Source organism: Sphingobium sp. SA916 (genome assembly GCF_002894065.1).
GTDB classification, from domain to species: domain Bacteria; phylum Pseudomonadota; class Alphaproteobacteria; order Sphingomonadales; family Sphingomonadaceae; genus Sphingobium; species Sphingobium fuliginis.
On sequence record NZ_LXYF01000044.1, the window covers coordinates 1 to 57671 of the forward strand.

45 protein-coding genes are annotated in these 57671 nt (G+C 65.9%); 18 read left to right on the forward strand and 27 right to left on the reverse strand.

Translation table 11 applies throughout. From position 1 onward, the window contains the following. The 3 genes from A8G00_RS14165 to pal form a co-directional block, all read left to right on the forward strand. Nucleotides 1-707, forward strand: a 707-nt coding sequence (locus A8G00_RS14165) for a cell envelope biogenesis protein TolA (RefSeq protein ID WP_103000954.1), incomplete at its 5' end; no start/stop codon positions are given. 32 nt (nucleotides 708-739) lie between these two features. Then, nucleotides 740-2053, forward strand: a complete 1314-nt coding sequence (tolB, locus tag A8G00_RS14170) for a Tol-Pal system beta propeller repeat protein TolB (RefSeq protein WP_044660422.1) — start codon at nucleotides 740-742, stop codon at nucleotides 2051-2053. A 114-nt stretch (nucleotides 2054-2167) separates the two neighbouring features. Next, nucleotides 2168-2680 (forward strand): peptidoglycan-associated lipoprotein Pal, encoded by a 513-nt coding sequence (gene pal, locus A8G00_RS14175; protein ID WP_044660423.1) that lies wholly within the window; start codon nucleotides 2168-2170, stop codon nucleotides 2678-2680. Nucleotides 2681-2813: 133 nt separating this feature from the next. Here pal and A8G00_RS14180 read toward each other — a convergent pair whose 3' ends face one another. The 7 genes from A8G00_RS14180 to A8G00_RS14210 form a co-directional block, all read right to left on the reverse strand. After that, the gene (locus A8G00_RS14180; protein WP_103000955.1) at nucleotides 2814-4202 is read right to left on the reverse strand and encodes an efflux transporter outer membrane subunit; all 1389 of its coding nucleotides are present in this window, start codon (nucleotides 4200-4202) and stop codon (nucleotides 2814-2816) included. Nucleotides 4203-4248: 46 nt separating this feature from the next. Then, on the reverse strand, nucleotides 4249-5166 hold the full coding sequence (locus A8G00_RS14185; protein WP_103000956.1) for an efflux RND transporter periplasmic adaptor subunit: 918 nt from the start codon (nucleotides 5164-5166) through the stop codon (nucleotides 4249-4251). Next, a complete protein-coding gene (locus tag A8G00_RS14190) occupies nucleotides 5163-5378 on the reverse strand; it encodes a DUF1656 domain-containing protein (protein WP_025549801.1) in 216 nt (71 codons plus the stop codon). Before A8G00_RS14190 ends, A8G00_RS14185 begins: the two co-directional genes overlap by 4 nt. Beyond that, nucleotides 5375-7435, reverse strand: coding sequence for an FUSC family protein (locus tag A8G00_RS14195; RefSeq protein WP_103000957.1), 2061 nt, complete (start codon nucleotides 7433-7435; stop codon nucleotides 5375-5377). Before A8G00_RS14195 ends, A8G00_RS14190 begins: the two co-directional genes overlap by 4 nt. Nucleotides 7436-7477: 42 nt before the next feature. After that, nucleotides 7478-7927, reverse strand: a complete 450-nt coding sequence (locus A8G00_RS14200) for a MarR family winged helix-turn-helix transcriptional regulator (protein WP_025549803.1) — start codon at nucleotides 7925-7927, stop codon at nucleotides 7478-7480. A 224-nt stretch (nucleotides 7928-8151) separates the two neighbouring features. Beyond that, nucleotides 8152-8454 (reverse strand): hypothetical protein, encoded by a 303-nt coding sequence (locus tag A8G00_RS14205; RefSeq protein WP_103000958.1) that lies wholly within the window; start codon nucleotides 8452-8454, stop codon nucleotides 8152-8154. 23 nt (nucleotides 8455-8477) lie between these two features. Continuing rightward, nucleotides 8478-11348, reverse strand: a complete 2871-nt coding sequence (locus A8G00_RS14210) for a pitrilysin family protein (protein ID WP_103000959.1) — start codon at nucleotides 11346-11348, stop codon at nucleotides 8478-8480. 173 nt (nucleotides 11349-11521) lie between these two features. Here A8G00_RS14210 and A8G00_RS14215 point away from each other — a divergent pair, with 173 nt between their 5' ends. The 3 genes from A8G00_RS14215 to A8G00_RS14225 all read left to right on the forward strand — a co-directional run bounded on the left by A8G00_RS14215 (nucleotide 11522) and on the right by A8G00_RS14225 (nucleotide 16766). After that, nucleotides 11522-13171, forward strand: coding sequence for a M28 family metallopeptidase (locus tag A8G00_RS14215; protein WP_103000960.1), 1650 nt, complete (start codon nucleotides 11522-11524; stop codon nucleotides 13169-13171). A gap of 215 nt (nucleotides 13172-13386) precedes the next feature. After that, a complete protein-coding gene (gene clpB / locus A8G00_RS14220) occupies nucleotides 13387-15966 on the forward strand; it encodes an ATP-dependent chaperone ClpB (RefSeq protein WP_103000979.1) in 2580 nt (859 codons plus the stop codon). A gap of 77 nt (nucleotides 15967-16043) precedes the next feature. Beyond that, entirely contained in the window at nucleotides 16044-16766 is a 723-nt protein-coding gene (locus A8G00_RS14225; RefSeq protein WP_103000980.1) for a 2OG-Fe(II) oxygenase family protein, read from the forward strand. An 8-nt stretch (nucleotides 16767-16774) separates the two neighbouring features. Here A8G00_RS14225 and A8G00_RS14230 read toward each other — a convergent pair whose 3' ends face one another. From A8G00_RS14230 to xseA, 7 genes are all read right to left on the reverse strand, one after another. Next, on the reverse strand, nucleotides 16775-17779 hold the full coding sequence (locus tag A8G00_RS14230) for a hypothetical protein (RefSeq protein ID WP_103000961.1): 1005 nt from the start codon (nucleotides 17777-17779) through the stop codon (nucleotides 16775-16777). Between the two features lie 66 nt (nucleotides 17780-17845). Then, a complete protein-coding gene (locus A8G00_RS14235; RefSeq protein WP_253257999.1) occupies nucleotides 17846-20683 on the reverse strand; it encodes a TonB-dependent siderophore receptor in 2838 nt (945 codons plus the stop codon). A 351-nt stretch (nucleotides 20684-21034) separates the two neighbouring features. Next, on the reverse strand, nucleotides 21035-21298 hold the full coding sequence (locus tag A8G00_RS14240) for a hypothetical protein (RefSeq protein ID WP_053085656.1): 264 nt from the start codon (nucleotides 21296-21298) through the stop codon (nucleotides 21035-21037). 70 nt (nucleotides 21299-21368) lie between these two features. Next, nucleotides 21369-24383, reverse strand: coding sequence for a TonB-dependent receptor (locus A8G00_RS14245; RefSeq protein WP_103000962.1), 3015 nt, complete (start codon nucleotides 24381-24383; stop codon nucleotides 21369-21371). 320 nt (nucleotides 24384-24703) lie between these two features. Then, the gene (locus A8G00_RS14250; RefSeq protein ID WP_103000963.1) at nucleotides 24704-25540 is read right to left on the reverse strand and encodes a M23 family metallopeptidase; all 837 of its coding nucleotides are present in this window, start codon (nucleotides 25538-25540) and stop codon (nucleotides 24704-24706) included. A gap of 15 nt (nucleotides 25541-25555) precedes the next feature. Further along, entirely contained in the window at nucleotides 25556-25765 is a 210-nt protein-coding gene (locus A8G00_RS14255; RefSeq protein WP_061934876.1) for a DUF2093 domain-containing protein, read from the reverse strand. 31 nt (nucleotides 25766-25796) lie between these two features. Continuing rightward, the gene (gene xseA, locus A8G00_RS14260; RefSeq protein WP_103000964.1) at nucleotides 25797-27296 is read right to left on the reverse strand and encodes an exodeoxyribonuclease VII large subunit; all 1500 of its coding nucleotides are present in this window, start codon (nucleotides 27294-27296) and stop codon (nucleotides 25797-25799) included. Between the two features lie 7 nt (nucleotides 27297-27303). Between xseA and purD the strand changes: the two genes are divergently transcribed. Next, a complete protein-coding gene (purD, locus tag A8G00_RS14265) occupies nucleotides 27304-28587 on the forward strand; it encodes a phosphoribosylamine--glycine ligase (protein WP_103000982.1) in 1284 nt (427 codons plus the stop codon). 64 nt (nucleotides 28588-28651) lie between these two features. Then, the gene (locus tag A8G00_RS14270) at nucleotides 28652-29179 is read left to right on the forward strand and encodes a hypothetical protein (protein WP_044660434.1); all 528 of its coding nucleotides are present in this window, start codon (nucleotides 28652-28654) and stop codon (nucleotides 29177-29179) included. Nucleotides 29180-29183: 4 nt separating this feature from the next. Here the strand turns inward: A8G00_RS14270 and A8G00_RS14275 are convergent, their stop codons facing one another. Further along, complete coding sequence (locus A8G00_RS14275) at nucleotides 29184-30140, reverse strand: acyltransferase (RefSeq protein ID WP_025549420.1); 957 nt, start codon at nucleotides 30138-30140, stop codon at nucleotides 29184-29186. Between the two features lie 117 nt (nucleotides 30141-30257). On the opposite strand from A8G00_RS14275, the gene A8G00_RS14280 reads away from it, so the two are divergent. Continuing rightward, entirely contained in the window at nucleotides 30258-30971 is a 714-nt protein-coding gene (locus A8G00_RS14280) for a GDSL-type esterase/lipase family protein (protein ID WP_048576921.1), read from the forward strand. Nucleotides 30972-31067: 96 nt separating this feature from the next. Here the strand turns inward: A8G00_RS14280 and A8G00_RS14285 are convergent, their stop codons facing one another. From A8G00_RS14285 to A8G00_RS14300, 4 genes are read right to left on the reverse strand one after another with little or no spacing between them, the layout of a single operon-like run. Continuing rightward, entirely contained in the window at nucleotides 31068-31865 is a 798-nt protein-coding gene (locus A8G00_RS14285) for an inositol monophosphatase family protein (RefSeq protein WP_103000965.1), read from the reverse strand. Next, the gene (locus A8G00_RS14290) at nucleotides 31852-33198 is read right to left on the reverse strand and encodes a TldD/PmbA family protein (RefSeq protein ID WP_103000966.1); all 1347 of its coding nucleotides are present in this window, start codon (nucleotides 33196-33198) and stop codon (nucleotides 31852-31854) included. The genes A8G00_RS14285 and A8G00_RS14290 overlap by 14 nt, the downstream gene beginning before the upstream one ends. 48 nt (nucleotides 33199-33246) lie before the next feature. Next, nucleotides 33247-34179 carry an NAD(+) diphosphatase gene (gene nudC, locus A8G00_RS14295; protein ID WP_103000967.1) on the reverse strand — a complete coding sequence of 311 codons (933 nt, stop codon included), beginning with the start codon at nucleotides 34177-34179 and terminating at the stop codon, nucleotides 33247-33249. After that, nucleotides 34166-35236, reverse strand: a complete 1071-nt coding sequence (locus tag A8G00_RS14300) for an A/G-specific adenine glycosylase (RefSeq protein ID WP_103000968.1) — start codon at nucleotides 35234-35236, stop codon at nucleotides 34166-34168. The genes nudC and A8G00_RS14300 overlap by 14 nt, the downstream gene beginning before the upstream one ends. Before the next feature lie 26 nt (nucleotides 35237-35262). Here A8G00_RS14300 and A8G00_RS14305 point away from each other — a divergent pair, with 26 nt between their 5' ends. The 4 genes from A8G00_RS14305 (at nucleotide 35263) to smc (ending at nucleotide 40854) form a co-directional block, all read left to right on the forward strand. Then, nucleotides 35263-35805 (forward strand): DUF721 domain-containing protein, encoded by a 543-nt coding sequence (locus A8G00_RS14305; protein ID WP_048577243.1) that lies wholly within the window; start codon nucleotides 35263-35265, stop codon nucleotides 35803-35805. Between the two features lie 70 nt (nucleotides 35806-35875). Next, nucleotides 35876-36547 carry a thioredoxin domain-containing protein gene (locus A8G00_RS14310; RefSeq protein WP_048577242.1) on the forward strand — a complete coding sequence of 224 codons (672 nt, stop codon included), beginning with the start codon at nucleotides 35876-35878 and terminating at the stop codon, nucleotides 36545-36547. Between the two features lie 48 nt (nucleotides 36548-36595). Next, nucleotides 36596-37330: a thioredoxin domain-containing protein gene (locus A8G00_RS14315; protein WP_103000969.1), complete on the forward strand. Its 735-nt coding sequence runs from the start codon at nucleotides 36596-36598 to the stop codon at nucleotides 37328-37330. Between the two features lie 80 nt (nucleotides 37331-37410). Further along, a complete protein-coding gene (gene smc / locus A8G00_RS14320) occupies nucleotides 37411-40854 on the forward strand; it encodes a chromosome segregation protein SMC (RefSeq protein ID WP_103000970.1) in 3444 nt (1147 codons plus the stop codon). Between the two features lie 57 nt (nucleotides 40855-40911). Here smc and A8G00_RS14325 read toward each other — a convergent pair whose 3' ends face one another. Beyond that, nucleotides 40912-42369, reverse strand: coding sequence for a phospholipase D-like domain-containing protein (locus tag A8G00_RS14325; protein ID WP_048577240.1), 1458 nt, complete (start codon nucleotides 42367-42369; stop codon nucleotides 40912-40914). Next, nucleotides 42366-43268 (reverse strand): 4-hydroxybenzoate octaprenyltransferase, encoded by a 903-nt coding sequence (gene ubiA / locus A8G00_RS14330; protein ID WP_048577239.1) that lies wholly within the window; start codon nucleotides 43266-43268, stop codon nucleotides 42366-42368. The genes A8G00_RS14325 and ubiA overlap by 4 nt, the downstream gene beginning before the upstream one ends. Nucleotides 43269-43389: 121 nt before the next feature. On the opposite strand from ubiA, the gene A8G00_RS14335 reads away from it, so the two are divergent. Further along, nucleotides 43390-44136, forward strand: coding sequence for a 16S rRNA (uracil(1498)-N(3))-methyltransferase (locus A8G00_RS14335; RefSeq protein ID WP_103000971.1), 747 nt, complete (start codon nucleotides 43390-43392; stop codon nucleotides 44134-44136). Nucleotides 44137-44251: 115 nt separating this feature from the next. Continuing rightward, nucleotides 44252-45625, forward strand: coding sequence for a glutamate--cysteine ligase (locus A8G00_RS14340; protein WP_103000972.1), 1374 nt, complete (start codon nucleotides 44252-44254; stop codon nucleotides 45623-45625). 96 nt (nucleotides 45626-45721) lie between these two features. Here the strand turns inward: A8G00_RS14340 and A8G00_RS14345 are convergent, their stop codons facing one another. The 3 genes from A8G00_RS14345 to A8G00_RS14355 all read right to left on the reverse strand — a co-directional run bounded on the left by A8G00_RS14345 (nucleotide 45722) and on the right by A8G00_RS14355 (nucleotide 48363). After that, nucleotides 45722-47017: an isoprenylcysteine carboxylmethyltransferase family protein gene (locus A8G00_RS14345; protein ID WP_103000973.1), complete on the reverse strand. Its 1296-nt coding sequence runs from the start codon at nucleotides 47015-47017 to the stop codon at nucleotides 45722-45724. Nucleotides 47018-47119: 102 nt separating this feature from the next. Continuing rightward, on the reverse strand, nucleotides 47120-47746 hold the full coding sequence (locus tag A8G00_RS14350) for a DUF1345 domain-containing protein (protein WP_103000983.1): 627 nt from the start codon (nucleotides 47744-47746) through the stop codon (nucleotides 47120-47122). Nucleotides 47747-47787: 41 nt separating this feature from the next. Beyond that, a complete protein-coding gene (locus tag A8G00_RS14355) occupies nucleotides 47788-48363 on the reverse strand; it encodes a peptidase S14 (RefSeq protein ID WP_025550553.1) in 576 nt (191 codons plus the stop codon). Between the two features lie 140 nt (nucleotides 48364-48503). Here A8G00_RS14355 and ruvA point away from each other — a divergent pair, with 140 nt between their 5' ends. From ruvA to ruvB, 3 genes are all read left to right on the forward strand, one after another. After that, on the forward strand, nucleotides 48504-49112 hold the full coding sequence (gene ruvA, locus A8G00_RS14360; protein ID WP_103000974.1) for a Holliday junction branch migration protein RuvA: 609 nt from the start codon (nucleotides 48504-48506) through the stop codon (nucleotides 49110-49112). 78 nt (nucleotides 49113-49190) lie between these two features. Next, complete coding sequence (locus A8G00_RS14365; RefSeq protein ID WP_103000975.1) at nucleotides 49191-49517, forward strand: GIY-YIG nuclease family protein; 327 nt, start codon at nucleotides 49191-49193, stop codon at nucleotides 49515-49517. A gap of 58 nt (nucleotides 49518-49575) precedes the next feature. Continuing rightward, nucleotides 49576-50595: a Holliday junction branch migration DNA helicase RuvB gene (gene ruvB / locus A8G00_RS14370; RefSeq protein ID WP_025550555.1), complete on the forward strand. Its 1020-nt coding sequence runs from the start codon at nucleotides 49576-49578 to the stop codon at nucleotides 50593-50595. 107 nt (nucleotides 50596-50702) lie between these two features. Here the strand turns inward: ruvB and A8G00_RS14375 are convergent, their stop codons facing one another. The 3 genes from A8G00_RS14375 to A8G00_RS14385 form a co-directional block, all read right to left on the reverse strand. After that, nucleotides 50703-54440, reverse strand: a complete 3738-nt coding sequence (locus A8G00_RS14375; RefSeq protein WP_103000976.1) for a calcium-binding protein — start codon at nucleotides 54438-54440, stop codon at nucleotides 50703-50705. A gap of 128 nt (nucleotides 54441-54568) precedes the next feature. Then, complete coding sequence (locus tag A8G00_RS14380; protein WP_103000977.1) at nucleotides 54569-55930, reverse strand: HlyD family type I secretion periplasmic adaptor subunit; 1362 nt, start codon at nucleotides 55928-55930, stop codon at nucleotides 54569-54571. Then, nucleotides 55930-57618, reverse strand: coding sequence for a type I secretion system permease/ATPase (locus A8G00_RS14385; protein ID WP_103000978.1), 1689 nt, complete (start codon nucleotides 57616-57618; stop codon nucleotides 55930-55932). Before A8G00_RS14385 ends, A8G00_RS14380 begins: the two co-directional genes overlap by 1 nt. Between the last annotated feature and the right edge of the window lie 53 nt (nucleotides 57619-57671).

Here is a 57671-nt window from a genome sequence, read left to right on the forward strand (position 1 = left end):
AGCCGGCGCCGCAGCCCGAACCGACCCCGGCGGCACCGGCACCCCGGCCCGCCCCCCCCAAGCCGGTGGCAAAGCCAGCGCCGCCCAAGCCCGCGCCCGCTCCGCCGAAGAAGGATGTATCCGCCGCCAAGCCCAAGCCGGCGGCGGAAAAACCCGCCCCCGCCAAGTCCAAGCCTGCGCCGGAAAAACCCAAGCCAGCCGCCGCCGCGCCCGCCAAGGCGTCGCAGAAGCCCGCCGCCAGGCCCAGGTCCGACGCGCCTGCCCGCGCGTCGGGACAGGGCAAGGCGGACAAGCCCAAGGGATCGCTGCTGGGCAAGGATTTCCTGAAGGGCATCGACACCGAGGATGACGCGCCGCGCAAGCCCGCGCCGGTGCCCGCCGCCGCCATGGGCCCCGCGCAGAAGGCCGCGCTGGACGCGGAAATCCGCCGCCAGCTCAAGCCCTATTGGAAATCCCCGAGCGGCGCGGACATCGAGCAGCTTCGCACCTTCGTCGATGTGCAGCTTGCCCGCGACGGTTCGCTCGCGGGGCAGCCGCAGGTCGTCAACACCACCGGCATCACCGCCAGCAACCGCACGCAGGTGACGCTGCATCAGGAACTGGCGGTGAAGGCGATCCGCCTGGCCGCGCCGTTCAAGCTGCCGCCCGCTCTTTATGATGGCTGGAAATCCCTCCGCATCTCCTTCGACAAGAGGCTATCGCAATGACCCGACCCTTCAGGACAGGAAAGGCCCGAGCCATGTTCGGCGCCACGCTGGGGGCGCTGCTGCTGGCGTTCGCGCCCGCCGCTTCCGCGCAGCTCAGCGTCGATGTGACGGACGAATCCTCCTCCAACCTCAAGATCGTCGTCCCCGCGCTGCCGGCGCAGGCGGAAGTCTCGACACCGGCGGGCGGTTCCACCGAACTGGGCCGCAAGATCGCGGAGGTGATCGCCGCCGACCTCAAGGGGTCGGGCCTGTTCGATCCCTCCGGCCCCGGCGGCATCCCGACCATCGCCTTTCCCGAAGTCACCAATCCCGCCTACGATAAATGGGGCGCCTATCAGGCGCTGGTGCAGGGCTTCGTCCGCACCACCGGGGGCGAGGCGGACATCACCGTCGGCTGCTATCTCTACGACGTGGCGCTGAAGCAGGAACTGACGCGGCAGGGCTATGTCGTCGCGCCCCGCGACTGGCGGCGGGCCGCGCATAAATGCGCCGATGCCATCTATGCGCGCCTGTCGGGGGAAAGCCCCTTCTTCGACAGCCGCATCGCCTATATCGCGGAAAGCGGTCCCAAAGGGAACCGCACCAAGCGCCTCGCCATCATGGATTCGGACGGCGCGAACCACCGCTTCATCACCAATGGCCAGTCGATCGCGCTGACCCCGCGCTTTTCGCCCGACTACAAGTCGATCGTCTATGTGAGCTACCTGAACAACCGGGTCCGCATCTATGTCTATGACATCGGCACGGGACGGCAGCGGCTGGTGACGGAAAGCAACAATCCGACCTTCGCGCCGCGCTGGTCGCCCGACGGCCGCAACATCCTCTTTTCCATGGCGATCGCCGGCAATACGGACATCTATCGCGTTTCGGCCAGCGGCGGCGCGCCCGTGCGCCTGACCACGGCGCCGGGCATCGATGTCGGCGGCAGCTATTCGCCCGACGGCCGCCAGATCGTCTTCGAAAGCGACCGCTCCGGCAGCCAGCAAATCTATGTCATGAACGCCGACGGTTCGGGCCAGCGCCGGATCAGCCATGGCGGCGGCCGCTATGCGACGCCCGAATGGAGCCCGCGCGGCGACCTGATCGCCTTCACCAAGATTTCAGGCGACTTCAAGATCGCGGTCATGACGCCGACCGGCGACAATGAGCGCATCCTGACCAATGGCTGGCAGGATGAGCAGCCGAGCTGGTCGCCCAATGGCCGCGTGCTGCAATATTTCCGCACCACGCCGGGCCGGGAGGGCAGCAGCCAGGTGTGGCAGGTCGACCTGACCGGCGTGAACGAACGGCGCATACCGACGCCGCTCAGCGGTTCGGACCCGGCCTGGGGGCCCTTGCTGCCCTGATATGCGCGGCCATCCCACTCAGGGCGGACTGCCCACGCTCCTGATCTGCATTATATCGGAACCGAATCGTCCCGACTGCGTAACGACTTTCAGACCATGTTGAGGAGCAACCCGATGAAACTATCCCGTCCCCTGCTGATGGCGACCGCCGTCATAGCCCTTGCCGCCTGCTCCAAGAAGCCGCCGCAGGAACTGCCGCCTGCGCCCGGCGGCGACGGTTCGGCCCAGACCGGCGGACCGGCGACGCCTTCGGGCCCGGTCAAGGGCAGCCAGGAGGATTTCGTGGCTTCCGTCTCGTCGGACCGCATCCTGTTCGACACCGACCAATATGATGTCGACGCGCAGGATCAGCAGATACTGCAGAGCCAGGCCGCCTGGCTGCAACAGAACCCCAATGTCCGCGTGACCATAGAGGGTCATGCCGACGAGCGCGGCACCCGCGACTATAATATCGCCTTGGGCGAGCGCCGCGCCAATGCGGCGAAGAACTATCTCGCGTCGCTGGGCATCGACGCCGGCCGCATCACCACCGTCAGCTATGGCAAGGAACGCCCCGCCGCCCTGGGTTCGGACGAAGCGGCCTGGGCGCAGAACCGCCGCGCGGTGACGGTCACCGTCCAATATTGATCCCGTGAAGCATTGGAGTCTCAACAGCTCCATGACCCGCCGGTCACCAGGATCGGCGGGTGTTCTTTTCCCCTTTAAATGGCAGCCAGTTCCCGCGCAGGAGCATGTTGCGCCCTGATCTGGTCAAACCAGCTTACGACCAGCCACCGCCGAGAGCGAGGAAGATGGCGATCTGGTCCTGCACCAACTGCACCCGCGCCGCCGCCGCCGAAGCCTCCGCATTGGCGAGCGAGCGCTGCGCGTCCAGCAGGGACAGGAAATCGCCGCGCCCGAAGCGGAACAGCTTGCCTGCCTGCGCCGCCGAAAAGCCTGCGCTGTCCCGCGCCCGGTCGAGCGCGGCCGTCTGCTCGGCATGGCGGCGGTAGCTTTCCAGCGCCGTTTCCGTCTGCCGCAAAGCCTCCAGCACGGTCCCGTCGAAACGAGCCAGATCGGCCTGTACCTGCGCATCGGCCTGCGCGATCCGCGCCCTGACGACAGGCCGGTTGGGGAAGCTCCAGCTCAGCAGCGGTCCCAGGCTCATGCCGAAGCTGGTGCCCGAACCGAAGCTTTTGAGCGGTCCGGCGAGCCCCAGCGATCCGCCGATGCTGACCTGCGGATAGAGGTCCGCGGTCGCCATCCCGACGCGGGCGGTGTCGGCGGCGATGCTGCGTTCCGCCTGCCGGATGTCGGGCCGCCGCCGGATCAGCGCCGCGCCGTCGCCCACGGGCATGGGTGCGTTCAGCGCCGGCAGCGTCGCGCAGCCCTCCACTTCCCTGGGATAATCCGCGGGCGATCGCCCCAGCAGCGTCGCCAGCAGATAGAGTCCGCTCTGCCGCTGTGCATCGAAGGCGGGAAGGCTCGCCTCGCTGGCGTCGACCGCCGCCTGCGCCCGGCTGACGTCGAAGGCGGTGCCGCGCCCACCCCTGAACAGCCGCTGGGTGGCGTTGAGCGTCTCCCGCTGAAGCGCGACGACGCGCCGGTTGACGGTCAGCGAATAATTGGCGGCGCAGACCTGCGCATAGGCCCTGGCCGTGGCGGCCGCCACGCTGACCCGCACATAGTCGCGCGCCGCCACGACCGTTTCCAGGTCGGCGGTGCTCGCCTCTATCGCGCGCCTGATCCGGCCGTTGAGGTCGAGCGGATAGGAGGCGGCAAGGCCCAGATCATAGCCGACCACGCCCGGCAGGCTCTCCGCCGTGCCGGAAGGCCGGGCAAGCGTCCCGCCGCCGCTGACTGTGGTGCCGACGGTGCGCCCTGCCTCCGCCTCGCGCAGCACCGCCTCCGCCGCGGTCAGGTTCGCATCCGCCACGCGCAGGTCGGTGTTGGCGGCGAGCGCCTGCCCGACCAGCGCATCCAGCCGGGGATCGTCGTAGAGCCGCCACCAATGATCGGGCAGTTCGGCATCGGTGAAACTGGGGCCCTGCGCCGACAGGAAAGCGCCCTGCGCGGCGGGGGCGGTTGCGGCGGACTTTTCCGGGGGGCGATAGTCCGGGCCTGCGGTCGCGCAGGCCGCCAGCGCCAAGGCCAGAAAGGGCGTCCACATCTTCGCCCCACCTCTCCCCGATGAAAAGGTGCCAAGAGCCCGCATTTCATGCATGGCGGCACACCCCCGGCTTCGCGTCCTTCCGCGCCGGTTCGATCGTCACCGTGGCCGTGCGCCCGGCGATCAGCTTCACCTCCGGCGGCACCCGTGTCAGCTTCACCCGTACCGGGATGCGCTGGGCCAGGCGGACCCAGGAGAAGGTCGGCTCGACGGTCGGCAGCAGATTGCCCGAATCCGAACGGCTGCTGTCGTTGATGCCATAGGCGATGCTGTCGACCCGCCCGTGGAGGTCCTGCGCCTCGCCCATCAGCCGCACCGTCACCGGCGCGCCGATGCAGACCAGCGGCAGCTTGGTTTCCTCGAAATAGCCTTCGATGCGCAGGCTGTCGCGGTCGACCAGCGCCATGGCCTGCTGCCCCGCAGCGACGAAATCGCCCGGATGCAGGTCGAGGTTCGTGACCACGCCGTTGACCGAGGCGACCACCCGCGTTCGCTTGAGATTGAGGGCGGCGGCATCGCGCGCGCTCATCGCTTCGGCCAGCGCAGCCTCCGCCGTCGCGACGCGCGCGACATTCTGTTCATGCGCCTCCTTCGCCACCAGCTCGCCCAGCGCGACGTCGCGGGTCGCCTCCCGCCGCGCCTGACCGAGTGTGGCCCGGGCGCTGGCGATCTGCGCCTCCGCCTGCTCCAGCGCCAGCGCATAGCGCGGCCGGTCGATCACGAACAGCAGGTCGCCCGCCCTGACCGCCTGGTTGTCATGCACGGCGACGGAGGTGACGAGCCCGCCAATGTCCGGCGTCACCCGCACCACATCGGCGCGCACCCGCCCGTCGCGGGTCCAGGGGCTGCGCTCATAATGGTTCCACATCCATATCGCCACCAGCACGGCGGCGATGACGATGACGATGGTGGCGGCGCTCCTGATCAGGGCAGGGGGGATCAGCGTGGCGGCAAAACGGTTCATAGGCGGATTCCAAGGGTGGGAACGAGGAGGGCGAGCGCGCCCAGCACCAGCACGAAGATGCTGAGGTCGACCGCCGCGCGATAGGCGAGGAAACGATAGAGACCGAAAGCGCCGATCAGCCGGGTGACGCCCCAACTCAGGATCAGCGCCACCAGCGCGAGCAACAACAGGGTCGGCACATAGACGCCGCCCAGGGCGATTTCTCCGGTCATGCGGCCACTCTCCGATAGCCTTCGCTTTCAGGGAACAGGTTGCGGCGCAGGCTGACCAGCGCGAGTATGGCCTCCCGCCGGATCACCGCGCTGGGATTGCGCGACAGGTCGCTGATCGCATGGTCGATGTCGGTGAGCAGGGCGGGCTTCGCGGGCGCGGGCGCATCCGGGTCCAGCCCGCGATAATGCGCGCTGACGCCCGTCAGCACATCGGCCAGCGGCGCCGCTTCATCGGCGGGCAGGTCGAGCCGCAATTGCCGCAATTCGCCAATGGCGACGCCGGTCCGCAGGTCGCGCAGCGCGTCGTAGAGCGGCCGCCCGCTGTCGGACCGCACCGCCGCCAGACGCGGCGCCAACAGGGCGATGCGGTCCAGCATCCGGTTGATCCAGCCGCGCAGATCGGGCGGCGTCATCAACGTGGCGCGGTTGGCAATGTCGTTCCAGCCCGCGCGCACCGTGCGCCGGATCGCCCGCTCCACCCCCGCCGACTGCAACAGCCCGGCCATGATGATCGCGAACCAGATGCCCACCAGCTGCGCCACGGTGCCGTTGGCGTAGCTGGCAAAGGCGCTGACATAGCGATCCGACAGCAGCACCGGGCTGCCCAGCCCCAGCAGCGTCGGCAGGGCGATGCCCATCCAGCGCGGCGACGCCATCATCGTGCCGAGCAACAGCAGCATCGGGGCATAGGCGGCCGCCAGCATGGCGAAGCCGTCGAGGCGCGGCATGATCGCATAGCCATAGACCGCGCCGAGCAGCGAAGCGGCGATGGTGCCGATCATGAAGCCCTTGAGCGGCGCCAGCGGATTGTCCGACGCGGCGAACAGGGAAAGGAACACGCCCGCCAGCATCACCGCGCTGCCGCCGTCCTTCCAGCCGCTGCCGATCCACAATGCGCAGCCCACGGCCACGGTGACGAAGGCGCCGAGGGCCCCGCGCGCCGCCCCGGCATAATCCCTGTGCAGTTCGCGGTTGCGCCGCCCCTCCAGCAACTCACCGACGCGGGGGCTAACCGCCTCCCGCCTGTGCGTCACCATCTGGTCGTAAAGGTCGCGGCAGTCGCGATGCGCCGCGATCAGGGCGGCCAGCCGGGCGAACAGGCTGAGGCGCATCATGTCCGCCCACCCCATCTCCTCCCGCGCCGCAGGCTCCAGAGCGGCGCAGCGGGCGATCAGGGCATCCGCCGCCGCGGTGCGAAGGATGATGTCGTCGCCGGGGTTGACGATCCAGGCGCGGACATCCGCGATTAGTTCTTCGACCTCCTGCGGCACCTTTCCGCCGCTTGCCGCCTTCAGCATGGCCAGCCGGTCCTCCACGGCCGCGCCCAGTGGCAGAAGCAGCGAAAGCTGGTCCTGCATCGCGCGCACCGTGCGCACGCGGGGCGCGAGGCGGCTGATGTCGAACGGCAGGTGCACCGACATCTGGTGCAGCTCGGTGATGTCCTGCGCCAGACGGCGGCGTTCCTGCGCCAGCCCCTCCACCGGCTCCAACGCGATGGCGTCATGCGACCAGCGTTCCGCATCGCGCAGCATCGCCTCCACCCGCGCCAGCAGCAGATTGGTGATGGAGCCGGGGAAGACGACGCCGTGGACCAGGCTGCCGCACATGATGCCGATGGTGATTTCCTGCACGCGCAGCGTCGCCACGGTGAAGATGGTCTGTGGCGTGTCGACGTCGGGGAAGACGATGAGGCAGGCGCTATAGCCCGCCAGCACGAACATATAGGATCGCGGCGTGCGGTCGAGCAGGGAGACGAAGACGTACAGGGCCAGCCAAAGCGCCATGGCGAGCGACAGCAGTTCCGGCGCATTGACCAGCGGCGGCACGATGGCGACGGAGAAGATCGCGCCGGTCAGCGTGCCGATGACGCGGAACACCGCCTTGGAAATCACCGCCCCGGCCAGCGGCTGGGCGACGATATAGCTGGTCAGGAACGCCCAATAGGGCCGCTCCAGCCCGATGCTGAGCGCGACATAGAGCGCCAGCATCGCCGCCGCGAAGCATTTCAGGGAAAAGAGCGCGGCAGGCCAGCCGATGCGCTCTCCAAGGGCGTTCATATCAGCGCTCGCATGTCGGGCCATTCATGGCGGGCCGTCCCGTTACGACTGACCCCGCCGCTCGGCCATGCGCCGCTCCAGCAGGTTCAGCAGGTTGACGATGATCTCGATCGCGGCGTCGGGCACGCCGTCGAGCAATTCGCGCCGAAGATTCTCCAGCCTGGCCTCTATCCGGCCCACCAGCTCCTGCCCCTCCGGCGTGAAGGCGACTCGATTCGACCGCCGATCATCGGGATTGGGTACGCGCTCCACAAGCCCCGCCGCCTGCAGCTGGTCGAGGGTCCGGACCAGCGAAGGCTGGGCGATGCCCAGTTCCTCTGCCAGATCCGCCTGCCGGACGTCGGGGCCCAGCCGGTCGAGATAGATGAGGCACCAGCCCGCGCTGTTCGAAACGCCGAATTCCGCCAGCGCCAGATCGGCCAGTTGCCGCCACTGGCGCGCCACCTGTGGCATTTTATGCGCGAGAGCGCGCTTCAACTCCGATCGGGACATTTTTCTTAGATAGCTAACTAATGTCCCGCGTCAAGGGATTTTAGTTTCTCTCCATCGCAGGATGGGAGGAGAAGCAGCCTTGGGCGGGTGGAGTTAAAAGGGGCCACGACCTGCCGCGTCCGCGGGCGGTCCCCCATGTTGCGCATAGGGGAAGTTTTTGGCGCAGCACGAAAGAGGGCCGGAAACTTGCGTTTCCGGCCCTCTTTTCCGCCCTGCTGGAACCCTCAGGCCCGACGCGTGCCCGAAAAGCCCGCAGTGCCGAACGCGCCAAGCTGCATCGTCCCGGTGATGGAATCGCCATTCACCTCCGCCTCGCATTCCAGCGTCATCGGCATCGGCAGCGTCATGTTCATCTTCCAGCGCAGCTTGTTGCCGTCCACCTTGCCCTCGGCCACGTCGAGCGAACCCATCATGCCCGCGAAGGTGCCATGAAAGCCGTCGCCCGAGCTGATGACCGTCAGCACGCCATTCTGGTCGCCCATCGGCGTTTTCGCGACGCAGTCATAGGCGCCATCCACTGCTGCCATAGCACTTCTCCTTTACGTAACCGTCAATCGGCCAATGTGCCCATTTCCACCGGAAGGCCGACGACGTCAAGCTGCGGTTTCACCAGTTTCGCGTCGCCCACGACCACCCAGATCAGCCGGTCGGGATTGATCGCATCCCGCGCCGCCTTGTCGAGATCGGCAGCCGTCATCGCGCGGTACACGCCCGGTAGCGTCTCATAATAATCGTCCGGCCGCCCGAGCATCCGGTTGCGCATCATCGCGCCGAGCAGGTCGGACGAGGTTTCGAAACTGCCGGGCAGCGACAGGATCTGGCTGTTGATCGTCTGGTTGCGTTCCGCCTCCGTCGTGCCCTTGGCGGTCAGGAAGTCGCTGATGTCCTTCCGCGCGGCGACGATGGACTCCCCGGTCTTGTCGGTCTGGACCGGGGCATAGACCAGCAGCGGGATCGTATCCTTGACGCCGGGCAGCGCGCTGCCCGCATAATAGGCCCAGCCCTTGGTCTCTCGCAGGTCCATGATCAGGCGGGAGGTCGAGCTGCCGCCCAGCACCTCATTGGCGGTCAGCAGCGTGACCGGATTGTCCGTGCCCGCCTTGTTGGTGAGCAGCCCGGCGAGGATCATCGACTGCGGGCTTTGCGGCTTGTCGACCAGGATGATGCGCGAAGGGCGCATCATGCGGTCCATGCGGAACAGCTTGGCGCCCTTGGCCGCCTTGGGCGCCTTCCAGTCCCCGAAGCGCTTTTCCAGCAGCGGCATCACGTCGGCCAGCGTCGTGTCGCCGGTGACGAAGATCGTCGCATTGTCGGGCCGCATCCATTTGTCGTGGAAGGCGACGAGATCGGCCCGCGTCACCGCCTTGACGCCGCTTTCCGTGCCCGATCCGGTGAAGGGAATGCCATAGGGATGCGCCTGCCCATAGAGAAGCGGCGGCAGCAGGCGTTGCGCGATCGGCATGGGTTCGGTCTTTTCCGCCGCGATCCGGGTCAGCACCTGGCCGCGCAGGCGTTCGACCTCCGCCGGCGCGAAGGCCGGGTTGCGGATCACGTCCGCCAGCAGGCCCAGCGAGGCGTCCAGATTGGGCTTGAGCGCATAGAGGCCGACATTGGTCGCGTCCATGCCATTGCCCGCGCTGATCGAGGCGCCCAGCCGTTCCTGCTCCTCCGCGATCTGCACAGAGCTGCGCGTCGTCGTGCCTTCGTCCAGCAGCGCGGTGGTCAGGCCCGCCGTGCCCAGCTTCGCCTTGTCGTCGGCCGCGTTGCCCGCATCGAAGGACACCGACACCCGCACCACCGGCACCGTTGCTCGGCGCGCGAAGACGATGGGAATGCCGTTCTTGAGCGTCGCATGCTCGACCGCCGGGAATTCCAGGTCCTTGACCGGCTCGATCCCCGGCTCAGCGATTTTTGTGGGCGGCGGCGGGGTCGCCGCGACCGGCGCGGGCTTCTTGGGATCGCGGAAATAGGCCGGGTGATGGGTCGCGTTGCCCGCCAGCGCATTGTCCTCGGCCGACCGCTCGCCCGGGGCCACGGTCAGGCGGAACACCGGGCGGGACAACCATTTGCGCGCCGCCTCGCTCACCGATTGGGGCGTCGCGGCGGCGGCGGCGGCCAGATCCTTCTTATATTTGGCCGGATCGCCCGAATAGACGGCGCCCTCGGCCAGCGTCACCGCCTTGCCGCTGAAGCCGCCGACCTTCTCCAGCCCGCCGATGGTGCCCGAAAGCTGCTGCGTCGCGGCGCGCTGCACCTCGTCCGCCGTCGGCCCCTTGGCGAGATAGTCGGCCAGAAGCTGGTCGAGCCGCTTGCCCACCGCCGCCGGGTCCTGTCCCGGCTTCACGTCCACGGTGATCTCCGCGATGGAGAGCTTCTCGAAGGGCTGGATGCTGGCCTTCACGCCCACGGCGACCTTCTCGTCCCGCACGAGGATATTGTCGAGCCGCGAGGATTTGAGGCCGCCGAACACAGCCATCGCCAGGTTGAGCGGCGTCAGATCGTCCGAATTCACCCCCGGCACGATCCAGTTGCGATAGAGCCGGGTGGCGGCGACATTGTCGTGCATCACCTTCTCGACATCCTTGTCGAGCGTCGGGACGGCCGCATCCACATCCCTGGGCGCGGGACCGGCGGGGATATTGCCGAACCACTTCTCGACCTTGGCCTTCGCCGTCGGCACGTCGATGTCGCCCGCCAGCACCAGCACGGCGTTGTTCGGACCATAATGGGTCTTGAACCATGTCTGCACATCGGCAAGGCTGGCAGCGTTCAGGTCCGCCATCGAACCGATGGTGGAGTGGCGGTAGGGATGCCCCTCCGGCAGCATGGCGGCGAGCTGCGCATATTCGACCAGCCCATAGGGCTCATTCTCGCCCATGCGCTTTTCATTCTGCACGACGCCGCGCTGGGTATCGAGCTTGGTCTGGGTGACGGCGCCCAGCAGATGGCCCATGCGGTCGGATTCCAGGAACAGCGCCCGGTCCAGCGCGCCGGTCGGCACCGTCTCGAAATAATTGGTGCGGTCGAACCAGGTCGTGCCGTTCCAGTCGGTGGCGCCGATGTCCTCCAGCCGCCCGAAGAAAGGCCCGTCGGCATTTTCGGAGCCGTAGAACATCAGATGCTCGAACAGATGGGCGAAGCCGGTCTTGCCCGCCGGTTCGAAGCGCGAGCCGACATGATACCAGATGGACACGCCAACGACCGGCGCCTTGCGGTCGGTGTGGACGATGACGCGCAGCCCGTTCTTCAGCGTGAACTGCTCATAGGGAATGTTCACCGCCGCGACCAGGCTGGAAAGCGGCGCGGGCGCGCTCGCCGCCTGGGACGCCGGAGCAGCCGCCGCCTGCATCATGGGCACGAACGCGAGCGAGGACAGGCCGAGCATCAGGGCCATCCGGCGGGAAATGGGGGAGAAGGTCATCGGCGCCTCATGATGGTCAGTGGATCGGCGGGCAGCATAGCGGGGCGTTTTAGCTGTGCAATACGCATGTGGGAGAGGCGCCTCATCCTCCGGCAAGGGCGAGAGGCCGCTGGACAGACGAAACCAGCGCGCTAGGTTTCCCTTCCAACCATAAACAGAGGTTTTCGCACCCGATGCGCCTTCGGTCCTTCGCCTTCGCTTCCACCTTCGCCCTTGCCCTCGCCACCCCCGGCCCAGCACCCGCCGGAACCGCACCCGCCGAAACCGCACCCGCCATCAGTGCGGAGGACATTCGGGCCGACATCGGCTTCCTGGCCGACGACCTGCTGGAGGGGCGCGACGCGGGCACGCGCGGCTATGACATCGCCGCCCGCTATGTCGCCGCGCGGTTCGAGACACTGGGCCTGCGGCAGGCGGTTGCCGATAGCTGGTATCAGCCCGTGACGCTTGCCGTGGCGCGGCTCGACAAGGGGGCCGCCCCGTCGATGGACATCGGCGGCAGGCGCTTCGCCAATGGCGACGATGTCGCTGTCGGCGCCTTCGGCCGGGAGCCGCGACAAAGCATCGAGGCGCAGGCGGTGTTCGTCGGCTATGGCCTGAAATCCGGGCGCGAGAAGATCGACGACTATGCCGGTCTCGACCTGCGCGGCAAGTTCGCGGTGGCGCTGTCCGGCTCGCCCGTCGGCATGCCGAGCGAGATCGGCGCGCACCTGGCCGCCGAAAAGGCGCTGGCGGCGCAGCAGGCCGGGGCCATCGGCCTCATCACCATTCCCACCACCGGCTATCTGCGCCGCACCCCCTGGGAGAAGCTGCGCGACCGGGCGCAGCATCCGACGGTGAGCTGGCTGGAAAAAGACGGCCAGCCCTATGTCCGCACCCCCGGGATCCGCGGCACCGGCACAGTGACCGGCGCCGCCGCCGACGCGCTGCTCGCCGGATCGGGCAGGAGCCTGGCCGCGATCCGTGCCGAGGCGGAGAAGAAGGGCGTCCGCCCCAAGGGCTTCGCGCTGAAGCCCGGCATCCGCATCGACCGCACCAGCACCGTCGAGACCGCGCCCAGCCGCAATGTGCTGGCGGTGCTGCCCGGTTCCGACCCGGCGCTGGCCCGGGAATATGTGCTGCTGATGGCGCATCTCGACCATCTGGGGATCAAGGAAGACGGCAAGGGGCCGGACAGGGTCTATAATGGCGCGATGGACAATGCGTCGGGCGTGGCGACCCTGCTGGCGGTGGCCAAGGCCTTTGCGGAGAGCGGGGAGCGGCCGAAACGCTCCATCCTCTTCGCGGCGGTGACGGCGGAGGAAGACGGGCTGCTGGGGTCGCAATATCTGGCGCGGAACCCCGTCCTGACGGCGGGGGGCAAGCTGGTCGGCGTGGTCAATCTCGACATGCCGATCCTGACCTATGATTTTCAGGACGTGATCGCCTTCGGCGCCGATCATTCGACCTTGGGGCCGATTGTCGAGAAAGCGGCGAAGGCCGAGGGCGTTTCGCTCTCGCCCGATCCCCTGCCGGCCGAAGGGCTGTTCACCCGGTCCGACCATTATCGCTTCGTGCAGGAGGGGGTGCCGGCGGTGTTCCTGATGACCGGTTTCGCCGGGCCGGGGAAAGAGGCGTTCGAACATTTCCTCAAGACCGACTATCACCAGCTTTCCGACCAGATGAGCCTGCCCTTCAACTGGGGCGCGGCGGCCAAGTTCGCCAAGGTGAACTATGCCATCGCGCGGGAGATCGCGGACGAGCCGCAGGCGCCGCTCTGGTACAAGGGGGATTTCTTCGGGGACGCCTTTGCGCCGGATGCGCCAAAAGCGGTGAAGCGATAGGGAACATGTGTTCCCCGCCCGAGGTTTAACGCAACGTGCTCCCGCGACCCGAAGGTCGGCCTGAGCCAATGCAGGAGTCCAGTTCTGACGGCGGGACCGGCTTCCCGCCTTCGTAAGGAACACGGTGCGCCAGGACGTAAGGATATTTGCGTAGAGCCTCTTGTGTTGCTTTTATGCAACATTACATCGTGACGAGCTTCACGAAGGGGAACATGATGAACCTCGAAAAATTCACTGACCGCGCCAAGGGCTTCCTCCAGTCGGCGCAGACCGTCGCGATCCGGATGAGCCATCAGCGCATCGGCCCGGAGCATCTGCTGAAGGCGTTGCTGGAGGACCAGCAGGGCATGGCGTCCGGCCTGATCAAGGCAGCGGGCGGCGACGCCGGCGTGGCGCTGCGCGAAACCGATGCAGCGCTGGCCAAGGTGCCTGCCGTATCCGGCAGCGGCGCGCAGCAGACCCCCGGCCTGGACAATGATGCCGTGCGCGTTCTGGACAGTGCCGAACAGATCGCGACCAAGGCGGGGGACAGCTTCGTCACCGTCGAGCGGCTGTTGCTGGCCCTCACCCTCGCCACCACCACGGCGGCTGGCAAGGCTTTGGCGGCGGCTGGTGTGAAGGCGGAGGCGCTGAATGCCGTGATCAACAATCTGCGCGGGGGGCGCACCGCCGACACGGCGGGCGCGGAGGATCGCTACGACGCGCTCAAGAAATTCGCCCGCGACCTGACCGAAGCGGCGCGCGAGGGCAAGCTGGACCCCGTGATCGGCCGTGACGAGGAAATCCGGCGGACGATCCAGATCCTGGCCCGCCGCACCAAGAATAATCCCGTCCTCATCGGCGATCCCGGCGTCGGCAAGACCGCCATTGCCGAGGGGCTGGCGCTGCGCATCGCCAATGGCGACGTGCCCGATACGCTGAAGGACCGCACGCTGATGGCGCTCGACATGGGCAGCCTGATCGCGGGCGCCAAATATCGCGGCGAGTTCGAGGAGCGGCTGAAAGGCGTGCTGGACGAGGTGAAGGGCGCGGAGGGGCAGATCGTCCTCTTCATCGACGAGATGCACACGCTGATCGGCGCGGGCAAGTCCGAGGGCGCGATGGACGCGGGCAATTTGTTGAAGCCTGCCCTGGCGCGCGGCGAACTGCACTGCATCGGCGCGACCACGCTCGACGAATATCGCAAATATGTCGAGAAGGACCCCGCGTTGCAGCGGCGGTTCCAGCCTGTCTTCGTGGGCGAGCCGACGGTGGAGGACACCATCTCCATCCTGCGGGGCCTGAAGGAGAAATATGAGTTGCACCATGGCGTGCGGATCACCGACGGCGCGATCGTGTCGGCGGCGACTCTCTCCAACCGATACATCACCGACCGTTTCCTGCCGGACAAGGCCATCGACCTGATGGACGAGGCGGCGTCGCGGTTGCGCATGGAGGTGGAGAGCAAGCCGGAGGAGATCGAGACGCTCGACCGGCGGATCATCCAGCTCAAGATCGAGCGGGAGGCGCTGAAGAAGGAGACGGACAAGGCTTCGCAGGATCGCTTGGCGGCGCTGGAAGAAGACCTAGCCAATCTGGAGCAGCAGTCGGCCGAACTCACCCAGCGCTGGCAGGCGGAGAAGGACAAGATCGCGGGCGAAAGCAAGCTCAAGGAGCAGTTGGACGCTGCCCGCGTTGAACTGGACCAGGCGCAGCGCGCGGGCGACCTCGCCAAGGCGGGCGAGCTGGCCTATGGCCGCATTCCGGAGCTGGAGCGCAAGCTGGCCGAGGCCCAGAACGTCACGCAGGGCGCGATGCTGCGCGAGGAAGTGACGAGCGAGGACATCGCTTCGGTCGTCAGCCGCTGGACCGGCATCCCCGTCGACAGGATGATGGAGGGCGAGCGCGAGAAGCTGCTCGCCATGGAAGAGGAACTGGGTAAGCGCGTCATCGGCCAGGCCGATGCGGTCAAGGCCGTGTCGACCGCGGTGCGCCGTTCGCGGGCGGGTTTGCAGGACCCGAACCGGCCGCTGGGATCGTTCCTGTTCCTGGGGCCAACGGGCGTGGGCAAGACGGAGCTGACCAAGGCGCTCGCCGGATTCCTGTTCGACGACGACAGCGCGATGGTGCGCATCGACATGAGCGAGTTCATGGAGAAGCACTCGGTCGCCCGGCTGATCGGCGCGCCGCCGGGCTATGTCGGCTATGAGGAAGGCGGCGTGCTGACCGAAGCTGTCCGTCGCCGCCCCTATCAGGTCGTGCTGTTCGACGAGGTGGAGAAGGCGCACAGCGATGTGTTCAACGTGCTGCTCCAGGTGCTGGATGACGGCCGCCTGACCGATGGTCAGGGCCGGACGGTGGACTTCACCAACACGATCATCGTGCTGACGTCGAACCTGGGCAGCCAGTTCATCGCTTCGCTCGCGGATGACGAGCCGGTCGAGAAGGTCGAGGATCAGGTGATGGACATCGTCCGCGCGCATTTCCGGCCGGAATTCCTGAACCGGCTGGACGAGGTGATCCTGTTCCACCGCCTGGGCGCCGCCCATATGGCGCCGATCGTGGACATCCAGGTGGCGCGGATCGGCAAGCTGCTGAAGGACCGGAAGGTGAAACTCGACCTGACCGACGGCGCACGGGCATGGCTGGGCCGGGTGGGTTATGATCCGGTCTACGGCGCAAGGCCGCTGAAGCGCGCGGTGCAGCGCTATTTGCAGGACCCGCTGGCCGACCTGATCCTGCGCGGCGAAGTGCCGGATGGCGCGACCGTGAGGGTGGATGAAGGGGATGGGGCGTTGAGGTTGAGTGTGGGCTGACGCGGGAGCCAAAGAGGGGCGTTTCCCGGACGGGAAAATCGTTATAGTCCGTCCATATGGAACGCCCTTCATTCCCCATGTTCAAGTTGAATCCGGACTTGGACGAAGCGATTTTGCGAGAGCATTTTGCATGCGAGGGCCGCGTGCAGATCGCCGATTTCCTTGAAGCCCCTCAGGCTCTGGCGTTGCGCGCCAGTCTGAGCGAACGCTCCGATTGGCGCCATGTCATCAACGGCGAAAGCCAGGTCTTCGAAATCGCTGCCGATCGGTTCGATGCTTTGCCGGACGAGACGCGCAAGACCCTGGAACAGGCCATGTTCGCCAAGGCCAGCCATGGTTTTCAGTTCCAGTTCGACACCATCCGCGTGCCGGATGAAAAATCGAAGAGGCAAGCGGCCAGCGAGCATCTCGCGGCTTTTGCAACCTTCATGAGTTCTCAGGAGGTCCTGGAATTCATCGCGGCGATCACAGGAGAAAAGGGGATCGGCTTTGCCGATGCGCAGGCCACCCGCTATCGGCCGGGAGACTTCCTGACGCGGCATGATGATGCCGTCGCCGGCAAGAATAGGCGGCTGGCCTATATATTGGGTTTGACGCCGGGATGGCGACCGGATTGGGGCGGGCTATTGCTGTTCCATGGCGCGGGCGAGAATGTCACCGACATATTCGTTCCTCACTTCAACGGACTGAGCCTGTTCGCCATCGGGCAACCGCACAGTGTGAGCCATGTGGCGCCCTTTGCCGGTGCCGAACGCCTTTCGGTGACAGGCTGGCTTCGGACAGGCCGGCAACCCGATTGATCCCGCATTCAGTTACCCAAAGCTTCGTTCGCCCATTGCAAGGCTGCCTCCATCCGGTCCCCGATGGCTGTTGCGGCCCGGCCGTCCGCATCCCTTTCATCCTGCACCGAATAAGCTTGATCCGGCGTCTTGGCGTTCCGTCCGGACCAATGCGCGACGGTATCCGCCAGCATCGGCTGCGGCACCGCCAGCGTTTGCATCGCCTGACGAGCAAGATGCTGTGGGTCCGTCCGCAAACCCTCCCCATGGAGAAGGCGCACCTCCTTTTGACCAGACTGCTTCATCGCTTTTTCAAAGGCGCGCTGCTGGATCGCATGCAGCACCAGCGTTAGCGCGAGCAAGCGATCCAGATCGTCGCCTTTGCGAGCCAGTGCGCCCGACACCTGACTGGCGTCGCGCGTGCCCCTGCTGGACAGATGGACCGCCGCCCGAGCCGCAAAGGCCAGCCGATCGCTGCCGCCCCGGCACACCGCCTGAAGAAAGGCCGGGCGCGTCATGGTGAGGAAAATCGCTCGCAGCGGACCGACGGACATTATCGAGGGCAACAGATTATTGGCCCAGTTGGATGGCTTCACCACCATGATCTCGCCAGGGGACCAGGGGCGATGGAGCAGCAAACAGATATGCTGCACCAACCGGTCGCTCATTTCCGCATTGCTTTCCCTTCGGTCGAGCGCGGCGCGATAATTCGCCAGATCGGCAAATATGTTCGGCTCCCGCAGCACCCGCACATGACCAGGCGCCTCGATCAGCCGCGACAATAAAGTCGAGCCGCAAAAACCGATATGGAAGAGAAAACGGCAGGTGGGGCGGGATGGCAAAGGCTGTCGCAGCAGATCGGCAATAGGCAGGGCAAGGCTGGAACCGACGCCGATGTCCGTACGCCCGTCAATGAAGGAGGCGGCGGCAATCCTATCGGGATCACAGCGCAGGAACAGTATCTCGCCACGATCCGGATCGATCCTGTGCGGGAGCCAGGTGGGATCGTAAAGAACCGATTCGCGGTGAGTCATTCCCCCGTCATAGCGGCAATAAACCGGGCCGGGACCGCCTTAATGATCGGCCCCGGCCCTTCAGCATCAGAACTTGATCGACGCGCCGGCGAAGAACTGCCGCCCGATCACATCATAGGTATTGGGGAAGGTGCTGCCGCCGTTGGCTGACGCGCCGACCGTGTCGCCCACGATCGGAGGCTTCTTGTCGAACAAGTTCAGCACGCCCAGGCGGAACGTCACTCCATCTTCGACATTGACGCTGAGCGTCTCATCGAAATAGGAATATCCGCCGATCTTGGACCTCAGAATGTCGGTCGCGGCATCTTGCTTGACCGAACCCAGATAGCGCCAGCGGCTGTTCAGCGTGAAGCCCTTGAAGCCGAGGTTCAGGTCCAGAACATGCTTCCATTCCGGCAGCGGCTCCATGTCGCATGCACCGCCGAAAGTACCCGCGCATTCATAAACGGGGGAAGTCGGATCGCTCTGCTTCTTGAACGAAAAGACGTAGGTGCCAGCGAAGTTGATGCTGTAATTGAAGCCTTCCGACGAACCGCCGCGATAGCTGGCGGTGATGTCCAGCCCCTCCGTCTTGATGCCGGCGACGTTGCCCAGCTGCGATGGCACGCCAATGGTCGTGTCGCCGCTGAGTCCGCCTGTTACCGGGTTGCGCACGATGCCGGCACAAGCGGCGCTGTTGGGGTCCTTATCGATATTATAGCATTGGTTCATCGTCACGAAGACGGGCGTGTCATCGACCGCATCCTTTATCTTGATGCGGTAATAATCGAGCGAGAAGGTGAAATTCCGCAGAGACGGCGGGTTTACCACCAGGCCGAGCGTGACCGTATCGGCCTTTTCCTCATGCAGATTCTGATTTCCGCCAGTGAAGATGTTGACCTGACCCGAAATCGGCTGCGCAATCGCGCCCACGGTCGGAGCCCCCTGCGCGATACAGATGGCAGCGATGTCGGCAGGCACATTGCTGCCCGCACAAGGATCGACCTGAAGACTGCCGGTGGCTGCCACGACAGGAGAGTATAGTTCATAGAGATTAGGGGCGCGAACGGCGCGCTGATAGATGCCGCGCAAACGCACGCCATTGATCGGCGCATAGTCGCCGCCGAACTTGTAGGTATGAACCGACCCGACGGTCGAGTAATCGGAATAACGGTACCCGCCCTCCACATTCAGCGCGTAGATGCCCGGCCGTTCCTGAACCAGCGGCATTTTCAGTTCCGCATAAAGTTCCTTGACGTCATATTTGCCGGAAATGTTCTGACCCTGACCATAATAGATGAGATCGCCCGACGCATAGAGCGGATCGACCTTGGTCGTGCCCTTTTCCCGGCGATATTCCGCACCGATCGAGAAAGCCGCCGGGCCTTCGGCCCAGGGGCTCTTCAGAAAACCGATGTCACCCGCCAGGCTGCCGCCCGCGATGAACTGGGTTGTCTTGGTATTTTCCGTCGCGTTACGCAGAACGAAGGCGAGCTGCTGCTGTGTCACCGGCGTCGTGGTGAAGATGTTGAGCGGCACGCAGCCATTGGACGGATCGAAGCATTGCGGGCCGTTGGGCCCCTGGACCACGTCCAGCGCTTGCTGCAGAGCCGTATAGGACAGGTCGTTACGCAGCACGGTGTCGCGCTTCGATTGCCCGTATTGCGCGAAGAGATCATAGTTCAGCCCATCGCCGATCTGCCCCCGCAGACCACCCACAAACTGAAAATTGTTCGTGGTGTAGGTGCTCAAACGGCCGCCGGTTTCGACCATGCGGCGGCGGATGCCGATGTTGGACGTTCCAGCACGCGCCGTGGGATCTTCAGCGACATCCGATCCATCGTTGATCTGCAGGAAGGGATTGGCCACCTGGTCGAAGAAGGCGGCGCGCATCGCATCCGACAGGAAGGGGTTGCTGGGATCGAGATTGAAGCCGAAACCTGCGGTCGCCGTCGGCGCCAGGTTCGTCTCGACCTTCACATGGCTGTAGCTGAAACGGCCATAAGCCTCTACGCCGTCGGTCACTTCATACCGGCCGAGCGCCATCACATTATAGCGTTCGAAGGGCAACTGGGCATAGTTGACGGGATTGAAGTTGTAGAGCTCGACATCGCTGGACAGCGAGCCATCAGGTTGGACCTGTTGCAGCCCCCCAACGGTGCCGTCCTCGTCCCCGGGAATGTCGAACAGCGTTGGGACGCCATTGCTGGAGCCGCCAGAGCTGACCAGGTCACTCGAATCCAGCGCGGTTGCGTTCCGGCGGCGGGCGCCGAAATAGACGCCGTTGCGCTTTGAATAGCCGCCCGACACGACCAGATTGCCCCGGTCGCCCAATTTGATGCCGCCAGTCAGGCTGATATTATAGAGCGCGCCGTCGCCCCGGCTGGAAATCTGGCTGCTGCCATCGGCTGCGAGCCCTTCGAACCGGTCGTCCAGAACGAAGTTGACTACGCCTGCCACGGCATCCGAGCCATAAACGGCGGATGCGCCACCGGTCAGCACATCGATCCGCTTGATCAGTGCCGTGGGGATGCTGTTGACGTCGACAGCGCCCGACGTATCGTAGAAAGGCGCACGCTTGCCATCGATCAGCACCAGCGTGCGGTTTTCCCCCAGGCCGCGAAGGTCGACCGTGGCCGAACCATCGCCCGGGTTGTTGGAAGATCCGCCGAAGCCCGCCATGAATTGGGGGTTGGACGACAGGATCTGTTCGACCGTCACGGTATTGACCTGTTTGATCTGCTCGGCGGAGAGCACAGCCACAGGACTGCTCGCTTCGAGATCCGGCCGCTGGATGCGCGATCCGGTGACAATGATCGTATCTTCTGCTTCGGGAGCCGCCGCCTGGGGTTCGCTCTGAGAGAAGGCAGGCCCTGCGACCAGTGCCATGGACAGGATCATCGGTGCCGCGCCGGAACGCAACATGCTCTTTTTAATATGGATCAAAGCTCTACCCCTTGCTTCGAGTGTCTCTGCCTCTCTCCGCCCTGTCTGGCCACTTGCGTGGCGTCGAAACGGCGCGGACGAACAAAGCCTGCTCAGCCATTTAACAAAAGTAAAGCTACGGAACTAACCTGCGATAATTTTGCTCGCCGCTATGTCGCTGAAATGCAACAGCCGCAAGCCCGTCCTGGGGGCGGCTGCAAAGGAGGAGAAGAAGCCGCTAGGCTCAGGAGGGCTTTGTCCATTGGAAGATGCTGTTGATCCCGATCAACACAGCCGTGGATATAAGGTGAATGGTGAACATCCCAGTCACGCAGCTTTTTCATGCCGCGATTAGTTCGAACGCCAATTCCCCGACAATGAGCGTGTACCTGCTCGGTCCTTTTCCGCATTCGCATTCTGTTCGATCGCTTCCCACTCCGCTCGCGTATGGCAAGTGCGCTTGGGCATGAACGACCCTGTTACCGTTTCCCGGCGGCAGATTTTCTTTTCCGCGGCGCTCCCCGCTGACATCGCCTGACCGGACGGTGCATCGGCTGCGAAAGTCGGCGGAACCAGCACAGACCCGCAGATCAGAATGATGGGAAACAGCTTCATCGAAAATTCCTCCTTTACGAAAAAGGCGGCCTCGACAAGAGACCGCCTCTTCTGTTTGCATTTCGTCCGATCAGAACTTGAAGCGCGCGCCGGCCCGGAAAATCCGGCCATACACGCCTTCGCCCGCCTGAACCGAGTTGTACAGGAACGCACCATAGGTGACCGGGTCGATGTCCGGCAGGTTGTCGAACAGATTGATGACGTTCACATAGAAGTTCACCTTATCCGTGACCTTGAAGTTCGTGTTCAGGTCGAAGGTGATGTACTTGGACACATGACAGTCGCCGTAGCCAGGCGACAGACCGCAATCCTTATACTCATTCCCCTGATCCATCGCCGACAGGTCATAGCCCGACGTGTAGTTGACGGTGCCAGTCAAAGCCAGCTTGCCGAAGTCCAGCGTATTCGACCAATAGCCATGCCACTTGAACGTGCCCGAACCAGCCGTCAGGTTGAAGTTACCCAGGGTACCGACATATTTTTCGGTCGTGCCGTCGGGGAAGGTCGTGCTGAGATTGATCAGCATGGAAGCTTCCAGATTGCTCGACCACTTCACACCGCCAAAATCGTGAGTGAAGTTCGCGCCGAAGTCGATACCTTCCGACTTGATGGTGTCGGAGTTGATCAGCGTCGATTCAACGAAGGCTATACGCGGAGTGGCCGTCGGATTGTTAACGTCGGGCGCGTCGGCGATGACGTTGAAGCCGGCCGGGATCGGCTGGCCGGCGTAATAAGCTGCGATAGCAGGCGCCGTCGACGGGGAGGTGATCGCCCCAGTCTTCTTGATGTTGTAATAGTCAACGGTGAATGACAGGTTGCGGATCGGCTCGAACACCGCGCCGGCCGTGAAGCTGCGCGACTTCTCTGGGTTGAGATTGGGCGAAGCCAGCGTCGTCTGACCGATAGAGTAGTTGGTCAGATAGGTCGGGCAGGATGCCGGTGTAGTGGCACAAGCCGCACCATATTGAGCGCGGAAAGCCGCCGGGATGTTGGCGGCAACCTGCGACACATAACCGGTGGTCGGCAAAGCATTGGCTTCACCGAAGGACGGGATACGGAAGCCCTTCGAATAGGTGCCGCGCAGCAGCAACTGACGAACCGGCTTCACCTTGATGCCAAATTTGGGCGAGAAGGCGCTTTGACCCGAGCTATAGTGGTCATAACGACCCGACGCTTCCAGTTCGACTTGGTCGATGACAGGAGCGACGATTTCACCGAAGGCCGACGAAACGGTGCGGCTACCCTTGGTACCAAATGCGTTGAGAGTGAAATAACGCATGGTGGGACCATTGATGTCCGAGTTGGCGCTGGGAGCGTCGACGGCTTCATGATAGATCGATCCGCCGATCGCGACCTGCAGCGGACCGCCCGGCAAATCTGCGATCGCCTTCGACATGGTGAACTGGCCCTGATACAGGTCCGACGAGGCATTCGAGATGTTCGTTGGCGTCAGATAATCCTGAACGTCTTGGCTGTTCGCGGCCGGATTGACGAAGTTATACGACCCGTCCTTGATCACATCCAGCAGGTGCTGGATATAGACATAGCCATCCATCTTGCGGCGCAGATCGGTGTGCATCGCCGTAAAATCGACCTTGTAGTCGACATCGTCGAATATCGTGCCCTGAATGCCAGCAGCAGCGCGATAGACGCGGCTGCGGGTTTCGTTGGACGTGATCGTCGTGGGAAGGCCGCCGATGATCAGCGCATTCTGGCCGGCCGTAGCAAACGGATTGTTGGGATTCAGCGTGCCGTTGGTCGCGGTGCACGGGCCAACGGTGGAACGAGCGCAGACATAGACGGGCAGCGACAGCACGAATGAGCCAGGCGCGCGCACGGCGGCATTGCTCGACGTCGAGAACTGCGGATAAAAAATGCCGGTCGGCGCATTTCCGCGGATCGTCGGCGGACCACCGGTATAGCTGACGGTGGACTGCTGGAAATTGACAGACAGATATGCTTCCGACGTATCGCCAACGCGAGCTGTGATCCGTGCGGAACCGCCGAAACGCTGAATTTCGGGAGCGACGACACCATATTTGTTCACGCCGTCCTCGTTGCAGACGAGGTTTGGAATATTGGCGTTGTTGCTGGGTGCGCGGTCTGCAGCCGTCGGGGCATAGGGCGTACCGTTGAGACAACGGCCGGCCAGCAACTGATAGCGGCTGCCCGCAATTGCGGTGTTGGTGAGAGCGTCTGCTGGGCGAACATACAGGTTGCCCAGATTGTAATTACCATCGCCCTGCGCTGTCAGCGTGCCATTATTTTCCAGAACGCCGTTCGCGTCCAGACCATAGGCCTGGCCGTTATGGCCGCCGATGCCGCGCTGATCGGAAGAATTAAAGGGCGCATCAAGCTGACGATTATAAACCGCTTCCGAATGATAGTAGAAGCCGCTGATATAAGCGTTGAAACCATTGTCATCCAGATCGCCGGTGCCGGCCATCAGCGACAGGCGTTGACTACCCCCAGCGCCATTTTCGGCAACACCTGCCTCGACCCGACCGGCAATGCCCTTGAATTCACGCTTGGTGATAATGTTAACCACGCCGGCGATGGCATCCGCGCCGTAGCTGGAGGAAGCCCCGTCCTTCAGGACTTCGACATTTTCAACGATATCGTCCTGAATGGTGTTGAGGTCGACGAAATTCCGCGAACCGTCGTCCGCCAGCGGGTAATAAGCAGCGCGCAGGCCGTCGAACAGCACGAGCGTCGAGTTGGTTGACAGACCACGCAGCGAGACAGCGGATGCACCGCCAGCGAAAGCGCCGTTGGCAGTGAAGCCGTTGGTAAGGGCGGGGCCATTATTGGAGGCCAGTTTCTGAATGCCGTCCTGCACGGTGTTGATGCCACGGCGGTCCAGTTCCTCAGTTGTGACCCGGGTCACTGGCGAGGGTGTTTCGGCGTCAGTGCGGCGAATAATGGAACCGGTAACGACGATCGTGTCACTAGACGGTTCGTCCGAGGAAGCTTGCGACGCTTGCGCGAATGCGGGTGCGGAGAAAGTCGTAAGGCCGGCGCTGACAAGAGTCAGCACCTGGAGAGCCGCGCCACCGCGCAGCCCAATCTTGGTTATGGTCTTCACTATCCAGTCCCTTGCTCTGGAGGTTCGCGGATTGCCCCGCGCGCTTTTTTGACGCGTGAAGAGAGCGAAAGGAGCCCGACAGCAAGCCCTCTTCACACGCACTGCGGGGCACTCTGCTCAGTCGTTTTATGAGTGTAAAGCAGGGCAAAAGCCCGGGCATCGCATTTGACCGAAACTGTAGCAAATATGCCACAAATCGAGAAAATCGGTATTGAACACCTGTTTAACAACAATGTTACAGGTCTGAGTTCCTAGAAGGAATTTTTACATTTCGATATATCATGACGAAGAATAAAATTATAGTTCCGTGAAATAATAGATCAGTTCTGAGGCATGGGTCCGGTGAGCAGAATCGGATCGATCCGGGCTTCATTCCACTTCATCCCCCAATGAAGATGCGGACCCGTGGCCCGTCCGGTGGCCCCGATTGCGCCTATGCGCTGCCCCTGAATCACATGCTGCCCGGGAATCACGTCGATCCGCGAAAGGTGAAGGAACGCGCTGTTCAATCCATGACCATGGTCGATCATCAGCAGATTGCCCTCCAGCGTGAACGGGCGATCCGCGGCCAGGATCACCACCCCGTCGGCCGGGGCCACCACCGGCTCGCCCGTCGCGCCCGCTATATCCACGCCGCCATGATAGGCGCCCGGCTGCCCCTGATAGATGCGCTGCGCGCCGAACAAGCCGGAGACGCGGCCGATGCGCGGCCAGATGAACCGCTGGCGCCAGCCCTGCGCGTCAGTCACGGTTTCGCGCGCGGCGGCGATCCGTTCAAGCTCCGGCTTGCGCAGGGCGAGGAAGGCTTCCGTGCTTTTCGTCGGACGCAGCGGCGCATCGACCCGCTCGATCCGCCAGTCGCGCGGCGCGACGGTGAGGGCGCGGTCGAGAAGCGTTCCATCGGCAAAACGTCCGGTAAGCCGGGCCTGCGGCGCCGCATCGCGGTCGAAGGCGATCAGGAAACGGCCATCGGCATCGACCGGCACCAATTGCCCGATGAAGCGCAGTTCGACCGTCCCCTTGGGCGCCGTGCCCAGCAAGGCGCCGCCCTGGACGGGCGTACCGGCCAGCACCAGTTCCACGGGGGACGGCGCTGCCGGGGAGGTGGCCGCCACACCGGCCATCGCCAGCGCGGCGGCGGCGATCCAGCCCTTCATCTAAACCCCGGCACCTTACAGACCCCGCGCCTTCAGTTCGGCCTGGGCGGAGATTTCGGCGCTGGCATAGGGTTCCTGCCGGGCGATGCTCCAGTAGCGCAGATCCTCCAGCGGGATCTTCTGTCCGCTGACGGAGCACACCACATGGTCGCCCGCCTGCAGCACGCGGAAGCTGTAGGCCATATAGTGCAGCCGGGCCGGGCGGTCGCGGTTGGACATCAGCATGGGATCACTCGGCCTTTCCTGTGCAACGGCGTCATTGGGAAAACAGGTCCTGCTGGCCCGTCTCCTGGCCCTCGCGCGCTTTGCGCGGGGTGCGTGACGGAGTCGATATAGCCTCGGCGGCGGGCTTCTCAAGGGGCGTGCCGCCATCGATGCTCGCGCCCACCGCGCCGTCGCGGAAATGCAGGCTGACCGCGCCAGCCGACCGCGCCTCCGTCACGGATTTCACCAGCCGGTCGCCCGCCATCACCCGCGCGAAGCCGCGTTGCAGCGGCAGGTCGGGATTGACCGACGTGAAGAGACGCGAGACGCGATCGAAAGCGGTCGCCCGGTCCTTGTAAACGCGCTCCAGATAATCCGGGCGCAGCCGCAACCGGCCGACGCGCTCGGCGGCGCGGTTGACATATTGGCGCAGCAGGGCGGGCCGCAACGCCCCGCCCGCCTGCCCCAGATGCGCCCGCGCATCGGCAACGCGATGCCGCAATCCGCTGACCAGACCATCGGACAGTTGGTCCAGCCGCTGGCGCTGCGGCGCTAGCAGCATGTCCGGCGTCGGCATCAGCCGCGCCTGCATCTCCAGCCGCTCGCGGGCCTGCGCCGCTCCTCGCCGCACGGCCCGGTCCATGCGCAAGCCCTGCTCAGTCAGCATCGCCAGCAGCTCCGCCCGCACCGGCACCGCCATTTCCGCCGCCGCCGTGGGCGTAGGCGCGCGCATGTCGGCGGCATAGTCGCAGAGCGTCGTATCCGTTTCATGCCCCACGGCGGAGATGATCGGGATCGAACATTCCGCCACGGCACGGACGACGATCTCCTCGTTGAAGCTCCACAAATCCTCGATCGAGCCGCCGCCACGCGCCACGATCACCAGATCGGGCCGGGGCACAGGGCCGCCCGGCTGCATCTCGCTGAACCCGCGCACCGCCCGCGCCACCTGCTCGGCGGCGCCCTGTCCCTGCACCAGCACCGGCCAGAGCAGCACCTGCGTCGGGCAACGATCCTCCAGACGGTGGAGAATGTCCCGGATCACCGCTCCCGTGGGCGAGGTCACGACGCCGATCACCTGTGGCATGAAGGGCAAACGCCGCTTGCAATCCCGGTCGAACAGCCCCTCCGCCGCCAGCTTCTGCTTCAATTTCTCCAGCAGCGCCATCAGCGCGCCTTCGCCCGCCAGCTCCATCCGCTCGATCACGATCTGATATTTGGAGCGCCCCGGATAGGTGGTGAGCTTGCCGGTGGCGATCACCTCCACCCCGTCCTGCGGCGCGAAGGGCAGGCGCGCCGCCCCACCCTTCCACATCACGCCGTCGATCACGGCATTGTCGTCCTTCAGGCACAGATAGATGTGCCCCGACCCGGCCCGCTTGAAGCCGGAAATCTCTCCGCGCAGGCGGACATGGCCGAAACGGTCCTCGACCGTGCGCTTCAGCAGGGCCGACAATTCGCTCACCGACAGCGGCGGCGCGTTGTCCCCTGAGCGTTCCTCGGCTAACAGGCGCCCCGAGACATCGAAACCAGCTTCATATTCCGGGGACATGGGCGAAATGAACATCCTTCTGTTGGGCGGCGGCGGCCGCGAACATGCTCTGGCCTGGAAGCTGGCGCAATCGCCCGCTCTCAGCACCCTTTATGCCGCGCCGGGCAACCCCGGCATAGCCCAGCATGCGACATTGGTCGACCTTGATGCCACGGATCATCGCGCCGTCGTGGATTTCTGCCTGCGCCACAGCATCGGCCTGGTGGTGATCGGCCCGGAAGCGCCACTGGTCGATGGGCTGGCCGACAATCTGCGGGTCAAGGGCTATCCGGTCTTCGGCCCCGGCAAGAAGGCGGCGCAGCTTGAAGGGTCCAAGGGCTTCACCAAGGATCTGTGCAAGCGCGCCAATATCCCCACCGCCGCCTATGAGCGGGTCACCAGCAAGGACGGCGCCATCGCCGCGCTGGACGATTTCGCGCTACCGGTCGTGATCAAGGCGGACGGTCTGGCGGCGGGCAAGGGCGTGATCATCGCGGAAACGCGGGAACAGGCGCTGGAGGCGCTCGATTCGATGTTCTCCGGCGCGTTCGGCGCGGCGGGCGAGGAAGTGGTGCTGGAGGAGTTCATGGTGGGAGAGGAAGCCAGCTTCTTCGCCCTGACCGACGGCAGCGCCATCCTGCCCTTCGGATCGGCGCAGGATCACAAGCGGGTCGGAGACGGCGATACCGGCCCCAATACCGGCGGCATGGGCGCCTACAGCCCGGCCCGCGTGCTGACCCCGGAACTGGAAGCGGAAGTGATCGAGAAGATCGTCCGCCCCACCGTCGACACGCTCGCCGCCGAAGGGACGCCCTATAGCGGCGTTCTTTATGCCGGGTTGATGCTGACCGACGAAGGGCCGAAGCTGATCGAATATAATGCCCGCTTCGGCGATCCCGAATGCCAGGTGTTGATGATGCGCTTCGATGGCGATCTGGTGGCGCTGCTGCTCGCGGTGGCGGAGGGCAGGCTGGCCGAACAGGGTCCGGTGCAACTGGCGGACCGCGCCGCGCTCACCATCGTCATGGCCGCGAACGGCTATCCCGGCACCCCGGAAAAGGGCGGCGCGATCACCGGAATCGACGCGGCGGAAGCCACGGGAGCGCGGGTTTTCCATGCGGGCACGGCGGACAGGGACGGCACGATCGTCGCCCATGGCGGCCGCGTGCTGAACGTCACCGCGACCGGCGACACGGTGAAGGCGGCGCAGCAGGCGGCCTATAAGGCGGTCGACGCCATCGGCTTCCCGACCGGCTTTTACCGCCGCGATATTGGGTGGCGGGAGGTCGCGCGGGAGGAAAGCGCACGCTGATCCCCTTGCGGCGTGACCTCAACCATCCTTAAATAGGCCAAATTCGGACAGGGAGGGACGAGCGATGCAAGAATTTTTCATGGACTATGGCCTGTGGCTGCTGATCGCGCTGTTGGTCATCATCGGCATCGTCTTCCTGCTGTCCGGGCGCAACAGGCCGAGCGAACCTTCCGTCCCGGTGGAGGCCAAGAAGCCCACCACCCCCGTTTCCGCGCCGCCTGCTTCCGCCCCGCCCCTTTCCAAGCCGGCGGAGCCGGTCGTGCCGGAACCCGTCGCCGCTGCCCCGGCTCCGGTCGACGCTGCGGCGCCCATCGCGGTCCCGGCGTCGCCGGCGGTCACCACAGCGTCCGGCGATGCCGACGACCTGCTGAGGTTGAAGGGTGTCGGCCCCAAGCTCAACACGCTGCTGATCGAACTGGGCGTAACGCGCTATGCCCAGATCGCCGGCTGGAGCGATGCCGACATTGCCGCCATCGATGCGAAGCTGGGCAATTTCAAGGGCCGCCCGGTGCGCGACCAGTGGATCGACCAGGCAAAATATCTCGCCGCCGGAGACGTTGCCGGTTTCGAAGCCAAATATGGCAAGATCTGAACGGTCAGGCCGGTAGGGGCGCTTTGGCCAGGGGCGGGACCGTCCCGCTCCCTTGCGGCAGGCTGCCGAACAGCAGCGGCAACAGCGTGCCGCGCGCCGTCAGGCGACACGCCAGCGCAAGCAGCAGGAGCGACAGCGCCAGCGTCGCTGCCGGGCCCACATCCGTCATGACGAGCACGCCCATGACCAGCGGGTGCCACAGGTAGAAGAACAGGCTGTCGCGCCCGATCGCATTGACCGGCGCGAAATCCAGCCGCAGGGCGGACAGCATCGGCAGCAGCGCGATCAGGCCAAGGCACATCAAAAGCCGCGCAGGCACGAAGGCCAGGACATTGTCGGCATCATAGAGGCCGGACCACCAGAGAAGGCCCAGCAGCGCGACCGCCCCGGCGATCGGCAGATAGCGTCGCGAAACCCGCCGCTCCGCCATCAGCATGCCGAAGAAGAAATAGACCAGATAGCGCAGGAAGCGGCTGTCGGGCGAAAACAGACTGTCCCCCACCGGTCCATGATGGAGGCCGAAGCCATACATGATCGCCAGGCTGACCGGCGTGCCGACCGCCAGCAGTGCCAGCGGGGAGAAGGGCAGCAGCCGCGTCAGCATGATCAGGAAGAACAATGTCGGCACATACCAGAGGTGAAAGGGCGGCCGGAACAACAGGTCGAACGGCAGGGTCCAGCGGAGCGCCGCGCCGCTCGCGATCAGGTACACCATGCCGGCAAAAAGCCAGGGCAGCAGCATTCGCCGGCCATAGCGGGACATCAGGCGCTGGATACTGTCGGTGCGGATGCGGGTGACGTTGAGCAGATAGCCGGAGATGCCGACCATCAACGGCATGCGAAAACCCGACCCGACCCACAGCGCCAGATCGTGGCCGCCGGTCAGTTCCATCACGTGCCCGCCCATGACGAGCAGGATCAGCACGCCTTTCAGCAGGTCGATCGACGGATTCTTGCCCACAAAAATTGCCCCGGTGCAGGAATCGGAACGATATCGTCACATTCTTGCCGGATCGTTAAGGCGCAGTAGGGAATTTCGGCTTTGCGCCATAGAAAAAGACGCTACTTATATCCTTCGATGACGACGCCGCTGCTGCAACGCCTCGACGCCTCGCCTTTCGCCAAATGGGGGCTGGCGGCCCTCATCTTCTGCCTGATCGTCGGCAGCTGGCTGGCGGTGGGCCGATACCGCGCGGCGCATGTGGCGCTGCCGGACGACGGGCCCGGGCCAAGCGCCTGTTCGCTCTGGTTCGTAGGCAGTTCTTCCATGCACCGCTGGACCAGCCTCAGCCGGGACATGGCGCCATGGAAAACACATAACCGGGGCATCGATGATGCCACCTTTGCCGAGATCCTGCCGCGCTTCGCCAATGCGGCGCAGGACAGCAAACCCGTGGCGATCATCCTCTACGCCGGGGAGAACGACATCGCCAACGGCATTGAGGTTCGCACCGTCCTCCGCAACCTTGGGCGATTTCTGGACCTGCGCAACCGGATGATGGGTGACGTGCCGGTCGTGATATTGTCGATGAAGCCCAGTCCGGCGCGGCGGTCGATCTTCAAGAGCCAGATGCTGTTCAACGCGGCGGCGCAAGGGCTGATCGAGCGCATGCCGCTGACCTATTATGCCGACATCACGACGCCGCTGCTGAAGGATGGAAAGCTGGGCGACAATTATCGGGCGGACGGCGTCCATATGAACCCGGCGGGATATGGCATCTGGGCGGGGGTGGTGCGCCAGCGACTGAACGACGTCCTGCCGGCCGAGACTGTCCGTCGCTGCGTGGCTTGATATGTGGAAGGGTGGCTGCCTCTCTGTTTTCGCCAAGCCGCCCATGCCAATGGCGGCGATTGGCCACCATCATGGTATCTCAAGCCCGGCGACGCTTCACCCGCGTCCCAATATTTCCCGTGCGCGCGGCGCCAGCCGCTCCGCTGCGGCGGCATGGATTCCTGGCGCGGCGCACAGCAAGCCGAAGGCGGTCGGCTGCGGCCGGTTGAAGGAAAAGGGATTGCTGAGCGCATCGGTGACGATCGCCCCCGCCTCCTCCGCGATCAGCGCGGCGGCGGCGACGTCCCATTCATTGCCCCAGCGCACCGTGGCGACCAGATCGGCCTCGTCCGCCGCCACCATCGCCATGCGCAACGCGATGCTGTTGGGCTTGTCGACGGTGACGAGATCGCGGTCATGGCGGGGCAACTGATCCGCCGGCACCCGCGAACCGGGCAGGACGGCCCGCGATCCGGCCTGCAAGGTCCGGCCGTTGCGGGTCGCCCCCGCACCCGCCTGCGCGATCCACAGTTCGTTTCGCGCAGGTGCCGCCAATATACCGAAACGCACAGCGCCATGCTCCACCAGCGCCACCGATACCGCCCAGCCGGGCCGCCCGCGCAGATAATCCCGCGTGCCGTCGATCGGATCGACCACCCAGACGCGCGGCAGGTCGAGCCGGTGTACGGTGTCCGCCGTCTCCTCCGACAGCCAGCCCGCCGACGGATCGATGGCGTGGAGCCGCTCGCGCAGCATCGCGTCCAGTTCCAGATCGGCCTCGCATACCGGATGGCCGGGCACCTTCTCCCACTGGCGCACGCGCGTCTCCCCGCCCGCCCAGAGCGTCAGGGCCCGGTCGGCGGCGTCCGACACGACCGCCACCACCTCGCGCAAAGAGATGTCAGCCGCCGGCAACGGTCATCCCGTCGACACGGATGGTCGGTACGTTCATGCCATAGCGGCAGGCGAGGTCGTTGGCCGGCACCAGCGCCCGGAACATGTCCTTCAAATTGCTGGCGATGGTGATTTCCGACACTGCCTGACCCACGGCGCCATTTTCGATCAGGAAGCCCGCCGCGCCCCGGCTGTAATCGCCCGTAACGCCGTTGACGCCCATGCCGATCAGTTCGGTGACATAGAGGCCGCGCTTCACGTCCGCCATCAGTTCGCCCGGCGAGACCGTGCCCGGCTCCATATGCACATTGGTGACGCCCGCGCCGGGCGCGCCGCTGCCGCCCCGGCTGGCATGGCCGGTCGGCTCCAGCCCCAGCTGCCGCGCCGACGCGCTGTCCATCAGCCAGCCGGTCAGCACGCCCTTGTCGATCAATGCGCGGCGCTCGACCGGAAGCCCTTCGCCGTCGAAGGGCCGCGAACGCAAGCCGCGCAGCCGCAGCGGATCGTCGATGATCGTGATGGCCGCATCGAACAGCGCCTCGCCCAGCGATTCGAGCAGGAAGCTCGACCGCCGCGCAATGGCGGGGCCTACCATGCCGCCGATCAGATGCCCGACCAGGCTGGAACCGATGCGCGGGTCGAAGATCACCGGCATCACGCCGCTGCCCACCTTCACCGGATTGAGCCGCGCCACCGCCCGATGCCCGGCGCGGGTGCCGACCGTTTCGGCATCGTCCAGATCCTCGATATGTCGGACGCTGTGGCTGGCATGGTCGCGCTGCATGTCGGCGCCGGTCCCGGCCAGCACGCTCGCCCAGGTCGAATGGCTCGTCCCCGCATAGGCCCCGGCAAAGCCATGGCTGGTCGCCAGCGCCATCTGGCTCCGCCCGGTTGCCGCGCCGCCGCCTTCGCTGTTGGTGACGCCCGGCACGGCCCGCGCCGCTTCCTCGGCTATCATGGCGCGCTCCCTGAGCTGCGCCGATTCCGGCTCGAACGGATCGGTCAGGTCCAGCGCGGGCAGCTTCTTCCTGAGCAGCCGGTCTTCGGGCGCAAGGCCCGCATAGGGGTCCTCCGGCGCCTGCCCCGCCATGGCGATGCAGCGGTCGACCAAGGTCGCCAAGGTCGCCGGATTCATGTCCGACGCCGAAATGCTGGCGGACCGGCGGCCGATGAACACGCGCAGGCCGATTTCCTCGCCTTCCGACCGCTCCACATCCTCCAGCGCGCCCAGCCGCACGGATACATTGGTCGAGGCGTTGCAGGCATAGATGGCGTCGGCCGCATCCGCCCCCGCCCGGCGCGCCGCCGTCACCAGATCCTGCGCGCGGGACTGGGCTTCTTCTAGGCTGAGCATGGACTGTGTCGATTCCTGTAAGGGGATATGCAGGGCGAAGGGGCGGCCTTACGCGCTTGGGCCATGGTCGGCAACCTGCCCTTCCGGTCGCTCATCCAGCCAGTGCCGCAGCAGATGCCAGGCGACCGCCATCGGCGGCGGCGCGATGAAGGGCGCGTCCTCTTCGCCAGCCATCGCGGCGCGAACGCCAGCCTCGTCGCACCAGAAGGCATGTTCGATCTCATTTTCATCGATCTTCAGCGCGTCGTCATCCGCCAGCGCCGTGCAGGCGATCATCAGCGAGGAGGGGAAGGGCCAGGGCTGGCTGGTCACATAGCGCACGGCATGGGTGGCGACGCCCGCTTCCTCCTTGATCTCGCGGATGACGGCTTCCTCCAGCGTCTCGCCCGGCTCGACGAAGCCGGCCAGCGCCGAATAGCGCCCCGCCGGCCAGCTATGCTGCCGCCCCAGCAACACCCGCCCGCGATGTTCGGCCAGCATGATCACCACCGGATCGACGCGGGGGAAATGCTCGGCCCGGCACGACCCGCATTGCCGCGACCAGCCCGCCTTGACCGGCGCCGTGCGCTGCCCGCACACCGAACAGAAGCGATGCCGCGCATGCCAGGCCAGCAGGCTGCGCGCCGCGCCGTAGAGGGCAACCTCATGCCCCGGCACCTCATCCGCCAGCGCACGGCTGCGCGGCGTGGCGAAGAAGCTGTCCGGCGCATCCGCCAGCAGTTCCGCGAAGATCGGCCGCTGCTGCTCATCCACGCCCAGCAGCGCATGATGCTCGATCCAGGCATCGTCCGGCAGCGGCTCCATGACCAGATGCCCGCCCTCGACCACCGGCTCCAGCCCTTCCAGCATGACGCGGCGCGCCAGCGGCGAGGCAAAGGCCTCCGCCAGCAAAGCGGGATTGGTGCGGACATGGTCGACCCGGTCCAGCCGTCCCCCGCCAAAGGCCACGAGCCGCGAATAGGGGGCGCTAGAGCCGTGCATCGTCCATTCTCTCCTTCATCGCTACCTCGGCGGCGCGGGCGAACAGGGTCGGCAGGCCAGCCTTCCCGATGTCCGCCACGGGCCACCATTCGCCCTCGCCGGGCGGCGTCACGTCCGGCCCCACATGGGCATGGTGCACCGTCAATGCGAGGGAGAAATGGGTAAAAACATGCGCGACCGGATCGGCCACCCGCCGCCACGACGCGGCAAGCGGCGGCGTCGCGTCGGGCGCATCGTTCCACTCCGACGAAGGCAGCGCCCGCATGCCCCCCAGCATGCCCTTGTCGGGCCGCCGCACCAGCCAGACATGTCCGTCGGGCCGCTCGATCCACCAGCCATGGCCCAGCCGGTGCGGCTTGGCCTTCTTCGCCGCCTTGACCGGGAAAGCGGCGGGATCGGCGGTGCGGAAAGCCGCGCAATCCTCCCGCAAGGGGCAAATGCCGCAGGCGGGGTTGCGCGCCGTGCAGATGGTCGCGCCCAGGTCCATCATCGCCTGCGCGAAATCCCCGGCGCGGGCATCGGGGGTGATCGCGTCGGTCGCGGCGCGAATCTCCGGGCGCGCCGCGGGCAGGGGCGTGGCGATGGCGAAAAGCCGCGCCACCACCCGCTCGACATTGGCGTCGACCACCACGGCGCGCCGCCCGAAGGCGATCGCCGCCACCGCCGCCGCCGTATAGGCGCCGACCCCGGGCAGGGCGCGCAGGCCCTCTTCGGTATCGGGAAACACCCCGCCATGGTCGTTCGCCACCGCCCGGGCGCAGGCCAGCAGATTGCGGGCGCGGGCATAATAGCCCAGCCCTGCCCAGGCGGCCATGACCTCGGCATCCTGTTCCGCCGCCAAAGCCGCCACATCGGGCCAGCGCTGCGTGAATTTCGCGAAATAGGGCCCGACCGCCGCCACCGTGGTCTGCTGGAGCATCACCTCCGACAGCCAGACGCGATAGGGATCGGCGGCATTGGCCCCCGGCGGGGCGCGCCAGGGCAGTCTGCGCGCATGCACATCGTAATGAGCGAGCAGATCGGATGCTATTTTCTGGATGTTATCCTCGACGCGCATGCCGCCCCTATGCCATTAAGCGAGGCATGACGGAACGCCCCCCGACTCCCAAAATGAAAAGCCGCAAGTCGGATGCGGAAGACCGCCCGCGCATCGGCGCGCCGCGCCGGATCGCGGACCTGATGCCCGCCATCGGCGCCGCCGCCTTCCGCAAGTTCGGCTTCGTCCAGTCCAGCATCGTCACCCGCTGGGCGGAGATCGTCGGCCCGCATTATGCGGCGATCAGCGAACCCGAATCGATCCGCTTCCCGGCCGGCAAGAAGGCGGGCGGCACATTGCAGCTCACCGTCATGAGCGGCCATGCGCCGATGATCCAGCATGTGCTGCCCGACATTGTCGAACGGGTGAACCGCTTCTTCGGCTATGCCGCCGTCGCCCGGGTGGCGATGAAACAGGGGATGGTCCAGGCAAGGGAACCGGAACGCCGCCCCCCGCCGGTCAACCTCAAACCCATTCCGGTCGAGCTGGGCGATTCCCTGCGCGACATTGGCGATCCGGAACTGCGCGCGGTGCTGGAATCCCTGGCGCAAGGGCTGGCCAACAGCAGCGGTTTGCCCAAGATCAGCTAGTATCGCAGTTGAGCAGTTCAAACATGACAACCTCAGCCGTGACAGGGGCGGCGCATCACTGGACCACCGCATGACGAAAATCCGTTTGGCTTTCCTCGCCCTGCTCGCCATTTCCGCGAGCGCATCCCTGTCCGCATGGGCCGCCCCCGCCGCCGACTGGCTGGGCCGGATCGCCCTCTCTCCCATGGGCGGCCATGTGCTGGGCAATCCCGCCGCGCCGACGAAGCTGGTCGAATATGTCAGCTACACCTGCTCGCACTGCGCCCATTTCGTGGGAGAGGCCAGCGAGCCGCTTCGCGCCCGTTATGTGAAGGGCGGCACGCTGAGCGTCGAAGTGCGCAACGCGGTGCGCGACCGATATGACCTGACCGCCGCCCTGCTTGCCCGCTGCGGTGGCCCGAGGCGCTTCTTCGGCAATCATGAGGCGCTGTTCGCCAATCAGGATGCCTGGATGGAGAAACTACAGGCCTATGAGAAAGATGCCGCCAAGCCCGCCGACCAGAAGGCCGCGCTGCGCGACATCGGGCAGAAGACCGGCCTCTACGCCCTGATGGCGAAGCGCGGCTACAAGCCCGCCCAGCTCGACGCCTGCATCAACGATCCCGCATCGATGAAGCAGGTCCTCGCCATGACGGACGAAGCCTGGAACAAGCTGCGGATCGGCGGCACGCCTGCCTTCACGCTGAACGGCACGCTGGTTCATGGATCGGACTGGACGCGGTTGCAGGCTGCATTGCCCTGATCTAAACCCTTCGACGACAACGCCCGACGATACGGAGCCCAGAACAACGTGAAAGCCCTTTCCGGACTTGCCCTGATCGCCCTCAGCCTGACCGTCGCCGCCTGCGGTAAGAAGGAAGGAGGCAGCGCCACCTCCGCCGAACCGGTCGCTGCCGTCGCCGCGCCGGCCGGCGCCAAATGGTCGGAGACGATCGCCACGACGCCCGACGGCCATTTCGTCATGGGCAATCCCAATGCGAAGGTGAAGCTGGTCGAATATGGCTCCTACACCTGTTCGCACTGCCGCGACTTCGCCGCCGAATCGGCCGAGGAGATCAGGCAGATCGTCGATTCCGGCAAGATGAGCTTCGAATTCCGCAACTATGTGCGCGATCCGATCGACATTTCGACGGCGCTGCTGGCCCGTTGCGGCGGCAAGGACATCTTCTATCCGCTATCCGACCAGTTCTTCGCCAACCAGAACGCCATGTTCGAAAAGGCGCAGGCGCTGGGCGACGAAAGGTACAAGGCGCTGATGAGCGCGCCCCCGGCCCAGCGCTTCGGCCAGCTCGCCGCCGCCGTCGGCCTGGTCGACTTCGCCAAGCAGCGCGGCATATCGGAAGATCAGGCGAAGCAATGCCTGGCCGACACCGCCGCCGCCGAAAAGCTGGCCAAGGGCGTAGAGGACGCCAATCAGCAATATAAGATCGAGGGCACGCCGACCTTCATCCTGAACGGCGTGACGGTGGAGAACACCGCCGCCTGGCCCGCGCTGCGCACGAAGCTCAAGGAAGCGGGGATCTGATTGGACAAGGGGGGGCTGACATCGTCGGTCCGGCTTCCTGCTGATGGCGGGGCGGCTCCGCGCTGCCCCGATCTTGCACGATGCAGATAAAGCGCCTCAAGCTCTCCGGCTTCAAGAGCTTCGTCGACCCGACGGAGCTGCGCATCGAACCCGGCCTGACCGGCATTGTCGGGCCCAATGGCTGCGGCAAGTCGAACCTGCTGGAGGCGATCCGCTGGGTCATGGGCGAATCCAGCGCCAAGTCGATGCGCGGCGGCGGCATGGAGGATGTGATCTTCGCGGGCACCTCCACCCGCCCGCAGCGCGATTTCGCGGAAGTTTCGCTGCTCACCATCCAGGAACAGGGCGAGCTGTTCAACGCGGTGGAAGTCGGTACGGACGGGGAACTGGAAGTCACCCGCCGGATCGAGCGCGGGGCGGGCAGCGCCTATCGCGCCAATGGCCGCGACGTCCGGGCGAAGGACGTGTCGCTGATCTTCGCGGACGCCGCCACCGGCCCGCATAGCCCCGCTCTGGTCAGCCAGGGGCGCATCGCCGCCGTGATCGCCGCCCGCCCGCAGGAACGCCGCGCCATGCTGGAGGAAGCGGCGGGCATTTCCGGCCTGCATGTCCGGCGCAAGGACGCCGAACAGAAGCTGCGCGCCGCCGAAGCGAATCTGATGCGGCTGGACGAAATCCTCTCCGACATGGATGCCCGCGCCAACAGCCTGCGGCGTCAGGCCAAGGCGGCGGAGCGCTATATCCGCCTGTCGGAGCAGATCCGCATTGCCGAGGCGCGGGTGATCTTCGCCCGCTGGCGCGAGGCCGCCGCCAGCGCGGACGCCGCCCGTGCCGAAGCCAAGCAGGCCGAAAGCGCCGTCGCCGCCGCGCAGGAGGCGCAGCACGCCGCAGCCGTCCATGCCAATGCCGCCGTCGAAACGCTTGCGCAGAGACGCGCCGCCGCCCAGGCCGCCCGCGACGCCGCGAGCGAAGCAGGCCACAAGCTCGCCGCGCTGCGCACCGAGCGCGACGGCGTGGTCCGCCGCCTCCACGACCTCGCCCAGCAGGCCGCACGGCTGGAAGAGGACAGGGAGCGGGAAGGCACGCTCGCCAACGACGCGGCGGAGGCCATTGCCCGCCTCGCTGGCGAGATCGCCGCGCTCAAGGCGCGCATCGCCGAAACCGAAGCGATGCGTCCCGATTTCGCCGGGCGCATCGCCCGCGCGGAGGATACCGCCCGCGACGCCGAACTCGATCTTGCCAAGGCGATGGCGAAGCAGGCGGGCGAGCAGGCGGAACTGCGCGTGGCAGAGGCTGCGCTGGCCGCTGCGCGCACCCGCCTCGACCGCGCCTCCCGCGAGGCGCAGCGGCTGGAAGCCGAAGCCGCCGCGCTACCCGACCCATCGCCGCTGGAAGGGAAAAGGGCCGAAGCGATCGCGGCCCAGCAGCAGGCCGGCACGGACCGCGACGCCGCCGACGCCGCGATCCGCTCCGCCGAGACCAGCCGTGCCGAAGCGGCCGAGGCCCGTGCCGCCGCTGAAGCCGCCCTGTCCTCCGCCCGCGCCACCCTTGCCGCGCTCGACAGCGAAGCCGCTGCGCTCCAGCGCGCCGTCGACAGCGGCACAGGCAACCGCAGCCGCGCGCTCGACCGGCTGAAGGCGGCGCCCGGCTATGAACGCGCGCTCGCGGCGGCGCTGGGGGACGATCTGGAAGCGCCCATCGCGACCGAAGGCAAGCGGCGCTGGGCCGGCGCCGCCGCCCTCGCCGGCGACCCGCCCTTGCCCGAAGGCTGCGCCGCCCTCTCCGCCCATGTCACCGCCCCGCCCGAACTCGCCCGCCGTCTGGCGCAGGTCGCGGTCGCGGACGGCGACGAAGGCCAGGTCCTTGCGGTCGGCCAGCGTCTCGTCACCAGGGATGGACAGCTTCGCCGCTGGGACGGCTATGTCGCCATCGAGGGTGGCGCCGCCGCCGCCGAACGGCTGATCCGGCTCAACCGCCTCGAAGCCATTGCCGCCGCCCGGCCTGCCGCCGAAGCCGAGGTCGAGACGGCCCGCGCCGCGCAGGACGCCGCCTCGATGCGCGAGCGGGAGGCGGCCCAGACGCTGGCCGCCAGCCGCACCCAGCTTGCGGATGCGGACCAGCGGCTGCGCACCGCCCTGCGGGCCGCCGATGAAGCCGCCACCGCGCTCGAACGGCTGATCGGGCGCCGCGAGGCGATAGAGGAGCGGTTGAGCGAAGCCCGCAGCGACCTCGCCGCCGCGCAGGCCGAGCATGACAAGGCGCAGGCCAGCCGCGCCGCCATGCCCGATGGGGAGGAGACCCGCGCCCAGGTCGCCACGCTGCAACAGGCGAGCGAGAAGGCACGGCTCGCCGTCAGCCAGCTACAGGCCGATCAGGCGCTGGCCGATCGCGCGCTCGCCAGCGACCGCGAACGCACGGCCACTGCCGATGCGGAGGCCAAGGGGTGGCGCGCCCGTGCCGGCGAAGCGGCCAAGCGCATCGCCGCCATGGTCGAGCGTGGCGAGGGCATAGCGAAGGAACGGGCCGAGATCGCGGACCAGCCGGACGGTCTGGCCGCCGCCATCGCCATGTTGAGCGAGCAGGGCGACACATTGACGCAGGCCGCGGACGCCGCCCGCCGCGAGGAAAGCGAAGCCGAAGCCGCGCTCCGCGCCGCCGAACAGCGTGCGGCGCAGGCGGGCGAAGCGCTCGCCAACGCCCGCGAGGCCCGCGCCACCGCCGCCGCGCGTGCCGAGGCGGCGGATGAGAAGCGGGTCGAAACCAACCGCCTCTCCGGTGAACGCTTCGAGTGCCCGCCGCCGGTCCTGCCGGAAAAACTGGGTTTCGCCAGCGCCGACATCCGCATCGCCCAGAGCGAGCAGGCTGAGCATGACCGGCTCGTCACCGAACGCGAGCGCATCGGCCCGGTCAACCTCGTCGCCGCGCAGGAACTGGAGGAGCTGGAGGCCACGCAGGCCAACAGCCGCGCCGAAAGCGAGGAACTGACTCAGGCGATCAACCGCCTGCGCGGCTCCATCGGCAGTTTGAACAGGGAGGGGCGGCAGCGCCTGCTCGCCGCGTTCGAGGCGGTGGACGGCCATTTCCGCCGCCTGTTCACCACCCTGTTCAACGGCGGCCAGGCGCATCTGGAACTGATCGACAGCGACGATCCGCTGGAAGCGGGGCTGGAGATCATGGCCCAGCCGCCGGGCAAGAAGCTCGCCGCCCTGACGCTTCTTTCCGGCGGCGAGCAGGCGCTGACCGCCGTCGCCCTGATCTTCGGGCTGTTCCTGACGAACCCCGCGCCGATCTGCGTCCTGGATGAAGTCGACGCGCCGCTGGACGACGCCAATGTCGAGCGTTTCTGCGACCTGCTCGACGCCATGGTGGGGCAGACCGACACGCGATACCTGATCGTCAGCCATAATGCGGTGACGATGGCGCGCATGCACCGGCTGTTCGGCGTAACGATGGTGGAACGGGGCGTCAGTCGGCTGGTTTCGGTCAATCTGGGCGGCGCGGAGGCGCTTCTGGCGGCGGAATAGCTGATCCTATTTTGGTAACCGTCATTCCCGCGGAATCGGAAATGACGGAAAAGAGAGCTACCCCCCCTCCATCCATCCACGCATCCGGCGGAAAAGTCCGCGCTCCGTGATCGGCTCCAGCATCTCGCCCGGTCCTTCCGGATCGAGCACCTCATGATCCGCCAGCCAGGCCTGCACGTCGTTCAGGTCAGGCGTCACATAGGGCCGCAAGGTCCGTCCCGGCCTGTCGCGCAGCTGTTCGATGGCCGCGATAAGCCCACGCTCGGTAATCACCGCCGCCACGCGCTCGACCGGCAGGTCAAGATGCTCCGCGACCAGATCGTCGCGAATGCCCCGGATCGCATCCTCGCGCCCCGCATTGGCGGGCAGCGCGGAATCGATCGTCACGTCGCATTCGGTGTCCAGCCGCATCGAGCGGTTGTTCATGTTGGACGACCCGACGCGCAGTACCCGATCGTCGACGATCAGTATCTTGGCATGGACATAGATCGGCTCCCCCCGCGCGGTGAAGGGATGATAGAGCCGGAACCGGTCATGGACGTCCCGAGCCTTCAGCGCCTCGAACAGCCGGGCGCGGGCCGTGTCCATCGCCTGCTGCTCCAGCCAGCCATCGGCCTGTTCCGGGTTGACGATGACGATTTCCGGCCCGTTCTCTTCCGCCAGCCGCGCCGCAATCGCTTCGGCAATGCGGCGGGAGGCGAAATATTGGCTCTCCGCGTAGATATACCGCCGCGCCGACGCGATCTGGTTCACATAGAGCCGCTCGATCTCGATCAGCGGCTCCTGATCCTCCATCTCCGGCGCGGAGCGGGATATGGCGATGTCGACATCCTCGAACTGCACCGGCAACGCATCGGGCCAGCAATCCTGCTCGCCCTCCACCGGCGCCAGTTCCCCGCCGCCCGCGCCCGTCCACCGCGCCCGCGCATGCTGGCCCAGCGCCGCGGCCACGGGTCCCTGCAAGGCGGTCGTCGCGTCATGCCAGGGGCCATAGGGCGAGCCGTCCGGGTGCCGCCGCCATGGCTCCTCATCACGGTGATGCCGCGTGTCCCAGCGGTCGGCCGTCATGTCGATCCCGCCGCAAAAGGCGAAGCAATCGTCGATCACCACGATCTTCTGATGGTGGGAGGCGGCGGTCGGATGATGGCCGTCCAGCTTCACGGTGATGCGCGAATTGGCCATCCAGCGGACCGTGGTGAACAGGTTGGACGGACGCACCATGGACTTCATCGCCCCGACATCCCAGCGCAGCAGGAATATCTCCAGTTCCGGGGTCCGCTCCACCAGCCAGCTTATGAAATCCCCGATCACCGTGGGCGCGCCGTCGCTCGCCTCATCCTCCCGGATCAGCGTGATCGCGGCATCGAAGTCCCAGCCGATCAGCATTATCCGCTGCTTCGCCTTCATCATCGCCGCGCGGGCATGGCGGAAATAGGCATCCGCATCGATGATCACGCTGGCCTTCAGCGCCCGCGCGATCCGCCAGCAATCCTCTCCCTCGCGCGGACCGTTCATGCGCTTCCCACCACCAGACAGCCCAGGAACATCAACAGCCCCGCAAAGCGATTGGAGCGGAATTTGGCCAAGGGATCGATGCCGTCCTCCTTCAACGTCGCGACCTGCCATCCCAGATGCGCCGCCATCGGCAGCAACGCCGCCAAAGCCAGACCCTGCGGCCGGACCTGCCAGATCGCGCCGCCCCACAGCGCCAGCGCGAGCGCATAGCACAGCGCCACGCCCGCCCGCACATGCCTGCCCATGGACAGGGCGCTCGACCCGATGCCGATCAGCGCGTCGTCCTCCCGATCCTGCAAGGCATAGATGGTGTCATAGCCCACCACCCAGACGATGCAGCCGCCATAGAGCAACAACCCCGGCAGGGCGAGGTTTCCCGCCACCTCGCTCCACCCGACCAGCGCGGCCCAGGAAAAGACCAGCCCCAGCCAGATTTGCGGCCAGCCGGTGATCCGCTTCATGAAGGGATAGGCCGCCACCAGCGCCAGCGAGCCCAAGGCGACGATCTGCGCATATGGATGCAGTTGGAGCAGCACCGCCAGCCCGACCAGGCAGAGGGACAGCAGCCATATCCACGCCGTCCCCAGCGACACCGCTCCACTCGCGAGCGGGCGCGACGCGGTGCGCGCCACCTGCCGGTCGAGGTCGCGGTCGACGATGTCGTTGAACACGCATCCCGCGCCCCGCATGGCGATGCTGCCCAGCAACAGCCAGAGGATCAGCGGCCAGTGCGCCCACGCGCCCCCCGCCAGCGCCACCGCCCAGGCCCCCGGCCAGAACAGCAGCCACCAGCCGATCGGCCTGTCGAACCGCGCCAGCAAGGCAAGCGCGCGGGGAATGTCCGGCAATCGCGCCACCAATCCGCGCGCTTCGCTGTCGGGAACGATGCTACTTGCCACACTCACTCCGTTCGCCCTGTTTGACCGAGTCCCTTGCCTCGTTCAAATGTCGAAGGGCTCACTTGCTCTTTAGAGAAGAAAAGGGCTTCGACAAGCTCAGCCCGAACGGAGTTCGAACCGAATGACCGCAACCCCCGCCTGGCCGCCGCAAAGCGCCCCGCGCCTCCATGTCGAAACCCTGCTTGGCGAGGGCGTTTCCGTGCCCGTCGACGGCAACCCGGCCCATTACCTCATCAGCGTCATGCGGGTGAAGCCGGACGACATCGTCCTGCTGTTCGACGGCCGCTCGGGCGAATGGGCGGCCCGGGCCCGCGACATCCGCCGGCGCGACCTGGTGCTGGAGGTCGTCAGCCAGACCAGGCCGCCGGAGGACGTTCCCGATTTCTGGCTCTGCTGCGCGCCAATCAGGAAGGGCCGCATCGACCTGATCGCGGAAAAGGCCTGCGAACTGGGGGTGGCGCGGCTGCAGCCCGTGCTCACCCGCCGCGCCGTGGTGGACCGGCTCAATCTGGATCGCCTGCACGCCCATCTGGTGGAGGCGGCCGAACAATGCGGCCGCACCGCGCTTCCCGACCTTGGGGAGATGGTGAAGCTCGACGCGCTGCTTCGGGATTGGCGCGACGATCGCTGGCTTTTCTTCGCGGACGAGACCGGCGGCGAACCGCTGGCGGATACGCTCAAGGCCCATCCCGGCCCCGCGGCCTTCCTGATCGGCCCCGAGGGCGGCTTCGACCCCGCCGAACGCGAAGCGATCCGCGCGCACCGCCGATCCGTGGCCGTCTCGCTCGGCCCCCGCATCCTGCGCGCTGAAACCGCCGCCATCGCCGCGACGACTGCATGGATGACGATCAACGGGGACTGGCGATAAGGGTATCCCAACATCGTTTTCTTCCGCAACCGGATTGAAGCCGTCATCAACGCAGCTTATTTGAGCGCCGAACGTTGCGGCTTTGACGCGACCGGGGGAAAGATTAAGGCGGGGCATGAGCACCAGAACCGACTCAGGGGGGACCGATCCCATCATCGAGAGCCGCGACCAGTTGATCGCGGCCTTCGCCAAGGGCGCCAAGCCCAAGGATCGCTGGCGCATCGGCACGGAGCATGAGAAATTCGTCTATGCCAAGGCGGATTTCCATGCGCCCAGCTATGATGAGCGCGGCGGCATCCACACGCTGCTGATCGGCCTTACCCGCTATGGCTGGAACCCGGTGTTCGAGGGGGAGAATATCATCGCCCTCTCCGGCACCGACGGCACCATCAGCCTGGAACCGGCGGGGCAGCTCGAACTGTCGGGCGCGCCGCTGGAAAATCTGCACCAGACCTGCGCGGAGACCAGCCGGCACCTGGAACAGGTCAAATATGTCGGCGACATGCTGGGCCTGGGTTTCCTGGGCCTGGGCATGTGGCCGGACAAGACGCGCGAAGAACTGCCCATCATGCCCAAGGGCCGCTACGACATCATGCTGCGCCACATGCCGCGCGTCGGCACGATGGGCCTGGACATGATGCTGCGCACCTGCACCATCCAGACCAACCTCGACTATGGCAGCGAGGCGGACATGGTGAAGAAGTTCCGCGTCTCGCTGGCCCTGCAACCTCTGGCGACCGCCTTGTTCGCCAATTCGCCCTTCACCGAAGGCAAGCCCAACGGCTTCCTCTCCTATCGCAGCCATATCTGGTCGGACACCGACCCCGGCCGCACCGGCATGCTGCCCTTCGTGTTCGAGGACGGCTTCGGCTATGAACGCTATGCCGACTATGCGCTCGATGTGCCGATGTATTTCGTCTATCGCGACGGCCGCTATATCGACGCGGCGGGCCAGAGCTTCCGCGATTTCCTGAACGGCGAACTGCCCGCCCTGCCCGGCGAGAAGCCGACCGAGAAGGATTGGGAGGATCATCTTTCCACCGCCTTCCCGGAGGTGCGGATGAAGAGCTTCCTCGAAATGCGGGGCGCGGACGGCGGGCCGTGGAACCGCATCTGCGCGCTGCCGGCGCTGTGGGTCGGGCTGCTCTATGACGAAGGCGCGCTGGACGCCGCCTGGGATCTGGTCAAGGACTGGAGCATGGAGGAACGGCAGGTTCTGCGCGATTCCGTGCCGAAACTGGCGCTGGACGCACCCATCGGCGGCAAGCGCAAGCTGCGCGACATCGCTGGCGAAGTGCTCGACATCGCCCGCAGCGGCCTTTCCGCCCGCGCCCGGCTCAATGCGTCGGGCGACAATGAAAGCGGCTTCCTCGCCCCGCTGGACGAGATCGTGGCGTCCGGCCGGACCCATGCCGAACGCCTCCTCGCCCGCTATCATGAGGAATGGAAGGGCGACCTCAGCCAAATCTACGCTGAAGAAAGCTTCTAGGCGGGATTGGCGGGATGCGGGAGAACGACGGCATCCCCCATTCGTCATGCTGAATTCGTTCAGCATGACGGGCCTTCGAATGCAGGAAACGAACAGCTATTCGGCAGGCTGAACCGCGCTCAAAGGCTTCCGCCCCGCTACCCATCCAAAAAAGCGCGGCACTACACCATTGCGCGCCATCCACTCGCTATAGGCCCGATATTCCGGATCGGCGCTCAAATGCGCTTCCTCGGTCTTCGCACGCCAATAATAGACTGCGTTGGTCACGCCCAGCAGCGCGCAGTTCCGCACCACATCGGTCAAACTCCCCGACAGGCTCAAAAAAGGCAGGGCTGAAAACCACCAGAACAGATTCTTCGACAGATAGGCCGGATGCCGCGTCCAGCGATAGGGGCCATGCGTCAGAATGCCCCGATGCGTCAGGTTGGAAAAGCGCAGCCCGAAGGCGACCGTCGCCCAGGCGTAGATAGCCGTCAGCAATACCAGCCATCCGCCCAGCAGCCATTGCAGGACGCCATGCCCCCGCGTCCAGACATCCCATTCCGCCCCGCCCGCATGATAATCGAGCGGGCCGCCATTGCCCATCAGCACGAAGGGTGGATAGCAGATCAGCGCCGCCACCCACCCGGCCAGCAGCGGATTGGCGGTGCGGATATGCGAATCCAGCGGCTTGCAGGTCAGCATATAGCCGACGGTCGCCATGCAAACGTCGATCATGAACATGACCGCGATCAGGAAGCTTGCCAGAGCCACCGGATGGCTGACCGCATCCTCGATCCGCCATTCGACCACGCTGGCGAAATTGCCGGGCACGATCGACAGCATGAAGGCAAGGAAGAAGCCCTTCACCGCCCAGGCCCGGGCATGATGGGCGACCTCGGCCTTGTCCGCAGCGCCGGCGGCCCCGCCGATCACCCATTGACCGAAGGCATAGCCTGCGTCCCTGGGCTCGACGAGCCGCCGGTCCAGCCAGATCACATAGGGCACCGATGCCGCCAGCAGCCAGGGCGCCGCGCCCATCAGCACATTCATGGAAAGGCGATAATCCCCGCTCCAGTACCAGCGGGCGATGCAATAGAAGACCGCTATGGCAAGCCATGTCGCCCACAGGCCGGCGATCTTGACGATGCTGACATCCAGCACCGCCCGCCACGGCCGCGCAGGCGCGGTCCAGTCGATCCCCGTCGATGCGCGGCGATGCACCTTGTCGACCAGCAGCGACCACGACACCATCGGCAGGCCGCAGGCGACGACCGCGGCAAAACCCGCGTTCGGCCCGTTCATCCCATAATGGCGCGCGACCAGCGCCCAAAGCCCCAGCCCGACCAGCCCGGCCACGCCAACACCGTGGCTGACGGCGGACTTCGGACAGGGATCGGCTTTGTCGCTCATGCCGCGGACCTAGCGGAAATTGGTAAACAACCCCCGAAGGTCGGAAGGGGGGAATGTCCGCATCTGGCCACATCCCGAACGCCCGCTTTAAAACCCGTCGGTTCAGATGCCGCCCAGCACATTGATGGTGAACGCCAATATGCCCAGGTTGAACAGGAATGCCGCGAGGCAATGGAACAGCGCCGCCTGCCGCATGCCCCGGCTGGTCACCGACACGTCGGATGTCTGGAAAGTCATCCCCAATGTGAAGGCGAAATAGAGGAAATCCCAATAGCCCGGCTCCTGCATGTCGGGAAAATCAAGCCCGCCGCTGTCGCCGCCCCTGCCATCGCCCAGATAGAAGATATGCGCATAGTGCATCGCATAGACGAGATTGGAAAACAGCCAGGCCAGCGCCAATGTCGCCAGCAGCAGCGCGACCGCCGCCTTGCTCGGCCCGCCATGCTGGCTGACCGCCACGCCGACGGCGACCAGGATCACCACCGACACGATCCCGGTCAGCAGCAGCATCAACTGCCGGTTCGCGTCATTATCCGCCGCCTTGCGCCGCATCGCGTCCGCATCGGAATCCAGCAGCGGCCAGACCGACAGGATGAACGCCAGCGCCGCCAGGTCGAACCCTGCCATCACCGCCTCATGCCAGCGCAGCACCAGGCCGAACGGCGCCATGCTGGCCAGCAGGGCCAGGAACATGCCATAACGCCAGGGAAATATCCGGGGCCGGTTCATGGGCGCATCAAAGGCATAATCCGCGCCCTGCACAAGACGCTTTATATAACCGCCGCGATCAGCCCCAGCGCCTGCGCTTCGTTCGCCTCCAGATACCAGTTTTCCGGCGCGCGGTTCAGCAGTTCCTCCATGGAAACCTGCGATCCCAGGATCAGGTTCGCAAAGCCCTCATTCTGGATCGCGATCGACGCCTCTATCTCATGCAGCGTCGCCTTGAGCGAGGCGATGCAGGTCGACAGCGGCCCTTCCAGATGGATGTCCCGGGTGATGATCCGCTCATGGATCATCAGCCGCGTGCCCCGCGCCAGATAGCGGTTTTCCGCCGCGAAGAAGCTCATGAAGGTCACGCCCGCCGAATAGACCGCCGTCTTGCCCAGGAAAACCAGCCGCCGGTCAGGATAGAGATCCGAATGGAAGCGTATATCCTCCCCCATCATCCGGGCGATTTCCGGGTCGCCGCCCAGGGTGGCGATCTCCACCACCACCAGCCCCTGCTGCGGCGCGGACGAAAGGCAATTGCGGAAATGCAGATACATGCCATGGTCGACATAGCCCGACAGCATGATCGCGGGAAATTCGAAATCCTTGGGGCCCAGCAATGGCGCCTGAATCGACATGAAAAACGGCTCCTTCCTTCGCCCCTCGCCGGCTGCTCTACGCGCGGGCCGGCAAATGGTGCCTTTGCTCCGTCGGTTTTTAGCTGGCGCCCTGCCGGAGACGCCCCTAAAGAACAGACCATGACCAAAGGGCGGGGCGCATGATCGCGAAACTGAAAGGGCGGCTGGACAGCACGGGCCTGGACCATGCCATCATCGATGTGGGCGGCGTCGGCTATCTGGTCGGCGCCTCCTCCCGCACCCTGTCGGCGCTGGGGCCGGTGGGGGAAGCGGTGACGGTCCATACCGAAATGCTGGTGTCGGACGATGCGATCCGCCTCGTCGGCTTCGCCCGGGCGGAGGAGCGCGACTGGTTCCGCCTGCTGACCGGTGTGCAGGGCGTGGGTTCCCGCGTGGCGCTGGCCATACTTTCAGCGCTGGAACCGGCGGAACTGCACCGCGCCGTCGCGACCGGCGACAAGGCGATGATCGCCCGCGCCAACGGCGTCGGCCCCAAGCTGGCCCAGCGCATCACCAATGAGCTGAAGGACAAGATCGGCGCCGTGCCCACGCCGGCCGGCGGGATCGGCGGCGGGTTCGCCCCGCTGCCGACCGGCGGCCACAGCGCCGATGCGATCTCCGCGCTGCAGAATTTGGGCTTCAAGCCCGCCGAAGCCAGCACCGCCGTCGCGGCGGCGGAAGAGGAACTGGGCGAGGGCGCGTCGCTGGACGCGCTGGTCCGCCTGGCGCTCAGGAAAGCGGCGAAATGATGCGTCTCCCCCTCCCCACCCGTCATGCTGAACTCGGTTCAGCATCCATCAGGCCTCTCGCACCGAAGGGAGGAGACGATGAAAGAACCGTGCGTCTATATCCTGGCCAGTCAGCCTCATGGCACGCTGTATATCGGGGTGACGTCAAATCTGCCCGGGCGGCTGCATCGGCATCGCACGAACGGCATTCCGGGTTTCACCGGGAGATATGCCGTCCACAGTCTCGTCCGTTTCGAAATGTGCGACACGATGGAACAAGCTATCGACCGGGAAAAGCAGCTCAAGCGCTGGCATCGGCAGTGGAAGATCAATCTGATGGAGTCCGAAAATCCGCGGTGGATCGACCTGGCTCCGGGCCTTGGTTTATCGCCTCTCCATCCGAACCAGCGGCACGATGGATGCTGAACCGAAGGTCGGCGCAAACCAAACGAGTTCAGCATGACGGTTGGGGTGAGTGTCGCGCATGAGCGAGGATCGCCTGATCTCCTCCACCCGCCGGGTCGAGGATGCCGACGCCGCGCTGCGGCCCAAATCGCTTGCCGAATTCATCGGCCAGCAGGGGGCGCGGGAAAATCTGCGTATCTTCATCGAGGCCGCCCGGGGCCGCGGCGAGGCGCTGGATCATGTGCTGTTCTTCGGCCCGCCCGGCCTTGGCAAGACGACGCTGGCGCAGATCGTCGCCCGCGAGATGGGCGTGGGGTTCCGCGCCACATCCGGCCCTGTGATCGCCAAGTCGGGCGATCTGGCCGCGCTGCTCACCAATCTGGATGAGGGCGACGTCCTTTTCGTGGACGAGATCCACCGGCTCAACCCCGCAGTCGAGGAAGTGCTCTACCCCGCCATGGAGGACCGGGCGCTCGACCTGATGATCGGGGAAGGCCCCTCCGCCCGGTCTGTGCGGATCGACCTGCCGCCCTTCACCCTGGTCGGCGCGACCACGCGGCAGGGCTTGCTGACGACGCCCTTGCGCGACCGCTTCGGCATTCCGGTGCGGCTGCAATTCTATACCGTCGATGAGCTGGAACTGGTGGTGCGCCGCGCGGCCCGGCTGCTGGACCTTGCCATCACTTCCGACGGCGCGGTAGAGATCGCCCGGCGTTCCCGGGGCACGCCGCGCATCGCCGGACGGCTGCTGCGGCGGGTGCGCGACTTCGCCAATGTGGCGGGCGCCCCGGCCGTGGATGCGAAGGTGGCCGATGCCGCGCTGACCCGGCTGGATGTCGACCATCTCGGCCTCGACCTGATGGACCGACGTTACCTGACCATGATCGCTGACATCTATCGCGGCGGGCCGGTGGGAGTGGAAACGCTCGCGGCAGGCCTCTCCGAAGCGCGCGATACGATCGAGGAAGTGATCGAGCCTTATCTGATCCAACTCGGCCTGATCGCCCGCACTGCGCGGGGACGCTGCCTCAACGGGCCGGGCTGGAAGCATCTGGGAATCAATCCGCCCTCCAATGTCCAGGATGGCTTGTTCGATTAGGATCGGCAGGTTCCTTCGACTGCCTGCAAGGCAGGCGCTCAGGACAGGCTCAGGGCGAACGGGAAGAAAAAAGCGCGCGACCTGCGTCCGATTTAACGCAGCGCGCTCTAGAAGAAACTGCTCGAATCCACCCCCGCCAGGCTGTTGACCCCGACAAGCTGGACGCTCTGTTCGAATGCGCCGTCGCCATTGGCGTCGTAGAATATCCAGCCGTCCGTCGACCCGGCGACGAAAGCCACATGATTGACCCCGGCGTTCATATTGGCGGCAGCCAGCGCGTCGGAGAAGCTGTTGGTGGCAATGGTCCGTTCGGCATAGTCGACGGCGGGCAGGGAGCCGTTCAGGAAGTCCAGGTCGATGCGGTCGCCCTCGCCCGCCTTGAAGTCGGTGATCCGGTCATAGCTTGCCGTGTTGAGCGTCGTGTCGCCGCGGTTGAACAGGAAGACATCCGCCTCCGTGCCGCCGGTCAGCGTGTCCTTGCCCGCGCCGCCGATCAGCGTGTCGCTGCCCGCGCCGCCCTTCAGTGTATCGCCGGCCGCCCCGCCGTCCAGCAGGTCGTTGCCCGCGCCGCCGTCCAGGCTGTCCTGCCCGTCCTCGCCATAGAGCCGGTCGTCGCCGCCATTGCCCAGCAGGGTATCGTTGCCCAGGCCGCCCCAGAGGCCGTTATTGCCGCCATTGCCCGTCATGCTGTTGGCGATGTCGTTGCCGATGCCGTCGATCGGGTCCGTGCCGGTCAGAACCAGCTTCTCGATCTCGGCCGCCATTTTGTAGCTGACGGAGGCGCTCACCTGATCGGTCCCCTCACCCGCCAGTTCGACGATCAGGTCGTCATTGGCGCTGTTGCCGTCGTCGGACCAGCTGTCGACGATATAGCTGTCATTGCCCAGCCCACCGGCCATGTTGTCGGCGCCCGTGCCGCCGTCCAGATAGTCGTCGCCCAGCCCGCCGATCAGCATATCGCTGCCGTCGCCGCCGAAGAGGGTGTCGTTATCGTCACCGCCGTCCAGCGTGTCGCCGCCGCCCATGCCATAGAGAATGTCCGCGCCCGTCCCGCCCGACAGAATGTTCGCCGCGTCATTGCCGGTGATCGTGTTGGCCAGATCATTGCCCATGCCGTTGATCGCCGCCGCGCCGGTCAGCGTCAGCTTTTCGACATTGGCGGCAAGGCGATAGCTGACGGAGGCATAGACAAGATCGCTGCCGCCCCCCGCCAGTTCGATCACCTGATCGTCATTGCCGGCAAAGCCGTCGTCCGACCAGGTGTCGACATAGAAGATGTCGTTGCCTGCACCGCCATCCATATAGTCGGCGCCCGCCCCGCCATCGATGACGTCATTGCCGGCAAGGGCGTAGATGGTGTCGTTGAGGGCAGTCGTCTGATAGGCGAGCACGGTGGTCGTCGGGCCGATCGTGTTGTTGCCCGATGATCCGGTGATCGTCCGCCCGTTTTCCGCGACATCGGTGATCGTGATGGACAAAAGCTGATCATCGACGTTGCTGCCGTCGGTTGCGCGCACCGTCACCTGATAGACGCCGTCGCCATCGGCATCGAGCCGGTTCTCATAATCGGGCGGGTTGATGAAGGACAGTGCGCCGGTCACCGGATCGATGGTGAAAAGCGCGGCGTCCGCTCCCCCTGAAATGGCGAAACCGGGGACGGAGCCGTCCGCATCGGTGGCCGTCACCACGGTCACGGCGCTGGCATTTTCCGCCATGCTGATCGACGCCGAGGCGCCGCCGCCATTGGAGGTGATGACCGGCGCATTGTCGTTCAGATTGGTAATGCCGATGGCCAGGGTCTGCGAGACGCTGTTGCTGCCGTCGCTCGCGCTGACGATCACATGGTAGAGGCGGTCGCCATTGCTGTCGTCCGGCGCTTCATAGTCCGGAGCCGTCCTGAAACTCAGCGCGCCGGTCTGCGGGTCGATGGTGAACAACGCCGCGTCAGCGCCGCCGCTGATGCTGTAGCTGAGCGCAGCGCCATCCGCGTCGCTGGCCTGCACGATGGCGGCAAGCAGGCTGTTTTCCGCGACGGAGAAGGCGACCGAAGCCGCCCCGCCATAAGAGGTCAGCACCGGCGCATTGTCGTTGAGATTGGCGACCGCCACCGCCAGCGCCTGGCTGTCGCTGTTGGTGCCGTCGCTGGCCTGCACCACGACATTGTAGATATTGTCGTGATCGGCGTCGGCGGCGGCTTCATAATCGGGCGCGGTCTTGAAGCGGAGAACGCCGGTTGCCGCATCGATTTCGAAGAGCGCGGCGTCCGCTCCGCCGATGATGGCGAAGCTGATCGACGGGCTGTCGGCATCGGTGGCGGTCACGCCGGTCACCGCTGTCGCATTCTCGTTGACGGTGATCGCCGCGCTTGCGCCGCCGCCATTGGAGGTGATGACCGGCGCAAAACCGTCCGGCACATCGTTCACGGTCACGGCGAGCGTCTGCGTGTCAACGCCGCCATTGCCGTCATTGGCGGCAACGATCAGTTGATAGACATTATCGCGGTCTGCATCGGCCGGGCTTTCGAAATTGGGCGCTGTGAGGAAACGCAATTCGCCCGTCATCGCGTCGATCGCGAACAGCGCCGCGTCCGCGCCTCCCACGATGGAGAAGGAGACCGTCTGTCCCATGTCGGGGTCCGTCGCGGTGACGGTGGTCACGGCGGTGCCGTTCTCATCGACCGCCAGCGCCGCGCTGGAGCCGCCGCCGTTCGAGGTGATGACCGGCGGCGCGTTCAGCGCGGTGGAAGGCGTCGTCATGTCCGCGAACTGGAAAAATTCCACGTTGCGGACTGTCTTGCTGCCCTCCGGAGAGCCTGCACGCTGGTCGACCGCGACATAGCTGCCGTCGGTCTGGAGCGTGAAGACATAATCCATACGGTTGCCCGAAAAGACGAGCGTGTCGACGTCCGCGCTGCCGTCGATCACGTCATTGCCCGCACCGGCGAGGATCGTGTCGTTGCCTGCCCCGCCATGCATATAATCGTTGCCGCTGCCGCCATCCAACATGTCGCCGCCGGTGCCGCCATACAGCTCGTCGCTGCCCGCGCCGCCATAGAGCTGGTCGTTCCCGGCATCGCCGTTCAGCGTGTCGTTGCTGTTGGTGTCGGCATCGTCGCCATGGAGAATGTCATTGCCCGACCCGCCCGACATATTGTCGCCGCCGGCCTGGCCATAGAGGATGTCGTCATCGTCGCCGCCGGTCATCCTGTCGCTGCCGCGCCCGCCATAGAGGATGTCGTTGCCCGTGCCGCCGTCGATGGTGTCGTCGCCCGAAATGTTGTTGAAGCCCAGATCGTCGCCATAGAGCAGGTCGTCGCCCGCTCCGCCGGAAATGGTGTCGCTGCCACGCCAGCCGAAGATGATGTCGTTGCCGCCGTCGCCCTGAAGATTATCCTTGCCCGCGCCGCCGATGATGACATCATTGCCGAGGCCCGCCTGGACCAGCACGTCCTTGGCATAGTCGATCCCGCCCGCCCCATGCGCCGTCAGGTCGATGATGTCGTCGCCGTCGCCCAGCCAGAACTGCTCGATATTGTCGAAGCTGCCGAAGCCGCCTGCGATCACGCCATTATTGTAGAAGATCGCGTCGGACAGGTTGGACCCGTAGATGACGTCCGTACCGGTGCCCCCCATCAGCAGGTCCATGGAAATCTGGATGTTGCTCGCCGTCAGTTGATAGGCGGCGCCGCTGCCGGTGAGAATAGCGGAGTTCCAGACGAGTTGCGCCAGCACCGCATCGGGGCGCACCGTATCGAGATTGGCGAGCCGGGTGAAGGCGAAGAACTGGTCCTTCTCACTCCCTGCCGTGATGGTCTGGCTTCCCACCACGTTGAAGAAATTCGCCATGCTCGCCCCCTGTCCAGCGTCCTTGTGAAAGGTCCGGAATCCTTAGCGGCAAATCGGGCGGAAGCGGTGGGGTCTTAGGGATAGCGCCTACACCTTCGGGAGTGCGCCTATGGGTGTAGGAACAACGTCTACTGCTCGCGGAAGGAGCGCCACATCGTATCGGTAAGGGGATCGATCATATATTGCAGCGCCGTCCGCCGCCGCAGCGGCACGACCACCTCCACCGGCATGCCCGGCTTCATCGCGAAATCGCCTTCCCGATATTGCCGGATCAGCGCGATCTGATCGGGGGCGATGGTCACTTCTCCCGCGAAATAGGCGATGCCCGTCTTCTCCTCGACGAAGCTGTCCGCCGATATGCGCGTCACCTTGCCCTCTATGATCGGCAGGCTGCGCCCCGGAAAGCCGGCGAAGCGTATCTCCGCCTTCTGCCCCACCGCCAGATCGTCCACATCGGCGGGGGAGAAGCGCGCCTCGATCACGACGGCGGAATCGCGCGGCACGATGTCCATCAGCGTCTGTCCCGCCGCGATCACCCCGCCCACCGTATGCACGCTGAGGCCCACCACCGTCCCGCTCACCGGCGCGCGCACCTGCGTCCGGGCGAGTTCGTCCCGCGCCGCGCTCCATTTGGGCAGCACGTCGCCCAGCAGCGCTTCGGCATCGCGCAGGTCGGAGGTCACCTTTTCCTGCAGATTCTGCTTCGCCTCCAGCGCCTTCAGCCGCGCTTCGCCCACCATATTGGCCGCACTGTCGCGCGCCGCGCTCAGGCGACCGCGCTGGCCGATCAGGTCCGCCCTGGCCCGCTCCAGCGCGCGGATGCGCGTCTTGCTGACGAAGCCCTTCTCCGCCACGGTGCGCAGACTCTCCAGTTCGTCGGTGATGAGCCGCTCCTGCTCGATCACGGAGGCGACCTGCTCGCGATAGCCCACGGCCTGAGACCCGGCCTGGCTGCCCTCATGCATCGCCACGCCCTGTTGCGTGCCGAGCAGCGCCGACCGCGCCGCCATCTGCGCCTGCTGCGCGCGCATCGCCGCCTGCGCATCGGCGCGGTCGTCCCCGGTCAGCGTGCGGAACTCCACCGGCGCCTCCATCCCCGCCCCGGCCTGTTCGGCGCGCAAACGGGCGCGCTGCGCGATCAGCCAGATCGCCTGAGACGCCAGCACCCGTTCCTGCGCGGCCACGGCAGGCGCGGCCAGCCGGATCAGAACTTCGCCCTGCCGGACGCGCTGCCCCTCCTTCACCAGGATCGCCGCGACGATGCCGCCGTCGCGATGCTGCACGCTCTGCCTTTGCCCGGCCACGGTCGTCCGGCCCGGCGCCAGCGCCGCCGCGTCCAGCCGGGCAAAGGCCGCCCAGCCGAGGAACAGCAGGAAAAACGCCGCCGCCACCAGCAGCCCGCCGCGCACCTCCGGCCTGGGGTCGACCGCCACCGGCGGCGGCGGGCCGGGCGGCGGCAACAGCAAGGGCCGCGTGGTCCGCATCAGCATCAGGCCGCTCCCGCCACAGGCGCGGGACGGGGACGGGTCAGCGCGCCCAGCACCTGATCGCGCGGCCCGCTCATCCGCATGCGGCCATTGTCCAGCACGAGTATGCGGTCCGCCGGTCCCAGCAGGCCGGTCCGGTGCGCCGTCACCATGATCGCCGCCCCGCGCGCCTTGGCCCTGGCCAATGCCGCGATCAGTTGCGCCTCCCCATCGGAATCGAGATGCGCATTGGGTTCGTCCAGGATCAGCACCGCCGGGTCGCGGAACAGGGCGCGGGCCAGCGCGATCCGCTGCGTCTGGCCCATGGACAGCCCCATGCCGCCCCAGCCCAGCATGGTGTCATAGCCCTGCGGCAGGCGCAGGATCATCTCATGCACGCCGCACGCCTGTGCCGCCGCAATGACGTCGGCGTCTATCCGCGCATCGGCGTCCGGATCGGCAAAGCGGGCGATATTGTCGCGGATCGACCCCGCAAAAAGGGAAAGTTGCTGCGGCATATAGCCGACATGCACCGCCAGCGCATCGCCGTCCCATTGCGACCGTTCCGCCCCGTCGATGCGGATTTCGCCCCGGTCGCAGGCGATGGCGCCCGCCACCAGCCGCGCCAGCGTGGACTTGCCCGCGCCGCTCGCGCCGATCACCGCCACCATCTCCCCCGGTCCGACCGCGAAGGAGAGGTTGTTGAGGATCAGCCGTTGGGAATGCGGGTCCTCGATGGTCACGCGCTCCACATCCACCTGGCCTTTCGGGCGAGGCAGGCTGGTCTGGGGCATGTCGTCCGCCGCGCCGTCGAGCCAGGCCATGACCTCCCCATGGGAGGCCCGCGCCGCGACGAAGCTGCGCCAGCTTCCCACAAGCTGGTCGACCGGCGCAACCGCCCGCCCCAGCAGGAAGGAGGAGGCGAAGATCGCGCCGCCGGAAATCTGCCCGTCTATCGCCAGCAACGCCCCCAGTCCCAGCGCGCCGGATTGCAGCATGTTGCGCAGGAAGCGGCTCACCGCCATGCGGCTGCCGGCGGCGAAGCTGGCCTCCGCCTGCCAGCCGAGCATGTCCTCCCGCTCCGTAAGGTGCCGTCGGACCATCGCGCCCTGCATGCCCAGCGCCCGCACCGCTTCGGCCCCCTGCATCGTCTGTTCCTGGCTGCTGTAGGACAGGTTCGCGGCGGCATTGGCCTGCAAAAGGGGCCGGCGCGTCGCCCGGTCGCTGGCCCAGGCTATGGCGACCAGCGTCAGGCTGCCTGCCAGCGCCATCAGCCCGATCAGCGGGTGGATCAGCGCGCAGACGAGGATGTAGATCGGCGTCCACGGCGCGTCGAACAGCGCGAACATGGCCGGACCGGTCAGCGTCTGGCGGAGTTGGTCGCATTCGCGGATCGGCTGGCGGCTCCTGCGCCCGATCCCCTCCCCCGCCTGCTGGCGCAGCGTGGCGGCGATCAGCGTCCGCGCCAGCCGCCGGTCCAGCCCGATGCTCGCCCGCACCAATATGCGCGAGCGGATATATTCCAGCAGGGAGAGGGTGGCATAGGCCAGCAGCAGCGCCACCGTCAGGAAGGCGAGCGTGGTCCCGCCCCGCGTCGGCACGACCCGGTCATAGATTTGCAGCATGTAGAGCGTCGGCGCGAGGAACAGCAGATTGGCGAGCGCACTGAACAGCGCCGCCCAGAGGAAATGCCGCTTCACCACGCCCATCATGGCCGCAACGCTTCGTAGATGGCGCAGACCTTGGCGCAATGCGCGGCCTCGCT

Excerpts from the sequence above, each read along its gene's own strand:
- tolB (WP_044660422.1), top strand. The coding sequence starts at position 740 with ATGTTCGGCGCCACGCTGGGGGCGCTGCTGCTGGCGTTCGCGCCCGCC.
- pal (WP_044660423.1), top strand. The coding sequence starts at position 2,168 with ATGAAACTATCCCGTCCCCTGCTGATGGCGACCGCCGTCATAGCCCTT.
- A8G00_RS14180 (WP_103000955.1), bottom strand. The coding sequence starts at position 4,202 with ATGTGGACGCCCTTTCTGGCCTTGGCGCTGGCGGCCTGCGCGACCGCA.
- A8G00_RS14185 (WP_103000956.1), bottom strand. The coding sequence starts at position 5,166 with ATGAACCGTTTTGCCGCCACGCTGATCCCCCCTGCCCTGATCAGGAGC.
- A8G00_RS14190 (WP_025549801.1), bottom strand. The coding sequence starts at position 5,378 with ATGACCGGAGAAATCGCCCTGGGCGGCGTCTATGTGCCGACCCTGTTG.
- A8G00_RS14195 (WP_103000957.1), bottom strand. The coding sequence starts at position 7,435 with ATGAACGCCCTTGGAGAGCGCATCGGCTGGCCTGCCGCGCTCTTTTCC.
- A8G00_RS14200 (WP_025549803.1), bottom strand. The coding sequence starts at position 7,927 with ATGTCCCGATCGGAGTTGAAGCGCGCTCTCGCGCATAAAATGCCACAG.
- A8G00_RS14205 (WP_103000958.1), bottom strand. The coding sequence starts at position 8,454 with ATGGCAGCAGTGGATGGCGCCTATGACTGCGTCGCGAAAACGCCGATG.
- A8G00_RS14210 (WP_103000959.1), bottom strand. The coding sequence starts at position 11,348 with ATGACCTTCTCCCCCATTTCCCGCCGGATGGCCCTGATGCTCGGCCTG.
- A8G00_RS14215 (WP_103000960.1), top strand. The coding sequence starts at position 11,522 with ATGCGCCTTCGGTCCTTCGCCTTCGCTTCCACCTTCGCCCTTGCCCTC.
- clpB (WP_103000979.1), top strand. The coding sequence starts at position 13,387 with ATGAACCTCGAAAAATTCACTGACCGCGCCAAGGGCTTCCTCCAGTCG.
- A8G00_RS14225 (WP_103000980.1), top strand. The coding sequence starts at position 16,044 with ATGTTCAAGTTGAATCCGGACTTGGACGAAGCGATTTTGCGAGAGCAT.
- A8G00_RS14230 (WP_103000961.1), bottom strand. The coding sequence starts at position 17,779 with ATGACTCACCGCGAATCGGTTCTTTACGATCCCACCTGGCTCCCGCAC.
- A8G00_RS14235 (WP_253257999.1), bottom strand. The coding sequence starts at position 20,683 with ATGTTGCGTTCCGGCGCGGCACCGATGATCCTGTCCATGGCACTGGTC.
- A8G00_RS14240 (WP_053085656.1), bottom strand. The coding sequence starts at position 21,298 with ATGAAGCTGTTTCCCATCATTCTGATCTGCGGGTCTGTGCTGGTTCCG.
- A8G00_RS14250 (WP_103000963.1), bottom strand. The coding sequence starts at position 25,540 with ATGAAGGGCTGGATCGCCGCCGCCGCGCTGGCGATGGCCGGTGTGGCG.
- A8G00_RS14255 (WP_061934876.1), bottom strand. The coding sequence starts at position 25,765 with ATGCTGATGTCCAACCGCGACCGCCCGGCCCGGCTGCACTATATGGCC.
- xseA (WP_103000964.1), bottom strand. The coding sequence starts at position 27,296 with ATGTCCCCGGAATATGAAGCTGGTTTCGATGTCTCGGGGCGCCTGTTA.
- purD (WP_103000982.1), top strand. The coding sequence starts at position 27,304 with ATGAACATCCTTCTGTTGGGCGGCGGCGGCCGCGAACATGCTCTGGCC.
- A8G00_RS14270 (WP_044660434.1), top strand. The coding sequence starts at position 28,652 with ATGCAAGAATTTTTCATGGACTATGGCCTGTGGCTGCTGATCGCGCTG.
- A8G00_RS14280 (WP_048576921.1), top strand. The coding sequence starts at position 30,258 with ATGACGACGCCGCTGCTGCAACGCCTCGACGCCTCGCCTTTCGCCAAA.
- A8G00_RS14290 (WP_103000966.1), bottom strand. The coding sequence starts at position 33,198 with ATGCTCAGCCTAGAAGAAGCCCAGTCCCGCGCGCAGGATCTGGTGACG.
- nudC (WP_103000967.1), bottom strand. The coding sequence starts at position 34,179 with ATGCACGGCTCTAGCGCCCCCTATTCGCGGCTCGTGGCCTTTGGCGGG.
- A8G00_RS14300 (WP_103000968.1), bottom strand. The coding sequence starts at position 35,236 with ATGCGCGTCGAGGATAACATCCAGAAAATAGCATCCGATCTGCTCGCT.
- A8G00_RS14305 (WP_048577243.1), top strand. The coding sequence starts at position 35,263 with ATGACGGAACGCCCCCCGACTCCCAAAATGAAAAGCCGCAAGTCGGAT.
- A8G00_RS14310 (WP_048577242.1), top strand. The coding sequence starts at position 35,876 with ATGACGAAAATCCGTTTGGCTTTCCTCGCCCTGCTCGCCATTTCCGCG.
- smc (WP_103000970.1), top strand. The coding sequence starts at position 37,411 with ATGCAGATAAAGCGCCTCAAGCTCTCCGGCTTCAAGAGCTTCGTCGAC.
- A8G00_RS14325 (WP_048577240.1), bottom strand. The coding sequence starts at position 42,369 with ATGAACGGTCCGCGCGAGGGAGAGGATTGCTGGCGGATCGCGCGGGCG.
- A8G00_RS14335 (WP_103000971.1), top strand. The coding sequence starts at position 43,390 with ATGACCGCAACCCCCGCCTGGCCGCCGCAAAGCGCCCCGCGCCTCCAT.
- A8G00_RS14340 (WP_103000972.1), top strand. The coding sequence starts at position 44,252 with ATGAGCACCAGAACCGACTCAGGGGGGACCGATCCCATCATCGAGAGC.
- A8G00_RS14345 (WP_103000973.1), bottom strand. The coding sequence starts at position 47,017 with ATGAGCGACAAAGCCGATCCCTGTCCGAAGTCCGCCGTCAGCCACGGT.
- A8G00_RS14350 (WP_103000983.1), bottom strand. The coding sequence starts at position 47,746 with ATGAACCGGCCCCGGATATTTCCCTGGCGTTATGGCATGTTCCTGGCC.
- A8G00_RS14355 (WP_025550553.1), bottom strand. The coding sequence starts at position 48,363 with ATGTCGATTCAGGCGCCATTGCTGGGCCCCAAGGATTTCGAATTTCCC.
- ruvA (WP_103000974.1), top strand. The coding sequence starts at position 48,504 with ATGATCGCGAAACTGAAAGGGCGGCTGGACAGCACGGGCCTGGACCAT.
- A8G00_RS14365 (WP_103000975.1), top strand. The coding sequence starts at position 49,191 with ATGAAAGAACCGTGCGTCTATATCCTGGCCAGTCAGCCTCATGGCACG.
- ruvB (WP_025550555.1), top strand. The coding sequence starts at position 49,576 with ATGAGCGAGGATCGCCTGATCTCCTCCACCCGCCGGGTCGAGGATGCC.
- A8G00_RS14375 (WP_103000976.1), bottom strand. The coding sequence starts at position 54,440 with ATGGCGAATTTCTTCAACGTGGTGGGAAGCCAGACCATCACGGCAGGG.
- A8G00_RS14380 (WP_103000977.1), bottom strand. The coding sequence starts at position 55,930 with ATGCTGATGCGGACCACGCGGCCCTTGCTGTTGCCGCCGCCCGGCCCG.
- A8G00_RS14385 (WP_103000978.1), bottom strand. The coding sequence starts at position 57,618 with ATGATGGGCGTGGTGAAGCGGCATTTCCTCTGGGCGGCGCTGTTCAGT.